Origin of the sequence: Prosthecobacter gellanilyticus (assembly GCF_007992435.1) — a bacterium.
Lineage (GTDB): Bacteria > Verrucomicrobiota > Verrucomicrobiia > Verrucomicrobiales > Verrucomicrobiaceae > Prosthecobacter > Prosthecobacter gellanilyticus.
This window is the reverse complement of sequence record NZ_BKAG01000010.1, coordinates 115,344-173,014: the sequence shown is the minus strand read 5'-3', so window position 1 is coordinate 173,014 and position 57,671 is coordinate 115,344. Positions and strand designations below refer to the sequence as shown.

The 57,671-nt window shown below is 59.6% G+C and carries 44 protein-coding genes (2 of these 44 cut by a window edge); 24 read left to right on the top strand and 20 right to left on the bottom strand.

Annotated features, from left to right (window positions below; genetic code table 11):
- On the top strand, positions 1-526 hold the 3' portion of the coding sequence (locus tag BGE01nite_RS09250; RefSeq protein WP_146850160.1) for a Uma2 family endonuclease. The gene continues 143 nt to the left of window position 1, outside the view; the window shows 526 of its 669 coding nt (coding positions 144-669); its start codon lies off the left edge, out of view; the stop codon is at positions 524-526.
- Positions 527-531: 5 nt separating this feature from the next.
- On the opposite strand, the gene BGE01nite_RS09245 is transcribed toward BGE01nite_RS09250, so the two are convergent.
- Entirely contained in the window at positions 532-1,956 is a 1,425-nt protein-coding gene (locus BGE01nite_RS09245) for a DUF1501 domain-containing protein (protein ID WP_146850159.1), read from the bottom strand.
- Positions 1,957-2,165: 209 nt separating this feature from the next.
- Between BGE01nite_RS09245 and BGE01nite_RS09240 the strand changes: the two genes are divergently transcribed.
- Positions 2,166-7,244, top strand: a complete 5,079-nt coding sequence (locus tag BGE01nite_RS09240) for a DUF1800 family protein (RefSeq protein WP_170266690.1) — start codon at positions 2,166-2,168, stop codon at positions 7,242-7,244.
- 66 nt (positions 7,245-7,310) lie between these two features.
- On the opposite strand, the gene fabD is transcribed toward BGE01nite_RS09240, so the two are convergent.
- Positions 7,311-8,243 carry an ACP S-malonyltransferase gene (fabD, locus tag BGE01nite_RS09235; protein ID WP_146850157.1) on the bottom strand — a complete coding sequence of 311 codons (933 nt, stop codon included), beginning with the start codon at positions 8,241-8,243 and terminating at the stop codon, positions 7,311-7,313.
- A gap of 336 nt (positions 8,244-8,579) precedes the next feature.
- On the opposite strand from fabD, the gene BGE01nite_RS09230 reads away from it, so the two are divergent.
- From BGE01nite_RS09230 to BGE01nite_RS09215, 4 genes are all read left to right on the top strand, one after another.
- The gene (locus tag BGE01nite_RS09230) at positions 8,580-9,686 is read left to right on the top strand and encodes a WD40 repeat domain-containing protein (protein WP_146850156.1); all 1,107 of its coding nucleotides are present in this window, start codon (positions 8,580-8,582) and stop codon (positions 9,684-9,686) included.
- A 451-nt stretch (positions 9,687-10,137) separates the two neighbouring features.
- Positions 10,138-10,791 carry a tRNA (adenosine(37)-N6)-threonylcarbamoyltransferase complex dimerization subunit type 1 TsaB gene (gene tsaB, locus BGE01nite_RS09225; RefSeq protein ID WP_146850155.1) on the top strand — a complete coding sequence of 218 codons (654 nt, stop codon included), beginning with the start codon at positions 10,138-10,140 and terminating at the stop codon, positions 10,789-10,791.
- A gap of 91 nt (positions 10,792-10,882) precedes the next feature.
- Complete coding sequence (locus BGE01nite_RS09220; RefSeq protein WP_146850154.1) at positions 10,883-12,373, top strand: sigma-54-dependent transcriptional regulator; 1,491 nt, start codon at positions 10,883-10,885, stop codon at positions 12,371-12,373.
- Positions 12,374-12,391: 18 nt separating this feature from the next.
- On the top strand, positions 12,392-13,009 hold the full coding sequence (locus BGE01nite_RS09215) for a hypothetical protein (RefSeq protein WP_146850153.1): 618 nt from the start codon (positions 12,392-12,394) through the stop codon (positions 13,007-13,009).
- Here BGE01nite_RS09215 and BGE01nite_RS09210 read toward each other — a convergent pair.
- Genes BGE01nite_RS09210 through BGE01nite_RS09200 form a run of 3 tightly spaced genes read right to left on the bottom strand, consistent with a single transcriptional unit; the run spans position 12,990 to position 16,143 of the window.
- The gene (locus BGE01nite_RS09210; RefSeq protein WP_146850152.1) at positions 12,990-13,439 is read right to left on the bottom strand and encodes a hypothetical protein; all 450 of its coding nucleotides are present in this window, start codon (positions 13,437-13,439) and stop codon (positions 12,990-12,992) included. The two genes, BGE01nite_RS09215 and BGE01nite_RS09210, sit on opposite strands and share 20 nt — an antisense overlap.
- Complete coding sequence (locus BGE01nite_RS09205; RefSeq protein WP_246145690.1) at positions 13,429-15,114, bottom strand: AAA family ATPase; 1,686 nt, start codon at positions 15,112-15,114, stop codon at positions 13,429-13,431. The genes BGE01nite_RS09210 and BGE01nite_RS09205 overlap by 11 nt, the downstream gene beginning before the upstream one ends.
- Before the next feature lie 30 nt (positions 15,115-15,144).
- Entirely contained in the window at positions 15,145-16,143 is a 999-nt protein-coding gene (locus tag BGE01nite_RS09200; protein ID WP_170266689.1) for an enolase C-terminal domain-like protein, read from the bottom strand.
- 48 nt (positions 16,144-16,191) lie between these two features.
- Between BGE01nite_RS09200 and BGE01nite_RS09195 the strand changes: the two genes are divergently transcribed.
- Positions 16,192-17,115 carry a transglutaminase family protein gene (locus BGE01nite_RS09195; RefSeq protein ID WP_146850150.1) on the top strand — a complete coding sequence of 308 codons (924 nt, stop codon included), beginning with the start codon at positions 16,192-16,194 and terminating at the stop codon, positions 17,113-17,115.
- Between the two features lie 58 nt (positions 17,116-17,173).
- Here BGE01nite_RS09195 and BGE01nite_RS09190 read toward each other — a convergent pair whose 3' ends face one another.
- The 8 genes from BGE01nite_RS09190 to BGE01nite_RS09155 all read right to left on the bottom strand — a co-directional run bounded on the left by BGE01nite_RS09190 (position 17,174) and on the right by BGE01nite_RS09155 (position 25,081).
- Positions 17,174-18,367 carry a hypothetical protein gene (locus tag BGE01nite_RS09190; RefSeq protein ID WP_146850149.1) on the bottom strand — a complete coding sequence of 398 codons (1,194 nt, stop codon included), beginning with the start codon at positions 18,365-18,367 and terminating at the stop codon, positions 17,174-17,176.
- Positions 18,368-18,449: 82 nt separating this feature from the next.
- Positions 18,450-19,703: a right-handed parallel beta-helix repeat-containing protein gene (locus BGE01nite_RS09185; protein ID WP_146850148.1), complete on the bottom strand. Its 1,254-nt coding sequence runs from the start codon at positions 19,701-19,703 to the stop codon at positions 18,450-18,452.
- Positions 19,704-19,849: 146 nt separating this feature from the next.
- On the bottom strand, positions 19,850-21,862 hold the full coding sequence (locus BGE01nite_RS09180; protein ID WP_146850147.1) for an ATP-dependent helicase: 2,013 nt from the start codon (positions 21,860-21,862) through the stop codon (positions 19,850-19,852).
- Positions 21,863-22,065: 203 nt separating this feature from the next.
- Positions 22,066-22,458 carry a carboxypeptidase-like regulatory domain-containing protein gene (locus BGE01nite_RS09175; protein ID WP_170266688.1) on the bottom strand — a complete coding sequence of 131 codons (393 nt, stop codon included), beginning with the start codon at positions 22,456-22,458 and terminating at the stop codon, positions 22,066-22,068.
- A 260-nt stretch (positions 22,459-22,718) separates the two neighbouring features.
- Positions 22,719-23,111, bottom strand: a complete 393-nt coding sequence (locus BGE01nite_RS09170) for a VOC family protein (RefSeq protein WP_146850145.1) — start codon at positions 23,109-23,111, stop codon at positions 22,719-22,721.
- Between the two features lie 46 nt (positions 23,112-23,157).
- Positions 23,158-23,706, bottom strand: a complete 549-nt coding sequence (locus BGE01nite_RS09165) for a hypothetical protein (protein WP_146850144.1) — start codon at positions 23,704-23,706, stop codon at positions 23,158-23,160.
- Between the two features lie 153 nt (positions 23,707-23,859).
- Positions 23,860-24,582 carry a class I SAM-dependent methyltransferase gene (locus tag BGE01nite_RS09160; RefSeq protein ID WP_146850143.1) on the bottom strand — a complete coding sequence of 241 codons (723 nt, stop codon included), beginning with the start codon at positions 24,580-24,582 and terminating at the stop codon, positions 23,860-23,862.
- Positions 24,583-24,655: 73 nt separating this feature from the next.
- Positions 24,656-25,081, bottom strand: coding sequence for a hypothetical protein (locus tag BGE01nite_RS09155; RefSeq protein ID WP_146850142.1), 426 nt, complete (start codon positions 25,079-25,081; stop codon positions 24,656-24,658).
- 258 nt (positions 25,082-25,339) lie between these two features.
- Between BGE01nite_RS09155 and BGE01nite_RS09150 the strand changes: the two genes are divergently transcribed.
- The 6 genes from BGE01nite_RS09150 (at position 25,340) to BGE01nite_RS09125 (ending at position 31,104) form a co-directional block, all read left to right on the top strand.
- A complete protein-coding gene (locus BGE01nite_RS09150; protein WP_170266687.1) occupies positions 25,340-27,670 on the top strand; it encodes a c-type cytochrome domain-containing protein in 2,331 nt (776 codons plus the stop codon).
- A 140-nt stretch (positions 27,671-27,810) separates the two neighbouring features.
- Positions 27,811-28,464 carry a phosphoribosylanthranilate isomerase gene (locus BGE01nite_RS09145; protein WP_218032942.1) on the top strand — a complete coding sequence of 218 codons (654 nt, stop codon included), beginning with the start codon at positions 27,811-27,813 and terminating at the stop codon, positions 28,462-28,464.
- Between the two features lie 53 nt (positions 28,465-28,517).
- Positions 28,518-29,216: a 3-keto-disaccharide hydrolase gene (locus tag BGE01nite_RS09140; protein WP_146850140.1), complete on the top strand. Its 699-nt coding sequence runs from the start codon at positions 28,518-28,520 to the stop codon at positions 29,214-29,216.
- Between the two features lie 96 nt (positions 29,217-29,312).
- Entirely contained in the window at positions 29,313-30,125 is an 813-nt protein-coding gene (locus BGE01nite_RS09135; protein ID WP_146850139.1) for an Hsp33 family molecular chaperone HslO, read from the top strand.
- Positions 30,126-30,145: 20 nt separating this feature from the next.
- Positions 30,146-30,526 (top strand): HesB/IscA family protein, encoded by a 381-nt coding sequence (locus BGE01nite_RS09130; protein WP_146850138.1) that lies wholly within the window; start codon positions 30,146-30,148, stop codon positions 30,524-30,526.
- A gap of 11 nt (positions 30,527-30,537) precedes the next feature.
- Positions 30,538-31,104 carry a J domain-containing protein gene (locus BGE01nite_RS09125; protein ID WP_146850137.1) on the top strand — a complete coding sequence of 189 codons (567 nt, stop codon included), beginning with the start codon at positions 30,538-30,540 and terminating at the stop codon, positions 31,102-31,104.
- Positions 31,105-31,262: 158 nt separating this feature from the next.
- On the opposite strand, the gene ftsY is transcribed toward BGE01nite_RS09125, so the two are convergent.
- Positions 31,263-32,111: a signal recognition particle-docking protein FtsY gene (gene ftsY, locus BGE01nite_RS09120; RefSeq protein ID WP_146850136.1), complete on the bottom strand. Its 849-nt coding sequence runs from the start codon at positions 32,109-32,111 to the stop codon at positions 31,263-31,265.
- A gap of 254 nt (positions 32,112-32,365) precedes the next feature.
- Between ftsY and BGE01nite_RS09115 the strand changes: the two genes are divergently transcribed.
- Both BGE01nite_RS09115 and BGE01nite_RS09110 read left to right on the top strand, forming a co-directional pair.
- Positions 32,366-35,425 carry a PSD1 and planctomycete cytochrome C domain-containing protein gene (locus BGE01nite_RS09115; protein ID WP_218032941.1) on the top strand — a complete coding sequence of 1,020 codons (3,060 nt, stop codon included), beginning with the start codon at positions 32,366-32,368 and terminating at the stop codon, positions 35,423-35,425.
- 112 nt (positions 35,426-35,537) lie between these two features.
- Positions 35,538-36,401: a sugar phosphate isomerase/epimerase family protein gene (locus tag BGE01nite_RS09110; RefSeq protein ID WP_146850134.1), complete on the top strand. Its 864-nt coding sequence runs from the start codon at positions 35,538-35,540 to the stop codon at positions 36,399-36,401.
- Positions 36,402-36,522: 121 nt separating this feature from the next.
- Here the strand turns inward: BGE01nite_RS09110 and BGE01nite_RS09105 are convergent, their stop codons facing one another.
- The 5 genes from BGE01nite_RS09105 to BGE01nite_RS09085 form a co-directional block, all read right to left on the bottom strand.
- Positions 36,523-37,521 carry a beta-ketoacyl-ACP synthase III gene (locus BGE01nite_RS09105; protein WP_146850133.1) on the bottom strand — a complete coding sequence of 333 codons (999 nt, stop codon included), beginning with the start codon at positions 37,519-37,521 and terminating at the stop codon, positions 36,523-36,525.
- Between the two features lie 311 nt (positions 37,522-37,832).
- On the bottom strand, positions 37,833-39,131 hold the full coding sequence (locus BGE01nite_RS09100) for a DUF1501 domain-containing protein (RefSeq protein WP_146850132.1): 1,299 nt from the start codon (positions 39,129-39,131) through the stop codon (positions 37,833-37,835).
- A 43-nt stretch (positions 39,132-39,174) separates the two neighbouring features.
- Positions 39,175-41,331, bottom strand: a complete 2,157-nt coding sequence (locus BGE01nite_RS09095; RefSeq protein WP_146850131.1) for a DUF1549 domain-containing protein — start codon at positions 41,329-41,331, stop codon at positions 39,175-39,177.
- A gap of 185 nt (positions 41,332-41,516) precedes the next feature.
- Positions 41,517-41,852 carry a hypothetical protein gene (locus BGE01nite_RS09090; RefSeq protein ID WP_146850130.1) on the bottom strand — a complete coding sequence of 112 codons (336 nt, stop codon included), beginning with the start codon at positions 41,850-41,852 and terminating at the stop codon, positions 41,517-41,519.
- A gap of 118 nt (positions 41,853-41,970) precedes the next feature.
- Positions 41,971-43,419, bottom strand: coding sequence for an NfeD family protein (locus BGE01nite_RS09085; RefSeq protein ID WP_146850129.1), 1,449 nt, complete (start codon positions 43,417-43,419; stop codon positions 41,971-41,973).
- Positions 43,420-43,578: 159 nt separating this feature from the next.
- On the opposite strand from BGE01nite_RS09085, the gene BGE01nite_RS09080 reads away from it, so the two are divergent.
- Positions 43,579-44,109 (top strand): MGMT family protein, encoded by a 531-nt coding sequence (locus BGE01nite_RS09080; protein ID WP_146850128.1) that lies wholly within the window; start codon positions 43,579-43,581, stop codon positions 44,107-44,109.
- Between the two features lie 21 nt (positions 44,110-44,130).
- Here the strand turns inward: BGE01nite_RS09080 and glgX are convergent, their stop codons facing one another.
- Complete coding sequence (glgX, locus tag BGE01nite_RS09075) at positions 44,131-46,239, bottom strand: glycogen debranching protein GlgX (RefSeq protein WP_246145689.1); 2,109 nt, start codon at positions 46,237-46,239, stop codon at positions 44,131-44,133.
- Between the two features lie 181 nt (positions 46,240-46,420).
- Here glgX and BGE01nite_RS09070 point away from each other — a divergent pair, with 181 nt between their 5' ends.
- The 8 genes from BGE01nite_RS09070 to BGE01nite_RS09035 form a co-directional block, all read left to right on the top strand.
- On the top strand, positions 46,421-47,605 hold the full coding sequence (locus BGE01nite_RS09070) for an MFS transporter (protein ID WP_170266686.1): 1,185 nt from the start codon (positions 46,421-46,423) through the stop codon (positions 47,603-47,605).
- Positions 47,606-47,677: 72 nt separating this feature from the next.
- Positions 47,678-48,082 carry a BlaI/MecI/CopY family transcriptional regulator gene (locus BGE01nite_RS09065; RefSeq protein WP_146850125.1) on the top strand — a complete coding sequence of 135 codons (405 nt, stop codon included), beginning with the start codon at positions 47,678-47,680 and terminating at the stop codon, positions 48,080-48,082.
- A 53-nt stretch (positions 48,083-48,135) separates the two neighbouring features.
- Positions 48,136-49,971 (top strand): M56 family metallopeptidase, encoded by a 1,836-nt coding sequence (locus tag BGE01nite_RS09060; protein WP_146850124.1) that lies wholly within the window; start codon positions 48,136-48,138, stop codon positions 49,969-49,971.
- A gap of 1 nt (position 49,972) precedes the next feature.
- Positions 49,973-50,431: a hypothetical protein gene (locus BGE01nite_RS09055; protein WP_146850123.1), complete on the top strand. Its 459-nt coding sequence runs from the start codon at positions 49,973-49,975 to the stop codon at positions 50,429-50,431.
- A gap of 32 nt (positions 50,432-50,463) precedes the next feature.
- Positions 50,464-52,008 carry a hypothetical protein gene (locus tag BGE01nite_RS09050; RefSeq protein ID WP_146850122.1) on the top strand — a complete coding sequence of 515 codons (1,545 nt, stop codon included), beginning with the start codon at positions 50,464-50,466 and terminating at the stop codon, positions 52,006-52,008.
- A gap of 43 nt (positions 52,009-52,051) precedes the next feature.
- Positions 52,052-53,989, top strand: coding sequence for a DUF1549 and DUF1553 domain-containing protein (locus tag BGE01nite_RS09045; RefSeq protein ID WP_146850121.1), 1,938 nt, complete (start codon positions 52,052-52,054; stop codon positions 53,987-53,989).
- A 129-nt stretch (positions 53,990-54,118) separates the two neighbouring features.
- Positions 54,119-55,468, top strand: coding sequence for a DUF1501 domain-containing protein (locus tag BGE01nite_RS09040; RefSeq protein ID WP_146850120.1), 1,350 nt, complete (start codon positions 54,119-54,121; stop codon positions 55,466-55,468).
- Between the two features lie 174 nt (positions 55,469-55,642).
- A protein-coding gene (locus tag BGE01nite_RS09035; protein ID WP_146850119.1) for a M48 family metalloprotease crosses the window boundary here: on the top strand, positions 55,643-57,671 show its 5' portion. The gene runs 221 nt beyond the window's last position; 2,029 of the gene's 2,250 nt are visible here — the first part of the coding sequence; its start codon is at positions 55,643-55,645; its stop codon lies off the right edge, out of view.

The window sequence follows — 57,671 nt, the reverse complement described above, 5'->3', positions numbered from 1 at the left end:
CATCCAGGGAGAGGTCGTCATGCACTCGCCGGCCCTGAACCGTCATCCGATGGCAACGAAGCGGTTGTTCAAGCTTTTGGATTCCCACGTCCAGGTTTTGAATCTGGGGCTCGTCCATATGGAAAAGGCAATGACCTGTTTTCCTCGGAATGACTACGAGCCCGATATCATGTTTTTCGGTCTGGTGAAGTTCGCGTTGATTCATGCGGACACGCTAAAGTTTCCCATTCCCGATCTCATCGTCGAGGTTCCATCGCCATCCACCGAGCATCGTGACCGGGGGATCAAATTCCAGGACTACGCTCTTCACGGAGTCGAGGAATATTGGATCATTGATCCAGTGGCGGAGACTGTGGAGTTGCACCGTCTGCCAAAAGGCGCCGATGTCTATCCAGAGGTCGAGAAGCAGCCAGATGGCATGCTGAGCAGCGAGGTGGTTCCTGGTTTCCAAATACCCGTGCGGGCAATCTTTGATGAAGACGAGAATGCCCGGAGCATGAAGGCCATCTGGTCGGCTAAGAGCTAAGCGCATCACGCCAAAATCGGCGTCACAATCTCCCCGTGCACATCGGTGAGCCTGTAGTCGCGGCCTTGGTAGCGGAAGGTGAGGCGCTCATGGTCGAGGCCTAACAAATGAAGCACCGTGGCATTCAGGTCGTGCGTGTGCACGGCCCCTTCGGCGGGGTTGAAGCCGAGTTCGTCGGTCTTGCCATAGGTGAGTCCACCTTTCACGCCGCCGCCTGCCATCCACATGGTGTAGGCGTCTTTGTGGTGGTCACGGCCGGGGCTGGTCTTGGTGCCATCGCCATCCGCGCCCTGGCGCAGAGGTGTGCGACCGAATTCACTGCCCCAGATGATCAGGGTTTCATCGAGAAGACCGCGAGATTTGAGGTCGCGGATGAGCGCAGCCATGGGCTGGTCCACATCCTTCGTTTTGGCGCGCAGGCGCTTGTCCAGGCCGCCGTGGTGATCCCAGTCGGAGTCAAAGAGCTGCACCATGCGCACGCCGCGCTCGACGAGTCGACGGGCCAGCAGGCAGTTGTTCGCGAAGGAGGCCTTGCCGGGCTGCGCCCCATACATTTGCAGGGTCACGGCGGACTCCTTGGAGATGTCCATGAGTTCCGGCACGCTGGCCTGCATGCGGAAAGCCATCTCATACTGGCTGATGCGGGTGCTGATCTCCGGATCACCCACGATGCCGAGATTCTGCTCGTTCAGTGTTTTCACGGCATCCAGCACCTGCCGGCGGTCGCTGCGATTGTGACCTTCTGGATTGCTCAGGAAGAGCACATGATCTCCACTGCTGCGGAACTGCACGCCCTGATACACGCTGGGCAGGAAGCCGGTGCTCCAAAGCGAGGTGCCCGCACCTCCAGGAGGGCCGGAAAGCAGCACCACATAGCTGGGCAGATCCCGATTATCCGTGCCGAGGCCGTAAGTCACCCATGAGCCCATGCTGGGGCGGCCGCCCTGGCCGAATCCAGTATGCAAAAACATCTGTGCGGGGGCATGATTGATCTCATTCGTGTGCATGCCCTTCAGCAGGCAGATGTCATCCGCCACAGAAGCAAGATTGGGCAGCAGTTCAGACATCACCGCGCCGCTCTGGCCATGCTGGCCGAACTTGTAGTTCGATCCCGCGAGCGTCATCTCGCCGCCGATGAAGGCGAAGCGCTTGCCTTTCAGCAGCTCGTCCGGGCACTTCTGGCCGTCGTGCTTCCGCAGCATGGGCTTGTCATCAAAGAGATCAAGCTGCGAGGGTGCGCCGATCATGTGTAGGAAGATCACATTCTTCGCCTTGGGGGCGAAATGCGGGCGGGCTATAAGAGGGCTCTCCGCAGCGGGCAGGTCCTGCGCCAGCAGGCTGGCCAAAGCCGCTCCTCCCAGAGCACCGCTGGAGCGGGTGAAGAACTCGCGGCGGTTCAGGTGCAGGAAGTCTGGGGATGCAGGATGCATGGTTCGCTGAAACGAAGACAGGGGAGGAGTTCTAGCCTTCATTGGCCAGGATTTGGGGCTGGTCGGCAAATCCCACTAAGGGAGTATTCCGCAGACACATTCGTTACGGCGCACATCTTGCGTCGCCGCTTATTTCCCGGTATCCTGACCGGATGTTTTCTCGGAGACTCTTTTTATGTCTATTGCTGCCTGCTCTGATGCTACCCTGGGTGGCAAAGGCTGACTTTGTCACCCTGTGGTCGATCGGGAACTGGAATGGCAATCCAGAGGAGTTCAACTGGACCAGTGGACCCACGAATGCCCCGGGCAGTGCGTACGTGAAAGATAACGACTACTACCTGGCAGGCACCTACCCGACCCCGATCGGCACGGTGGCAGTGTCAGAGCCCTGGACGAATTTTGAAAGCGGCTTCAGCGACTGGAGCCCGACTCGCCGCATTCATTTCAATCTCACCCCGGCCCAAGCCACGTCCACCGCGCGCATCCGTCTGAACTTCCATCACTGCTGGGGTTCCTGGGAACTGCCCGGCGGCGGCTACAATGAAGGTTACGGCATTCACGCCTTCCGGGTGCGCTGGCGTACCGGGGCCAATCTCGCCACCTCGTTCGTGCTCGGCACACGCACCGTGCGTGACTACGGCAGTTTTGTGCTTGAGGTGAACTCGGGCAGCTTCACTCCGGTGGCCGGCGAAAACGTGCTGGAGATCACCCGTCTCGCCCCGCCAGACTCCTCGACCGATGGCGGGATCAGCCCGGATGCGCTGACTCTGGAGATTGATCCTACGGCGCTGCTGAATGCGGATGGTGATGGCCTGCCACGTTGGTGGGAGCAGGATCATGGCCTGAACGACAATCTGGCATCCGATGCGGCTCTTGATCTGGATGGTGACGGCCTAACTAACGTTCAGGAATTTACAAGAGGCACGCTGCCTCGGGATGCGGACAGTGATGACGACGGACTCAAAGATGGTGCTGAGACTGGCACGGGCACCTTTGTGAGCATCACTAACACTGGCACGGATCCGCTGAAATCGGACACGGACGGTGACACCGTGAATGATGGTGATGAACTGGTCGCTTCACCCATGGCGAATCCAAATCTCGCAGACACCGATGGTGACGGGACAGGGGATGCCTGGGAACTGCGCACTGGCTACAATGCCGCCTCTGGTGCCAGCACTCCGCCTTTCTTCAATTCGGCGATCGGGATCAAGTTTGTCTCGGATGTGCATCCGCTGAACACACTGCCACCCCAGGCCGTGACGGGCTTCTTTCCGCAGCGGAACTGGAACTGCACCTGGGCTCTGACAAGCTGGCGCAATCAAAACGGTGGCAACGGAGACATCGTCAGCCCCGTGGCGGACAGTCTGGTGAACAGCGCCGGCGTGGTCGTGCCTGTGACACTGGCATGGACATCCAGCGGCGGTGCCTGGGCCAGCAGCAATGGCAGCACATCCCTGGGCAAACTGCTGGATGGTTATCTCAATGCCACCTCCTCCACGCAGGCCAGTGTGACGCTGTCTGGCATCCAGTATATCACCTATGACGTGGTGGTGTATGCGGGCTCGGTGTATGACGGGGCTCATGCGCGCATCCGCCTGAACAACAATGCCACGACCGATCGCTATTTCCTGAGCGCCACCACACGGCCGCAGCAGAGCTTCGTCGAGCCCATCGTCTCTGATGCCACCCAAACCTGGCGTGGCAACACGCTGCATTTCCGCAATGTGAGCGGCTCATCATTGAATGTGCGGATGATCTCCGACAGCGGGCATGAAGGGGGCATCCATGCCATCCAGATCGTGAACATGAGCACGGACAGCGATGGTGATGGAATGCCGGATGCGTGGGAATTCGCGCATCAGCTCATGGTGAGCGTCAACGATGCCTCCCTCGATGCGGATGGAGACAACCTGAGCAATGGTGCGGAATACACCCGGCGCACAGACCCTCGTTTGCGAGACACGGATGGTGATGGTCTCGAAGACTTGGTGGAGACAGGAACGGGAATCTTTTTGAGTCTGACTGACACTGGCACCAACCCCATGCTGAAGGACACGGATGGAGATGGCCTGAGTGACAGTGCTGAACTGGCTGTGAAGCCAGTCATGACCTTGCCAAGTGTCAGTGATAGCGATGGCGATGGACGCTCCGATGGTGAGGAAGTAGCTCAAGGGACGAACCCCCGCGGGTCAGATACAATGACGCCTCGCATGCCGGTGATCCAGGCGATTGGCACGAACAGCTTTGATTGGAACGTGGACAATGTGCAGGTGGTGTGGGATCACACTCGCGGTCAGGTGGATGAAGGGAATGACTGGCGTGCTGGTGATCTTTTCTCCATCTCGATCCAGAACAGCGAGGATAACTCAGGCAACGATGCCGTCTACATGGCCCTGACCCGGCGTGGCGGGCGCATGACCTGGTACTTCCATTCCAATCCGAACGGTGCCTTCAGCAGCCCGAGCAATGATGGCGAGGGCATCTGGGACAGTGACTGGAACAGTCCTCCCACGACGGATCTCGGACCGCTGCTGGGCTTCAGCAATCACGGTGCGGTGGACATCTCGGACCGCCTTCAGTTTCGTGTGCAGGGCTCCTGTCCCACGGGTGTGCAGACGAATTGGAATGTGACCTTCACCGTGCGGAACATGGACACGAACCAGACAGTCGTGACGAGCACTTTTAACGGCTGCTTTGCGCATAACCGGGTGCAGGATGGAAATGCCATTTGGGATGACGGCCGTGACCCGCCTAACGAAGATCGCTTCAGGCTGTGGACGCATGATGGTGTGCAGGTTTTCTTCGAGCCCACTGCCCTGGAGCAGATGCCCGCCTTCAGCGCCTGGGCTGACAATGATGAAGACGGCATGCCCAATGCCTGGGAGACGACCTATAGCCTGAACATCAGCTCATCCGCGGACGCTTCCCTGGATGGTGATGCGGATGGCCTAACTAACTTGCGTGAGTATCTCGCGGGCACGAACCCGAATGATGCCGACAGCGATGATGATCTGGCAAAGGACGGCGCCGAGGTGCAGGCCGGCAGCAACCCCATGCTGGCCAGCAGCAAGCCTCCCATGCATCACGGCGCGCCTTCCGGTGTCGTGGGCGAGGATTTGAATGGCAACGGCATGTCCGATGCCTGGGAGCAGTGGGCAGGCAGTTTCAATCTCAACTCTCTGCTCGATGTGGATGGCGATGGCATGAGCAATGGCGATGAAGCCGTCGCAGGCACCAATCCGTTTGATTCCAAGTCGCGCCTCTGGGTGGACACCCAGCGCACGGGCAATGACCTGACGCTGCGCTGGCCGCTGCTGCGCTACAAGCAGCACCGCGTCTGGCAGAGCACGGACATGAGCTCGTGGAGCCAGGTGGCGGGCAGTCCGGTGACCGTGGGTGAGGAGTATCGTCAGACGCTGACAGGCGTGATCACATCTGGCCCGCCGAAATTCTATGAAGCCCGGGTTCTGGACATCGATACCGACAACGATGGCGTGAGTGACTGGACGGAAACCAATGTGCTTGGCTCCAGCACCACGAATGCTTCCAGCACTCGTGCGGATGTGCCGGTGGATGCGAACCAGGACGGCACCACGGAAGGCACCATGCGCGGAGACTACGCCACGCTACTGGAGCAGTTTCAGGGGGCGGCAGGCAGCGGTGGCTTCCCGGGGGCTGGAAGCAGTGCCGCTGGCATCTCGCGGCCACAGGCCTCTCGATTCCTCATGCAGGGCACCTTTGGGCCGACGCTGGAGGACATCCAGCGCGTGCAGCAGCTCGGCTACGAAGCCTGGATCACTGAGCAGGTGGGCAAGCCGGCGACACATCATGCCGGCTATATCAAGGGCATCTATGCGGACATGCTGGGGGAGCGCCAGAAGCTGGACTACAGCTATGGCGGTGACGAGCCTGACCTCTTCCTCTTTGGCAACAACATGAAGACCGCCTTTGCGCGCGCGGTCATCCAGGGGGAGGACCAGCTTCGTCAGCGCGTGGCCTTTGCTTTGAACCAGATCCTGGTGACTTCACGCCGTGATGCAAACATCGAGAACCGCTGCCTCGGCATCGCTGACTACTATGACATCTTCGTGCGTCATGCCTTTGGCAACTACCGGGACATTCTCGCCGAGGTGACAATGCATCCGGTCATGGGCCGCTACCTCAGCCATGTGGGCAATCAGAAGGCTGATCCCTCCATCAACCGTTATCCGGATGAGAACTATGCGCGTGAGGTCATGCAGCTCTTCACTATCGGCCTCTGGCAGTTGAATCCGGATGGTTCAAGGCAGCTTGATGGCTTTGGCCAGCCCATCCCCACCTACACCAATGCGGACATCACCCAGCTCGCGCGTGTGATGACAGGCTTTTGGTTCGGCAATCACAATTGGTTCGGCGGCGGGTGGACGGAGCAGGACTATGCCACGCCGATGAGCCTGCATGCGGAGTATCACGATTTCGGCACGAAGGCGCTGCTCGGCGGCCTTGTTCTGCCAGCACGTCCGATGACGGATGAAAATGCCCTGCGTGATGTCACCGACTCGCTCGATTTCCTCTTCAATCATCCCAACACTGGGGTGTTCATCGGGAAGCAATTGATTCAGTTCTTGGTGACAGACAATCCAAGTCCCGCCTACGTGCAGCGCGTGAGCGCGGTGTTTGCCAACAATGGCAGCGGTGTGCGCGGTGATCTAGGCGCCGTGGTGCGGGCCATCCTGCTGGATGTCGAAGCACGTGATCCGCGCTACACAGAAGGTGCTTCCTTCGGCCGTCTGAAGGAACCTGTGATTCGTGCCATGGCTCTCGCTCGCGCCTTTGGCATGAAGCAGGTGCCTGACCTCCTGTGGTGGGACTGGAATGACTTCTACAATGACAGCCGCCAGGAGCCGACCTATGCCCCGAGCGTCTTCAACTTCTATCGCCCGGACTACAAGGCTCCAGGTCTGCTGACTCAGAGCAATCTGACGGCGCCGGTTTTCCAGATCACGGATAGTTACAGCGCCATCTCGTATCCTAACCGGCTTTGGGACATGCTGGAGAATGGTTTCCGTCTGTGGGACACCTATAACTTCCCGGTGGACCTGTCCCGCGAGAAGGATCTGGCCGCGAATCCCGAGCGCCTGGTGGACCACCTGAACCTGATCTTCTGCGCGGGCAAGATGCGGCCAAGCAGTCGCACCTTCATTTTGAATGCACTGTCGCAGATCCCGGTCGCGCAAACGACTGCACGTGCGCGTGTGGCGGCTTATCTCGCGCTGGTGACGCCGGAGGGCGCGGTGATGCGGTGATGGCCTGACATGAAGACGGGACAACCTTTTGGGTTGTCCCGCTTCGTGCGTTAGCCAAATTGAATGTTAGGCGTTCAGTTCAGCCACCGCCGCCTCGAGGCTGGCGAGGTCCTTGATGGAGATGACCTTGGCCGTTTTGTCGATCTTGCCCATGAGACCGGCAAGGGTGGCATCAGGGCCGAGTTCGATGAACAGCTCATGACCGGCGGCGCGCAGAGCCTGCATGGACTCCACCCAGCGGACACTGCCTGTAACCTGGGCGGTGAGGGTGGCACGGATCTCATCCGGCGTCTTCACGGCGCGAGCTTCGTAGTTACACACCACCGGCACAGTTGGTTCGGCGATCGCGGCGCTGGCAAGCGCTGCGGCAAGCTTGTCCTGCGCGCTCTTCATGAGACGGCTGTGATAAGCGCCGGCCACAGGGAGGGGGATGGCACGCTTGATGCCTTTGTCCTTGGCCTTCGCTGCAGCGGCATTGATTCCGTCCACACTCCCGCTCAGCACGATCTGGCCGGGGGCATTGAGGTTGGCGACATCGACATCACATTCAGCAGCAAGCTCGCGGATGGCGCTCTCTTCACCACCGAGCATGGCCAGCATGGCGCCCTTGGTCTGTTCGCAGGCTTCTTCCATGAAGCTGCCGCGCTGGAAGACGAGGTTCAGCCCTGTGGCGAAATCAAAGGTGCCAGCTGCCGCATGTGCGGTGAACTCGCCGAGCGAGAGCCCGGCCGTGGCGGCGACCTGGAGACCGGGAACCTTTTCCTTCAGTACGTTGAGGCAGGCCAGACCGTGCGCATACAGGGCAGGCTGGCAGCGGCTGGTCTTCGTCAGTTCTTCCATCGGGCCCTCAAACATCATCTGGGTCAGGGAGTAGCCGATGGCGGCATCAGCCTGGTCAAAGAGGGCGCGGACGGAGGGGAAGGACTCAGCGAGATCTTTGCCCATGCCGACTTTTTGAGCACCTTGGCCAGCGAAGAGGAGAACGACGGGTTTGGACATGAATTGGAAAGTGGGAGGAGGTTGGTGAGACGGTTGGAAGAGTCATTGAGCACCGGCCATCCGGCGATGCAAGCCCTTGTGCCTCAGTTTCCTGACCAGGCCTGCCGGGCACTGGCCCAAAGAAAAGAGAAAAAATGTGTCGTGATGCATCCGCGTAGAAGGACAGGCCCGATCCATCACTGACCACGACTTTAAGCTCGACCGATGAAGAAGAGCACGTGAAGAAGTGGCCGTCAGGCGCGAGACCCCTTAAAAGGTCCGCGCCTCTTTGCTGTCCATGATCACGCTGTCAAAAGTGCCTGGGAAACTTCCCGGTGTTCCGGTCGTTTCTGGTTCATGCCGCATTCCGCCCTGCATCTCTGTCGCGCCGCTATCGTCGCTATCATCGTCCCAGCCATGCTGCTCCGTGCCGAGGAGTTTGTGGTGTCACCTCTGGTTCCGCCGTTGGCGCATCCGGCGGACATTCACGGGGTCGCGCTGAGTCCAGACGGGAAGTGGGCGGCGACGGGTTGCGCGGATCATTTCCTGCGCATCTGGGAGGTGGCGACCGGCAAACTGCATGGCGAACCGCTGCCGCACGAGGGCGGGGTGTACCCGGTTGCGTTTAGTCCGGACAGCGCGCAGGTCGTCGGCGGCAGTGACAAGGGCGCTAAACTCTGGGATGTGGCCAGCGGAAAGCTGGTCGCCATCCTGCCGCATCCGGGGTTTGTCTATTCGCTGGCGTTTCGTCCGGATGGCGGTGTCATTCTTACCAGCAGTCACGACAGCAAGACGGACGGGACAGCGCACCTGTGGAATGCACGCACCGGCCAGCCGGTCGGCGATAACATTGGCGACCACCAGCGCTTCTACGCTGTCGCCTTCAGTCCCGATTCGAAGCTCGCGGCGATCAGTGGTAACGGCAGCGTCGCGCAGCTGCTCGATGCGCAAACCGGTAAGCTTCTTGGCACCGAAGTCCGGCAGGAAGGTTCCATACGATCCCTGTCCTTCAGCCCCGACAGCACGAAGCTGCTGACCGGCAGTCTCGATAAATCGGCCCGTGTGTGGAATGCTTTGACCGGCCAGCCTCTGACCCCACCCCTGGGGCATGACGACCAGGTACGCGCTGCTGCCTTCAGCCCCACGGGGGAGAGTGTGATCACCGCCAGCATGGACAAGACGGCGCGACTTTGGGACGCGGCCACCGGCCGGCCGCTCTGCCCGCCCCTCCAGCATCCCACGGGCGTGCGCTGTGTGGCGTTCAGCCCGGATGGGAAATTTGCCGCGACCGGCTGCTACGGCAACACCGCGCATGTCTGGGATGCCGCCACCGGACAGCCGGTGGGCCTGCCGCTCCAGCACGGCAAACTGGTGCGTGCGCTTGCCTTCGGTCCTGACAGCCGCGTGCTGCTGACAGGGAGCTTCGACACGACCGCACGCTTGTGGCGGATCCATGCCAAATAGATGATCCGAAACAGTGGCCGCGCTGTCCAGCGCCGGAAGTTTTTGTGGAATCTGCGGAAAAACTTCACCCAAGTACATCCACCCGGAGAATCAGCAGCGATCCATCAGTGACCACGACTTCAGGCCTCGACCATAAGAAGAGAAATGAGCCAGTGGCCTTCAGGCGCGGAGACTCGAAAGAGCCCCGCGCCTCTTTTTTGTCCGAGCGGAGGGCTGCGGCAGATGTTTGGAAATAATCTGCGCGTGATACATCCGCCGGTGAAGGGGCAGGCGATCCATCAGTGACCACGTCTTTGGAACTCGACTTCAATGAAGAGTCCAAGTGAAATGGCCGCTAGGCGCGGAGATCCGAAAGGACCCCGCGCCTCCTTTTTGTCCGGAGGTCCCCGAGTGGAGAGGGGCATTTTCATGTTTCCAAGGCAGGCTTTCCGTGGTTGGAAAGGGGAGCTTCATGTCCCAGCCGTCTCCGCTTGTCCTCGCCCTTGATCTCTCCACGTCCCGTGGGGCATTGGCTGTGGTGGACGGGGAAGAGGTGCTGTTTGAATCTACGTTTCAGTCTGAGCGGTCCCACAATGCGCAGGTCTTTGCGCCGCTGACGGAAGCCCTCGCCGCCATCCCTCAGGGGAGAAGCGCTGTGCTGGTGATCGGCACCGGACCGGGATCCTATACCGGGGTGCGCATCAGCATCGCTGCTGCCCAGGGAGTGGCTCTGTCTCGCGGCTGGCCAGTTCTTGGATGGCCGTCCATCGCTACCTCGAAGGTGGGGACTTACTCGGTTTTGGGGGATGCAAGGCGTGGGCAATACTACCACGCAGTGGTGGAATTTGGCCGCATGGTGCAGGCACCCCGCCTGATGATTGCGGAAGAAGCCGCATCCCTTGTCGAGGCTGGGGGGACCTGGCTGACTTTTGATGCGAAGGTGCCTCTCGGTCTGGATGTCGTTACCTTGGCGCATCCAGATGTAGTCTCACTGGGCAGGCTGGTTTCACAACTACCTGAAAATGAGGTGATAAGCCGTGCTGAGGAACCCTTGGAGCCTTTTTATTTGCAGGAGGCTTTCATCACTGTGGCGCGAAAAGCAGGCAAACAAGTGCCCTCTGCATGAGATGCAGATTTGAGGATGTGAGGTTTCGGGGTTAGAAGGGGTGTTGACGCCGGGAAATCAACCGGCTACGAAAGAACCTTTTCACAGCCAAATGTCATCTCTTCAGGACTCACGGATTCTCATCGTGGATGCCGACTCAGACTTCTTGAGTTGGGCTTGCAACCATTTGAAGGCTCCCGGAGTCGTCACGGTCACAGCCGAGCGCACAGAGGAGGCAGTGGCCTCCTACCAAAAAGCCCGCGCTGATCTGGTGCTGGCAGAGGTCCGGCTGCCGGGCACTTCTGGCATCGAACTGCTCAAGCGCCTGCGCATGACGGATCCAAACGCCATGGTCATTCTTTTCAGCGGTCTGGCGAGCAACAGCAACGTGATCGAGGCCATGCGCCTGGGTGCCTACGATGTGCTCGGGAAGGAAAAGCTGCCTTACGAACTGCGAACCGTGGTGGAGAGCGCGCTGCGGGCCAATGAAAGCCGCAAGGTGACCCGTGCCCAGGCCAGCGAGGTGCCCACGGAGACAATTCAGGAGACCATCATCGGCCGTTCGGCACCCATGCAGGATGTGTTTAAGATGATCGGCCGCGTGTCCCGAAGTGACGCGCCGGTCATGGTCACGGGAGAGAGCGGTTGCGGCAAGGAACTGGTGGCCCGTGCGGTGCATAAGTTCAGCCCGAGGACGACCAAGGAGTTCGTGGGTATCAACATCACTTCCATCCCGGACAACCTGATGGAAAGCGAGCTTTTCGGTCACGAGAAGGGCAGCTTCACCGGCGCCGTGAACCAGCGTGTGGGCCGTTTTGAGCAGTGTGATGGTGGCACGCTTTTCCTGGATGAAATCGGTGACATGCCCCTGGCTGTGCAGAGCAAGCTGCTGCGCGTGCTTCAGGAAGGTGAGTTCTGCCGAGTGGGCAGCAACCAGACACTGAAGTGCGATGTGCGCATCCTGGCGGCCACCAATAAGGATCTCGAAACCGAAGTGGGGAAGGGAACCTTCCGTGAAGACCTTTTTTACCGCCTGAATGTGGTGCGCATCCACATCCCGCCGCTTCGTGAGCGTCGTGAAGACGTGCGCCTGCTGGCTGAGTTCTTCCTACAGCGCCAGTCGGCCCGCCGTCGCGGACCGGTGATGCGCTTCACGGATGATGCTCTCGCCCTGCTGGAAGCCTATGACTGGCCCGGTAACGTGCGTGAGCTGGAGAACACCATCCAGCGTGCCTGTGCCCTGGCAAACTCGGACGTCCTCCTGCCCTCGGACATCCCTTTGGGCAGCATCGCGAACAGCCGCTTCACCCATCCGGCGAACACAGTGACCCGCATGCGTGATGCGCTTTCCAGCCTGATCAGCGTGGCGCAGACCCAGCCTGACATCGATCTCCTCCCATGGGTGGAAAAAGAGCTCTGCCGTCTGGCACTGCGTCATTATGAGGAAGATACCGCCAAGGCGGCGAAGTTCCTCGGCATACCGGCTGCTGAGGTGGAGGCAAAGGCTGATCACCATGCTCATGCCTCGGCCGCAACTTCCGGAACCAGTGCTGCTGCTACTGCGACGAAGAAGGCAGGTGGCAAGAAGCCTGCTGCGGTTTGATGCAGACGCTGTCCTGCCATGAAACGAATCGTCTTCAGCGTGCTTCTGCTGCTCGTGCTGGCAGCGGGAGCCGTGATCGTGTGGATGAACCTGCGAGCCAGAACACCCGGCTCCATCTCAGCGACCGGTGGCGAGGCGATGACGGTGATGCTGCCTGACACCAGTGGCACTTACATGCAGAATGACCCGCGCTGGGGATCAGACAAACTAGGCAAGACCACAGAGCCACTGGCGCACATTGGCTGCACCGTGTGCAGCGTGGCCATGGCCTGCACGAACCTCGGGGAGCTTCGAACACCGAAGGAACTGAACGAGCAGCTCACCGCGAAAGGCGGGTTCACCAGCGCCGGCTGGCTCGTCTGGGGCGCGCTGCCGCAGATCACCTCCAACCATATTCATGCAAAGGTGACATCCCGCCCGCTGCATTCAGACCTCGACTGGGCACTAAAGAGCGGCGCTTATCCCGTGGTCAAGTATGTGCTGCCGCATGGCGTGCCGCACTGGGTCATCATCGTCGGCAAAGAAGGCACCGAGTATCTGGCCCGTGATCCCCTGAGACGAGGCGAAAAGCCGGTGAAGCTGTCAGCTCTCACCAGCCGCATTTACTCGGCGCGGTTTATTCAGCGGAAGTCTTAGCTTCCACCACGGCAACGACTGCAGGTTCTGGCATGAGGTCGGTCCGCCTGTCTCCCAGCATCACGCCAATCAGCATCGCAAAGCTGGCGGCGAGGATGCCGGAGAATGGCTCAAACAAAAGGCCGTTCAGGGCCAGGATGGGCGTGAGCAGCAGGATGAGGAAGCTCAGGCCTAACAAATAAAGGTATTTCTTCCAGGCGGCTTCCATTTCCATGCCGAGCCAGGCGCTGCTGAAGGCCAGAGCGGTGTAAAAGGCATACTGCAGGGGCAGGGAAAGCTTCAGCGTGGCCACGGGAAGCACCAGCAGGTTTGGCAGGCGGGCGGAGAGCCACTTCGCTGCCTCGGGGAAGATGCCAAAATGATAAAGTGCCAGGAGCGGGGCGCAGACGAGGACGCCAACAAAAAGGACGGTGGCACGATTACGATTCATTCGGGGCAGGGTAGGTGCTGGCAGGTTCAGGCGGACGGTAAGAGTGAACGACGAGATCGCTCAGATACCTGTCTGGCGCATCGACCGCATGGCGGTCAAGATGAAAAACCGTCTGGCCAGTCGTGCGGGAGATCAATTGCAGCCCGAAAGGGAAGTCCTTGAAAAGCCGGGCGCACATGGCGTCGATGGAGCTGCCCTCCCGCTCAGCCCTCTGCACCAGGGCGGCGATGGCGAAGCCATCAAACACCAAAGTGAAGCCATTCTCCTCGGCAAAGCGGGCGGCAAAGGCGCGAACCTCATCCGCGCGGACATTCGTGTGGAGGTTCTCCGCATCGTGGCGGCAGCGGGCCAGCGTGGCGGCGGGATCATTCACCAAGGTAGAGTCGATGATGATCTCCGGCAGCCCGAGGCTGGGCAGCTCAAACTTGAAATCTCTCAGCACCTTTTCCCAGGCCGTGACAAGACCGCGGGCACCGGTCTTCTCCTCGGCGGCGCGGGCAGCCAGCACATGCAGGGCATCATCCTGGAAGATGGCACGCACGCCATAGGCATGGAACTCGCGCTCATACTGGCGGATCAGGCTTCCGGCGCTCATTTTCATGATCTGGAAAAGGTCATCCGCCGTGAGTGAATCACAGAACACGCGAACCGGCAGTCGGCCGATGAACTCGGCCTCGAAACCGTAGTCGATGAAGTCCTTCGTCGTCGCCTGGCGCAGCAGATCATCGCTGTTAGGCTTGTCTGCAATCTTGGCCCCGAAGCCGATCGTGGCCTTGGCCTGACGCTTCTCGATGATCTTCTCGATGCCGTTGAAGGCGCCACTGACGATGAAAAGTATGTTACGCGTGTTCACGACTTCGCGTCCGCCGCCCTTGCCCTGGCGCATGTCGAACATCATCTTCATCTGGCTGCGGAAGTCGTTGGCGGCGTAGAGCGGCACCTCAGTTTCCTCCATGAGCTTCAGCAGCGCCGTCTGCACGCCACGGCCGCTGACATCGCGTCCGATGCGGCCCTCACCGCCCGTGGCCAGCTTGTCGATCTCATCCAGATAAATGATGCCGTGCTCGGCCAGTTCGACATCGCCATTCGCCTTGGCCACAAGATCTCGGACGAGGTCGTCCACATCCGCGCCAACATAACCCGTTTCGCTGAACTTGGTGGCGTCTGCCTTCACAAACGGCACGCCAATGAGATCGGCGATGTGTTTGACGAGGTAGGTCTTGCCCACACCCGTGGGCCCGGTGATGACCACGTTCTGCTTGGAGAACTCCAGCGGCGAGGAACCCTTCCTGGACTCGTTCTCCCGCAGCATGCGGGCGTGGTTGTAGTGATCACATACCGCCGTGGCCAGCACCTTCTTGGCCTCGTCCTGACGGATCACAAAGCGATCCAGGTAGGCTTTGATGTCAGCCGGCTTGTAGCGGAAGTCGAAGATGCTGGAGTTTGCAGGCGGCTCCGGCGCTGGCGGCCCATCTTCAGCCTCCGGGGCCTTGCTGCCCAGATCATGCGGCTCGACGCGTGAGAAGATCACCTGTCCTCCGAGGCTGTTCTTGATGAAGTCCTCCAGCTTCCGCGTGATCTCCTCCGGTGAGGGGAAAGGCTTCTGCGGTGGCTGGGGCGGGTCGATGGGCGAGTCGCTCATGATGATGGTGAGTGTCTGTGAAATACGCCTCATGGGCAAGGCCCAGGCTTTACAATCCGCTCCCTATCTTGGAATCGGCACCGCCCCGATGCCTGGTCCTTCATGCATCTGAAGGAACCCGTCCGCATCAAACGTGACTCCCGCGAAGTCGTCATCCGCGAGGTAGAGGTGGCCATCCAGGTCGGCGAGGTCCGCCCACCGGGCCAGATGCGCGGCTGCCGTGATACCGAGACTGCTTTCGATCATGCAGCCAAGCAGTACTCCCAGGCCCTGCTTGCGGATGGCTTCGATCATACGGACGGCTCCGCCGAAGGTCCCGCACTTCAAGAGCTTCACATTCAAGCCATCCACATACGGCGCGAGTTTGGGGACATCGTCGGCGGTCTGAGCACTCTCGTCGGCATAGATGCGGATGATCGAGACGGCCGGATTGCGTGTGCGGAGACGATGAAGCTCCTTCCAGGGCTCGATCCCATGATCGTGATGGAAGGGCTGCTCCAGCAAGATGAGACGTTGATCCACGAGATGGGGCAGCATTTGCTGCGTTTCCTGCACGGTCCAGCCGCCATTCACATCCGCGATGATGGTGGCACCTGGAGCTGAGTTCCGGGCCGTGGTGACGATCTGGCGATCATGCTCCAGATCACCGCTGCCTAGCTTCAGCTTGAGAATGAGAAACTGGTGGGCGGTTTCAGCCACCAGCTTGGCGAAGTCCGAGAAATCCGTGGGGATGCTGAAACTGCGGCAGGCGGGAATGGGGCCGGATTTTTTGGGGAGGTGGTCTGGCACCAAGGATGAGAGACCGGCACCTCGTGCCCGGCAGTCCTGGTCGCACTTGAGGAGGTCAAGAGCGAGGGCCGCGGCTCGGGTGGGTGGCTTGCCCTGGGGCTGGCGAAGCCACTCCAGCGTGCTTTCGATATCTTCGTGATAGTACGGCACGAACGGTGCTTCGGAGATGGAGTCACCTTCTTTCAACCTGACCACCTGTCTTGTGCTCGATGCCCCGTGCGCGATGCGAAATGGAGTGGTGAGGTGCAGCGTTTTGAGTTCGATTTCCGGCATGCCGGTATTGAACTCACAAGGCGGAAGGAATCCCAGGACTTTTCTTCCATGCTCGTCAAGATTACCGCGCCACCACCCAGCCACCCAACCGTGCGCTATCATATCGTTCATCGCACCACCTATACCTACGAGAGTCCTGTGACCGTGGGCCACTACATGGCCCGCCTCGAACCCCGGCACATGCCCTTTCAGGAGTGTCCCTGGCATGAGGTGACGATCCGCCCGAGCCCCATGCAGCGCGCTGAGCGGGCAGACTCCTTTGGAAACACCTGCGTGTATTTCGAGATCGAGGGCTCTCACCAGAAGCTGGAGGTCATCGCCCGTAGTCTGGTGGAGGTGGCTCGAAGCGAGCCGATCTCCCCCGCCGCCACACCCGCCTGGGAGACAGTGCGGGATGCCTGCCGTGCCGACCGGGCCACCCCCGCCAGCATGGCCGGGGAGCTGGTCTTTGCGTCTCAACTCATCCCGGTGGGCAGTGTCTTCGCGGACTATGCGCGCCCTTCCTTTCCGGCGAACCGGCCCATTCTCGAGGCGGTGTGTGACCTGAATCGCCGCATCAATGAGGACTTCATTTTTGATCCTGCCGCCACGGATGTGGCCACGCCCGTGGAGCAGGTGCTGAAGAAGCGCCGCGGAGTCTGCCAGGACTTCGCGCAGGTGATGATCGCCTGCCTGCGCAGCCTGGGACTGCCGGTGCGCTATGTCAGCGGCTATCTGGAGACTCTGCCTCCTCCTGGTCAGGTCAAGCTTGTGGGGGCTGATGCCTCGCATGCCTGGGTGTCTGTGTACTGTGGTGAAGCCGTGGGCTGGATGGATGCGGATCCCACCAACAACGTGCTGCCCTCCGACCGCCACATCACAGTCGCCTGGGGTCGTGATTTTAGCGATGTCAGCCCCCTCCGCGGCGTGACTATCGGTGCCGGTGAGCAGCGCCTGGAGGTCGCGGTAGATGTGATGCCGCAGAGTGAATGACGAGGCGCTGACTCTCTGCCTAACGAATGTTGATTCGTGGTTCGGAGGCTCCCTCTATTTAGAACTGATAAACGATCCTCTTCTCCTTGCTCACCTCTCGGAAGCCTGAGCCCTGAATCTGCTTGGCGATGTCAGGCATGTGGCCGGCTCCCCAGGGGATGATGATATGCCGGGTCTCTGGAAGGCGTTCGTTCATGACCTGGAGCAGGTGACGGTTGCGCTTGATGATGAGGTCGTCATTGAGGCGCTGCTCGATGCCGGGTGACGAGGATGCCTCGAGCAGGCTTGAGATGGTTTCAGGGGTGATGCCTTTGGTATGGATGAGCAGCGCTTTCTTGAGAAGGGCGAGAATCTCGGGCGAGAACTCACTGACATCGACATCAGCATTGATGACGGTGCCTTGAGGCTTGAAGACCTTTTGCTGCTCTGCAGCTCCGATGAGTGCGGCGAGCTTGCCGTAGTTGGCCGGAGTTTCGAGAAGCTTTTGACGATCGCTCACGCCTTCCATGAGAACGATGGAATCTGCCGGGAACGATGCTCCCAGTTCCTCATAAAACTTGCTGTCGCCCACATGGGCCATGGGCACAAGAGTGACCTTCTTGCCATCATCGCGGACGTAGTCGCGCACTTCCGTGGAGACACCGGAGAATGAGACATCCACGAAGCCATCGGTGAATTGACGCACGGCCAGCTTTCCGGCAAAGAGCGTGCCCATAACCAACGTGGCTGGGACAGCAATGATGCCGATGATCATCACACCCGCGAGGTGCAGGAAACGGAAAGGCTTCTCGTGAAAGCTTGTAGCGGGAACCAGCGGCCACTTCGGCAGCATGGAACCTCTCAAGGTGCGGATGCAAAGCAGGGCCGTGAGCAACTGCACCCATGAGATGAAGAGACTGACCCACGCCACGTGAGGATAAAAGACCGTGTAGAGAGAAAACGAGGCCACCGTGGCGAACGGCACGAACAAGGCGACAGTCATGAAGACACGCTTTGGAATGCCAGGCTGAAATGCGACTATGAGAAACACGACCATGCCCACCGGCAGCAGCGGCAGGAAGGCCAGCACGCGAAAGACTGTGAAGTACTGTTTGCCGACCGTGGCGATCGTGAGGTCATCCAGGACGGCGAGCACTGCGCTGAAGGTGAAGAGACCGAGGACTAGGCTCAGGAGCGTGGAGAGCCAGGTGCTCGGCGGGGCCGTGATTTCCTGGAGGGAGGCCGGGAGCGGCGGAGGGACTGAATTCAGCATGGATGACGTCTATATTAGGACATCATGGATGAAGGTGACTGGAAATCTGCTCGAAGTTTCCAGCGCGGATCTTCGTGCCAGATCAGCGGGCAACCGCTCCACTGGTTAAGGTGGTGCGTGCAGCTCCGTGGATGTCAGCCGGCAGCAAATATTCTTTCGCTGCGTGGAGAAAGGGAGCTTCTGGGGCGGGTGCCGCATCGTGTCTGACGGCATCCCAGGTTAGACCAGGCAGATCCTGCTCAAGGCTGCGCCCGAGATGGCAGCCGTCTTTGGGACCGGAGCCCAAAACGATGTTGCCGGTGATGGTGACTCCCTCTCGGCCATTGGCGAAGTGCAGCGCGTTGCTGTCTTTGGAATAGATGATGTTGTTCGCGAGGACCATGCCTTCGCGGGCATTCCAGGAGCCGCCGCTGAAGGCGTGGCCGGTGTTGACGATGGTATTGTGGACGACCTGGAGATTCGTGGTCTTGCCCTGATGATCGGTGCTGCCGAAGCCGGAGCTTTTGCCGGAGACGAGCACGTTGTTTCTCACGATGGCCTCTCCCTGCACCTGCATCACGTGGTCGCCACTGCGGTAACAAAGATTGCGTTCGATGATGTTTACGGGTTTTCCGGCGGTGCCATACACCGTGATGCAGGGATACTGAGTGTCGTGCACATGGTTCTCGGCAATGAGGTTTCCCCAGGAGCCTTGCTTGACTTCGATGCCATCTCCCTGGCTGCCGCCACAGTCGTGGATGTGATTCAGCGCGATGACGCTCTCGCTCATGATGTAACTGGCGTTGTTGCCGCCGAGATACATGCCTTCCCCATGGCCGCTGCCGTGATGAAGGTGATTGCGGGTGAGAAAGAGGTGGCTCGAGTCGGCGCTGTTGGCACTGAGGCAGACCGCGCCGGTGTGGTGGATGTGGCATTGGTCGATCCACAGTTCGTTGCAATGGCCGATCCGCATGCCATGGCTGCCGCCGGTGAACTCGATCCCACGCACGCAGAGATAGTCGACTGGGCCCGACTGACCGATGTTGATGACGTTCTGTTTGTCATCAGGGCGCGTGATGATGACCTGGGCATCTTTGGCGGCAACGATCCAGATGGGTGCCTCCGCAGAGCCCCGAAGGCGCAGGTCCCACATGCGCTCGATGCTGTAAGTGCCTGCGGCGATCTCCAGTCGGTCGCCCGGTTGCAGGGCCTCCACAGCTTTGACCAGAGATGCTCCGCTGATGTCCGTGTGCTGGATGACACGCCTGGGTTGGGCCGAGGCCCAGGCCGGCTCATAAGGAGGAGCAGCGTGGATGGCTTGGAGAAGGAGTATGCTGGCGAGGACGGCGCGGATCATGAGGCAGGGGAGGGAAACGACAGTCGGGCCCCCGGCCTGTCATCGTGACTCGCCGGTCATGGGGGCGCAGCCGGGTTGTGATGTGCGGCGTGAGATCACAGGTGCCGAACTCTGGAGAGTTCGCCTGCGGCCAGGATGAGCCTAACTTATGGTTGGTCAGAAGAGAGCATGGCCTTCAAGCCAGCAAAGAAATTCGTGGTCTCCTCCTGGCCCACGGCTTCCTTCATGTGCTGGGTGTAGTCGATGTCCTCGACGTAGGTGCGATCCAGTTCTTTGAGGAAGGGACTTGGCAGCTCCGTCTGAGGCTTGCCCCACTTCATGCGGGTGCGCACGAAGCTGATGGTGAGCTTCAAGCGTGCACGGGTAATGCCGACGTAGAAGAGGCGGCGCTCTTCATCCACGCGGCCTTCATCATAGCTGCGCTTGTGCGGAAGAATGCCCTGCTCAAGACCCGGCAGATACACGATGGGGAACTCAAGACCCTTGCTGGCGTGCATGGTGATGAGGCAGACGCCCTTCTTCTTTTCAATGTCGTCCTTCTCCTCGCGATCATCCCCCAGGGTGACTTCATCCAGGAAGCCGGCCAGACCTTCCTTGTTGTTGCGCTCTTGATAGCGGGAGATCTGGTTCATGAACTCGGAGAGTCCATTGTCCCAGCTGTTGTATTCCTCGGGCTTCTTAGCGAGCTTTTGCAGATACTCGCGATAGCCGAGTTCCAGGATGAGGTGCTCGGTCAGGTCAGCTAGGATCACGCCCTGGGTTTGGGCAGAGGCCGCGTATTTACTGATGAGAGCTGTGAAGGTGCGGATGGCTGTGCGCGCCTTCTCCGGGATCTGCCGCAGGAAGTCCTCATCACAAAGCGCCACCCAGACGCTATGGAACTTCTCCATGGACCGTTCGCGGGCCAGCTCCGCCGTGGTGGTGCCGATGCCGCGCGTGGGTGTGTTCAGCACACGCAGGAGCGAGATGTCATCATGCGGGTTATGAAGAATCGTTAGGTAGGCCAGAATGTCTTTCACCTCGCGCCGGTCGAAGAAGCTGCGCGCGCCGATGACTCGATACGCGATCTTCTTGGCCCGGAATGCCTGCTCGAGAACGCGGCTCTGGTCGTTTGTGCGGAAGAGCACAGCGAAGTTCTCAAAGGGTTCCTTGTCGGCAAAGTGGGCGCGCTCGATCTCTTTGGAGACCATGTCCGCCTCTTCCTTGTCATCCTGCACGGCGATGATGCGCACCGGGGCGCTGCCCGCGTTGCGGCTCCAAAGGCTTTTGGGACGACGTCCGGCGTTGTTGACGATGAGGCTGTTCGCCGTGTGGAGAATCGGGGTGGTGGAGCGGTAGTTCTCCTCCAACTTCACCACGGTCGGGTTCTCAAAGAAGTTCTCGAACTCGGTGATGTTCGTGATCTCGGCACCACGCCAGCCATAGATGGACTGGTCGTCATCACCCACCACGCAAACGTTGTAAGGCGCTGGCACCAGGGCGCGCAGCAGACGCATCTGCAGGCTGTTCGTGTCCTGGAACTCATCCACCATCAGGAACTTGTGACGGCGATGCAGGACGGAGCGCACGTCCGCATGGTTCTCCAAAAGCTGCACGCCGAGGCAGAGCAAATCATCGAAGTCCATGGCGTTCAGCGCACGCATTTCGTTCTGATACTTCTCACCCACAGCAGCGGTGAGGTCCATCTGCGGATCGCCCAGGCTTTCGCCATAGTTTTTGGCCTTGCTGATCTTCGTCAGCACGGCCTGCGGGTCCAGGGTCTCTTCCTTGATGAGGAGATCCTTCATGGCGCGCTTCATGAGGCTGATCTGCTCGCCCTGGGAGTAGATGACGAAGTTCTGCTTGTAGCCCACGTAGGGGGCAAACTCGCGCAGCAGTCGGGCGCAGAAGGCATGGAAGGTGCCCACGCCCACTTTCTTGCCGGCATCACCACGGCACATGTCTTTCACACGTTCACGCATTTCCGTGGCCGCTTTGTTCGTGAAGGTCACTGCCAGGATGTTTTCCGGCTTGATGCCTTCATTGATCATGTAAGCGATGCGCGCTGTGACCACACGCGTCTTTCCCGTGCCCGCGCCCGCGAGGATCAAAAGCGGCCCGTGAATATGGGTCGCTGCCTGTCGTTGCTGGGGGTTGAGAGTGCCGGTGAATCCGCTCATGGAGTGCGCTCCCGTTTGGGGAGGGAGAGGCCGGATGCAAGGCCGAAAATGAGACTCTCCAAGACAACTTTTTTCGCGGCCTTTAAAGCTTCGCTGGACAACCTTGGGAAGTCTGTTTGCAGCACCTCCAAAGGGCAGGTGCTGCCAGACACTCTATCTGCGGCGCCCATGCCTGCGCAGATGCGTGAATCTTTGGGGACTCTTTACTCCGGGATCGCCACAGCGCGCTGGTTGGTCATGAAAAGCTGGAACTCAATGTTGCTGGGCATCACCAGAACAAAGGGAACCTTTGGCTCACAGGGAATGGTCTGCGTGGCCGGTTCATAGCCGGGAGCCGAGGCGGTCAGAGTCAGCGGCGTGTGTTCGCGCTCGTGCTGCCAGAACCATGGCGGCGGCTTCACTCCCGGAGGGCCTGAGATGACAGCATAATGTGACTGTGTCACCGCCCGGAGCTTGAACTCACCCCTCTTCGAGGTCACGCCCTGCCGGACGTAGCCTGCGCGTTCGGCGATGACATGAGCCCCAGGGAGCGGAAAGCCTTCCGCATCGACGACCCTGCCTGTGAGGTTAGGGAAAACCGGGGTGGTCGACGGCATGGGTACACAGCCGCTCAACAAACTGATCACTGCCATCAAGGCGACCGGGAGGATGCTCTTGCACATAGGAGAAGGGATGGACTGCTGGGGGAGGAGGTTTTGACTGCGGACGACGCATGAGAGCAGGTCACCGGCTGGATGCCAGTCAAAGCTTTGTGAGCGTGGCATCTGGCTTTGACCACTCCACAGTGGCAGCGCTGCTATCGGGAGGGATGCCGGCTGCGGAGGTGGGAGAGGCTATGGCCATGCCGCTTATTTGATTAGGCGCTTTTGTCACGCCCAGGGAGATCGTAAGTGGTGATCTCCAGCAGGAAGCCGTTAGGATCGATGAAATAGATCGAGTGAGAGATTTGGTGATCCTGGAACTGGAAAGAGATGTCTTTGCCTCGTAACTCGGTCTGGGCTTCCTGGAAGTCGGCATAGGTGGCAGCGCGGAGAGCAAGGTGCCAGGCACGGCCGCTGGCGGAAGGCGGTGCATTTTCCTTCTCGGGAAAGAGAGTGATCAAGGTGGATCCAAGACGCAGAACGATGGGGCTGCCAGACCACAAACCTGGATACACATGCTCAAAGCCCAGTGTGCTGATGTACCATTCCTTGGTCGCCTCAGGCGAGGCACAGCGCAGGGCGATGTGGTCGATTTGTTCGAGGTTCATGGTGGGTGCTGGCGAGCCCTGGACGGTTTGGCTCCAGTCTCCGGCATCAAGGAGCCTTCGACGAGATCACAAGCTTGTGGATCTCAAAGTCTTCAAGGTTGCGAAAATCAGAACCGGGGATGATCTCGATGACGTTCGGGCCGCCTTTGAATTTGTCGCCACGCACCGGGATGACGAGGTGCTCGATGTTTCGAGCTCCTTCCTTGCCCCGCACGTACTTGTTCAGATCATCCACCACCACGCCATTGATGAGGAGCTTGGTGACGAACAGACCCTTGCGCAGAAGCTTGACGGAATCCTTGTCCGCACGCGAGGTCAGATCCGAAGCATCCATCACCACGTAGATCGTATCTGTGATGCCGTGCCTGACGTTTGCCGGGAGCGTGAATTCGCCCTTGAACTTGTCGCCTGATGGATTGGGCGTCGCGAAGGCGGGGATGCTCTCATCGCCAATATGAAAAGCTTTCTCCAGCAGGGTCGCACTCCACGGGCCCGACGCCTGAGCCATCAGCCAATGAGGCAGGATGACGGCGATCCAGAACCATGAGAGATGAGACAACCGGCAGACGGTGGCATGAGGAGCGGCGGCTTTCATAGGAAGAAGTTCCGGAGGAATCTGAGTGAACGACATCTGCTAAACGGGAGGCTTTGGCGGAGCAAGAATGAATATGGGCGGACAGTTGCTGGCCGTCTTGACGCTTGCTGCAGAGCCCAGAGCTGTGTGGAGGCGGGCAGTGTTATCACACGCTTACGCAGATTTTTCCGTCTCTGCTGGGATTCGTCGCGCATACCAGGCATGGATAAGGCACGTCTGGAGGAACAGCACGGGTGTGTCAAAGCCTGCGGAGGTGATGATGGAGCTTACCTGATCCAGAGGCAGGATGGAGACATCCTTTTGGTAGGTCTCGGGCATGCGCGCGAGTTGCTCGGGCGGGGAACCTGTCTCTCTCATGAGGCGGAGCCAGACTTCAAGCAGGCTGCGGTAGGTCGCGGAAGACGTGTCGGAGGCGAGGTCGGCGCTCGCCAGAAAGCCGCCAGGCCTCAAGCGCCCGGCGATGGTCCTGAAAAAGCCGACCCGCGCGCTTGGTTCGAGAACGAACTGGGAGACGAGCAGGGAAGTGGCGGCATCGAACGGCTCCGAGGGCGGGAGGCTGTCGAGGTAACCTTCATGAAACACGCATCGATGCGCGATGCCGCTGGCCTCAGCCTTCTGTCGGCAGAGGGCGAGCATCGGAGAGGAAGGCTCCACCGCCGTGAACTGCCACTGCGGAAACTTCTGCGCGAGGTAGAGCAGTTCATGCCCTGTCCCTGCACCCACGCAAAGGATGCGTGCATTGGCGGGCAGATCAGCCAGGAGAGCGCCGATCAGGAGATGCAACGCATCACGCATGGGGGCCAGCTTGGCGAAACGTTGATCATAGGCTGCGGCGTGCTCGGGGCCGAAGGCGGCGGGAGGGGATGGAGGTGGCATGGACTGGTGATCTAACGTCTAGTGTCCCGCCAGCGATGCCCTCACCAAGGCCATGCATTCAAGCTTGAGTCCGCTAAGCGGCATCTCTTTCGCTCCTTGCTTGTTCGTGAGTGGGTTGATTCCCTGAGTCAGGATGGTCCTCAGGTGCGTCTGCTGGCAAGGTGTAGAATGAGATAAGATCATGAAGCTTGCTTGCAATGAAATAGGCCGCGGCACCAAAAAGAACGCCTAAAAATGTGCCTGGCAGCTTGGCGTAGAGTCCAGAAACAATGGCTGCATTTACGAGCGCCATCTTGGGGTTCCAACGCTTCCATCCTCCTATCGCCGAGAATAGAACACACGCTAGAATTCCACCTATTCGCATAGCTGGGATAGTCGAATCCGGCGCTTCTATGCCTCGTTGCGCGTCGATGATCTTGCTAACGATGATTGACGCCCCAAGGGCAGCTCCAAAAAGCACGACCAGTTGGATGCAAAATATCTTCCAGGACCATTTCATAAACGGGTAATCAGATTGTGGCGAACGCTTTAAATCAGGCGACGGCGAGCAGCGTCTATGAAACGACAAATGCACACTAGGTCATTGCCTGCATCCGCTTTTATTTGCTGTTGAGTGGCGGTCCTCTAACAACCCTGATTCAGGCAAATGCGCCGACGGTGTGAGCGAAGTCGGTTTTTGAGACCGTATGATGTGTCCATCATGGCTCGTGCAGGTTTTTATTCTATCTTCCTCCATTCAATGATCGCAGCTTCCGCGATGGCAGCCCCGATCAATTATGAAAAGGAGGTGCTGCCGTTTTTGAAGGACAACTGCATCGCCTGTCACAATAAGACGACGACGAAGGCGGGGCTGAACATGGAGACGCCGGAGCTCATGGTGAAGGGCGGTGAGAGCGGGAAGGGGATTGAGGCGGGAGCCGGGGCGAAGAGCCTGATCTATCAAGCGGCTGCGGGGGACTGGGATTCGGAAATGCCGCCGAAGACGAACAAAGTGGGCGCGATGGCGCTGGATGAGAAGGAACTGGCGCTGTTGAGGACGTGGATCGATGAGGGCGCGCATCATGCGGGGCGGCAGGAGAAGGTCATCGCGTGGGAACCACTGTCGGCAGCGTTTGCGCCGATCTTTGCGTCAGGGGTGACGGCGGATGGAAGCTATGCGGCAGCGGCGCGGGGTAACCAAGTTTCTGTCTATCATGTGCCCACGGGGACCCTGGTAACGCGGCTGACGGATGAGGGTCTGATGAAGTCCGGGCTGTACAAGAAGCCCGGAGTGGCGCATCGAGACATCGTACCGTCGCTGACTTTTACTGCTGATGGGCAGAGGCTGCTGACGGGGAGTTATCGTGAGGTGAAGCTTTGGAAGCGTGCCGATGCAACGCCGCGTGTGGTGCCTGCTCCGAAGACAGCGGCGGGAGGCAAGTTCAAGCTGGCGGCAGGAGTGGCGGATGCCGTGTCTTTGGTCGAGCAAGCGACGGGCAAAGTGCTGCGTGAGTTGAAGCACGGCGGTGCTGTGTCGGCCATGGTGCTAAGCCCAGATGAGCAGCGGATCGCCACAGCGGGTGCCGATCACAAGATCAAGATCTGGGAGACGGCGACCGGGAAGATGATGCTGGAGATCACCAGCGATGAAGATGCAGATCGTTTGTTCGCGGAGAAGTCGGATGCCCATGCCCGCGCCTCGGTGGAAGTGGTGTGGCAGAATGAGATGATCAAGAAGGCGGAGAAGGATGTGACGGATCTCGCGGCACGTCTGAAGAAGGCGAATGAGCTGGCCGATCTAGCCAAGAAGGCGCTGGAGGACAAGCGCAAGGACAGCAAGGCCAAGGAGGATGCTAAAGCTGCCGCAGAGAAGGCAGCCCAAGAGGTGGATGCGGAGATCGCCAAGCTTCCGGTGGACAAGAAGCCTGATGAAGGCCTAACGAAAAAGCAGACTGAAGCCCTGGCGAAGGCCGAGAAAGCGGTGAGTGATGCGAAGACGGCGCAGGAGGGCCTGAAGCGTGCGGAGGAAGCCATCACAGACACGGCAGATGAGATCAAGGTGGTCACGGAAGCTTCGGCCAAAGCTGCTCAAGCCGTGAAGGCAACGCAGAATGCCTCCGGTCTTGCCAAGAAAGCGCAGGATGCGGCAGCGGCTGCGAAGACTGAGGCAGACAAGGCTCGCGCCTCGGCAATTCCGGCTCTCAAAGCTCTGGCCTTCTCGTCCGACGGCACTCAGCTGGCGGCGAGCGATGGTGGGAATGTGGTGCGGTTCTGGTCGATGGTGACCGGTCGTGCTGTGAGGTCGGTCACGGTGAGTGATGCGGGCGTGATAGCATCTTTAGTTTGGCCGAGTGATGAAGGGTGCCTTGTCACAGGTGACAAGGGGAGCGTGCTGATTCCGGATGTCTCGCGCTCTGGCTGGACTCTCGAGCGCATGTTTGGCACTGGCGATGGCAAGTCACCGATCACGGACCGGGTGAATGCGCTGGCGCTTTCACCGGATGGTCGGACGGTGGCAGTAGGGAGCGGCGAGCCTTCACGCAGCGGTGACATCACCCTGTGGGACATGGCTTCAGGCAAGATGACGGCGCACTATGATGAGCGGCATCTGGATGCAGTGTTAAGCCTGGATTTTTCACCCGATGGAAAGCATCTGGCTTCCGGTGGCGCGGACAAGGCAGTGCGCATCACGGAGGTCAGCAGTGGCAAGATGGTGAAGCTTTTTGAGGGGCACATTCATCATGTGCTCGGCGTTTCCTGGCGTGCGGATGGGCGTGTGCTCTCCAGTTCGGGTGCTGACAATGTGGTGAAGGTCTGGGACTGGACCACCGGCGAGCGGCGCAAAAACGTGGACGGCTGGGACAAAGAGGTGACGGCGCTGCGCTATCTCGGCGGTGGTGATGCCGCGGCCACCACCTCCGGCGATGGGAAGGTGCGCCTGATCGACAGCAATGGTGCTCAAGTAAAGCTGCTGGAAGGGGCAAAGGACTTCATGAACACTCTCTCAGCGACGAAGGCCGGAGATGTCCTGGTCGCGGGTGGTGAGGATGGCGTGCTGCATGTGTGGGAGGTGGGAACGGGGAGGGTGATCGGGAAGTTTGGGAAGTGAGCGGAGAAGGATGAAGACACGGAGACGCGAGAGCCGGGACCGGATCAAGTGGGCAGCGCTGGCTTGACCGGGCCGGGGGATGGTGGAACGGGAAGTGGTGCCCTTTGATTGTGCGGCACGTATTCTCTCTTTGTTCCCCCGTGTTTCCTGATCCTTCCAAATCCATCCCGGCTGTCAAAATCTGCGGTATCACGCAGGAGCAGCAGGCTCGTGATATCATCGCTCTCGGAGCGGATGCGCTGGGGATTAATTTCTGGCCGAAGTCGAAGCGCTATCTGCCTTTGGAAAAGGCTGGCTGGCTGCCGCGAATCTATGATTCGACCACGCTGGTGGCGGTGCTGGTGAATGCGGATGCGCAGACACTGGACACACTGGTCGAGGAGAGGCTCGTGCACATTTTGCAGCTCCATGGGGATGAGTCGCCGGACCAAGTCGCGGCGTTGATGGATCGTGGTGCCCATGTCATCAAAGCGCTGGCGGTGCGGGATCGTGATTCGCTAGCGCGGATTGGAGACTACCCTTGCCAGAGCATCTTGCTGGATGCCTACAATCCTGGCCTGTATGGCGGGACGGGGGAGACTTTCCCCTGGGATCTGGCCGTGGTGGCGCGGGAGCAGTTTCCGGACAAGCGGATCATCCTCTCCGGCGGTCTGACGCCCGGAAATGTCCGTGAGGCCGTGCTGGCGACCCGCCCGGCGGCGGTGGATGTGGCCAGCGGGGTGGAGAGCTCCCCCGGGATCAAGGATCTGGCCATGGTCCGGCAGTTCATCCAGCAGGCAAAGGCGGGTGCCTGAGCGCTTCCCACCGCTGGACAAGCCGCGCGCGCCATTGTATCTGCGCCTCCTCCATGAAACTCAACCGCTTCACCCTGGCCCTCGTGGCCGCCCTGATCGCCTCGGTCTCCCCGGCCGCGGATAACGATGGTTATACCTCCCTTTTCAACGGCAAGGACCTGTCCGGCTGGAAGTCCAATGACGAAGTTCCCGGCGTGTTCACCGTGGAAAACGGCGAGCTGAAGGTGGCCGGTGGCCGCGCGCATCTTTTCTACGTCGGTGCCGATGGCAATGCGAGCTTCAAGAGCTTCGAGCTGAAGCTGAAGGTCAAGACCACCGCAGGTGGCAATGGCGGCGTGTACTTCGCCACCAAGTTCCAGGAAAAAGGCTGGCCAGACGCTGGCTATGAGTGCCAGGTGAACAGCACCCACACCGACCCCAAGAAGACCGGCAGCCTTTATGGCGTGGTGAACATTCTCGCCCTGCTCCCTGATCAGAAGGAGCCTGAAGGTGGCAAGCACATCAAGGTGCCTCTGGCTCCGAGCAAGGATGGCGAATGGTTCGACTACGTGATCCGCGTGGAAGGCAAGCACATCACCCTGAAGGTGAATGGCGAGACCACCGTGGACTTCACCGAGCCTGAAGGCTGGGATCCTGCGAAGGAACTGAAGAATATGCCCGGCCGCAAGCTGGCTGACGGCACCATCGCCATCCAGGGCCACGACCCGAAGAGCGTGACCTATTACAAAGATATCTTCATCAAGCCTCTCTGATCGATTCGTAGTATATTGAGGGCAGGGAGCCAGGAGCTTTGAAGCCCGCTCTCTGCCCTCTTCTTTTCCGCCGACCTTTCTCTTTTTCAAAACGTCATGCCAGAGTCTGATCTCGCCAACATTGAACTGCGCTCCTACTTCGTGCGCGGGCGGAACTGCCTGCTCGTGCGCGGCCAGTTCTCAGACCTGTACATGGACTACTACCTGCATCTCATGCAGCACGGGATCAAGCATGAGCAGCACCTGGACACGATGCTGAAGGAAGGACTGGCTGCGATGGCGCTGCATCAGGCCTCGCGTCCGCATGATGAACGCTGCGCCTGGACCATCCACATGCAGGATCCGCTGCTGAACATCTTTGTCACTGGCGGTGGCTATCCGCAAAGCCGGGTGACGGGTCGCCTTTTCATGGATGACATCAAGGACATGGGCAAATCCATCATCATCGCCCAGACCACGAGATCAAACGTGCCTCCACGCCAGAGCATGGTCGAGTTTCAAGGCATGGATGTGCTGGCCGCCGTGGAGCATTTTTACACTCAGAGCGAGCAGCGTCCGACACGTATCTTCCGTCTCGATGATGAGGAGTTCGTGCAGATCTCGGCCGAGCCGGATGCGGATACCGCGTGGCTCAAAAATCTGCGCCAGGAGGACATTTTGAAGCTGGACCAGTTGGAGGTGCTCTCGCTGCTGGAAACGCGCGGCTTTGTGTTTGACTGCGGCTGCACGGTCGAGCGTATGTTCCCCATGCTGAGCCGTCTGGCGGACGAAGACCTCGACTACATTTTTGAAGAGGGTCCTGCTGGCATCACCTGCCCGCGCTGCGGCGCGAAATATCAGGTGCCGCGTGAGATTTTTGATGCCTGGCTGGCCGCCCAGAACCAGAGCCAGGATCAGGACAAGGCGTGAGCCACTACTTTTTATAAGACATGTCTGCTATCGCACCATCCCCAGCGCCTAACTACAAGATCGGCAGTGAAAAGCTGATCAAGGTGCTGCCCAATGCCTCCAACAAGCTCCTCAGCCTGCTGACGAAGCAGGGCCGCGCTGAACACGGCGCGCTGCGCGTGGCGGTGGTCGGCGGAGGCTGCTCGGGTCTGCAATACAAGATGGACCTCGTGGATGGCCCGGCGAACCGGGACATCATGGTGACCTCCAATGAAGTGCGTGTGGTGATCGATCCCAAGAGCGCGCTCTTCGTGACGGGATCTGAGCTGGATTACAGCGATGACCTCCAGCAAGGCGGCTTCAAGGTGACGAACCCGAACGCCGTGGTGACTTGCTCCTGTGGCGAAAGCTTCGCCGCGTGATGTAATGTATTATGGCAGACTACTTTAAGCTGCTGGGTCTGCCGCCGCGTGCTGCACTGGATGAAGCCGCGCTTCAGCAAGCGTATCTGGAGGCCACGAAGACGGCTCATCCAGATCAGGCCGGTGGCGATGCGGCACTGAGCGCTGAGCTAAATGCTGCCTTGGAGGCGCTAAGGTCTCCGGTGACGCGGCTGAAGCATCTGGTCGATACCCGTTCAGGTCTCGGCTGGCGTGCCATTCCGCTGGAGGCAGGCTTGATGAGCTTGTTTGAGAAGCTGGGGCCGCTGCTACAGCAGACGAACGCTTTTCTCACCCGCAAACAAGCTGCCACGAGTGCGCTGGCAAAAGCGCTGCTGGCTTCTGAAGAGATGCGTTTGCGCGAGGCTTTGGAAGGTTTGAATGAGTTGATCGAACAGGAATGGCAGCGACTGGAAGTGCTGCTGCCGGAGTGTGATGAAAGGCTGGCTACTGGAGATGATGCCGCGTGGAAGGATGTGCAGGCGATGCAGGCGAAGTTTGCTTATCTGACCAAGTGGCGCGCACAGATCCGGGAGAGGTTGTTGGGGTTGATGCTGTGAGCTTTAGACATCACGTGTCATAAGCGGTGTCGACGATGCAAGGGTGCCCTTGCATCTCTGCCACACGCACTCCGGGACGCTTCGCGACTTCGACGCTGGTGGTTGCATACGGGCGTTGCTAGCCCTCCCAGACTCCAAATCCCCTTTTCTAATTCTGGTTAGAGCAACTCGTCTACGAACCGCTTGGAATCAAAGGCCTGGAAGTCTTCGACCTTCTCGCCCAGTCCGATGAAGCGGGTGGGGACTTTGAGTTCTTGCTGGATGGGGACGAGGACACCGCCTTTGCCGCTGCCATCGAGCTTGGTGACGATGAGGCCGGTCAGTGGGATGGCTTTGTGGAACTCGCGGGCTTGCTGCAGGGCGTTGGAGCCGGTGGTGGCATCGACGACGAGGATGATCTCATGCGGCGAGGTGGGGTCTTTGCGGCCCAGCACGCGGTGGATCTTCTTCATCTCCTCCATGAGGTTGTGCTTGGTGTGGAGACGGCCGGCGGTGTCGCAGAGCAGGAATGAGGCGCCGGTTTTGACAGCCATCTCATAACCTTCGAAACAGACGGCGGCGGGGTCGCTGTTCGGCGGACCTTTGACGAGGGGTGCGTCCAGGCGCTGGGACCAGACCTGGAGCTGCTCCACAGCGGCAGCGCGGAAGGTGTCGGCTGCGGCGAGGACGACCTTGTGCCCGGCATGCTGAAGCAGGTGGGCGAGCTTGGCGGTGGAAGTGGTCTTGCCGACGCCATTGACACCGACGATGAGCAGCACCTTGGGACGGCCATCGGCAAAGGGTGTCAGATGCGGGACAGATTCCGGGAGGATCTTGCGCACATGATCGCGCGCCACCTGGACGATGTCGGCGCCGTGGAGCTTGCGCTGCTGGGCCTGGAGGTCGCTGACGATCTGGAGGGCGAGCTTGGGACCGAGGTCACCGGCGATGAGGGAGGCCTCGAGGTCATCCCAATCGATGTCGGGTTTGGTGAAGCGCTGGATGAGAGATTTGAAAAAGCCGGCCATGCGGGGGATGGAAAAGAGTCTGAGTGTCCATGAAGAGGGGGCTTGTGGACGTCAAGGGGGCAAATGGGTTGGGGAATGACGAATGACGAAATCCGAATAAAGAAGGGGGCGGCAAGGGGCTATGTGGCCGGTTGATCGGTGGAGTGGTGAAGCCTTGATCAGAAAGGGCCTACGGAATACGCGGAAAACACGGAAAGGGATCAAGGCCAGAGAGGGGGATGGAAGAACGGGCGGTTTGGGGCGTATCAGGGGCCGTGCTTCGCTTCCTGTCTGTCCTCCTTTTGATCTCCTCCGCTGCGCAGGCGGAGACGGTGGTGTTCAATCGTGACATCCGGCCGATCCTTTCGGACAAGTGCTTTCACTGCCATGGCTTTGATGAGAAGAACCGGAAGGCCGGGCTGCGGCTGGATTTGCATGCGGAGGCCCTAAAGCCTGCGGAGTCGGGTGCGATGGCGATCGTTCCCGGCAAGCCGGAACAAAGCGAACTGCTGTCCCGCGTGCTGACGACGAACGAGGATGATCTGATGCCGCCGGTGAAGATGCACAAGCCGGTGACCAAGGCGGAGGCAGAGCTGATCAAGCAATGGATCGCCGAAGGAGCGGAGTATCAGGGGCACTGGGCCTTTGAGCCGGTGGCTGCATCCAAAGCGAAGAGCATCGATGAACTGCTGGAGGCGCGTCTGAAGAAAGAGGGACTGGGTTTCTCAGCAAAGGCCGATGCCGAGACGCTGATCCGTCGGGTGACGCTGGACCTCACGGGGCTGCCACCGACGCCTGAACAAGTCACTCGTCATGCGAAGGACTTCACGGAAGCTTCGCTTGTTAGGTTGGTGGACGAGCTTTTGCAGTCACCGAGCTACGGCGAGCACATGGCCCGGGAGTGGCTGGACTTTGCGCGCTTTGCGGACAGCAATGGATTTCAGACGGACAGCTCACGCAGCATGTGGCCATGGCGTGACTGGGTGATTTCGGCCTTCAATGCGAACGAGCCGTTTGACCAGTTCACCATCGAGCAGATCGCCGGGGATCTTTTGCCGCAGCCGACGCAGGCGCAGATGATCGCCACGGGGTTCAATCGCAATCACCGCATCAATGGCGAGGGCGGGATCATCGATGAAGAGTGGCGGATCGAGAACATCATCGATCGTGTAGAGACGACGAGCTTCACCTGGCTGGGACTGACGATGAACTGTGCTCGCTGCCATGATCACAAGTATGACCCAATCACGCAGAAGGACTTTTATTCGTTCTTCGCCTTCTTCAACAACATCGAAGAACGCGGAAGCATCCAGGGTGCCTCGAATCGCAGCGGTGGCAATTCGCTGCCGATCATGAGCGTGACCACGCCGGAGCAGGAGAAGCGCATCGCGGCTCTCAAAGTGGAGATCACGGCGGCTGAGAAGGTAGCGAGGGAATCCCGCAAAGATCTCCCGACACTGATGGCTGCCTGGGAAAAGGAAGGTGCGATGAAGATGCAGGAGCAGAAGTCCGCGTGGACGATGATGGAACCTGTGCAGGTGGTGTCCAAGCTCGATGATAAGGGCGCAAAGTTAGTTCGGCAGCCTGATGGCAGCTATCTGGCCAGCGGGCCGAATCCGGCGAAGGACACCTATATTTTTGATGCTGCGATGCCGAAGGACGGGGTATCTGGATTCTTGCTCGAGTGCTTCCCCGATGCGTCACTGCCGGAGCAGAGCCTGGGGCGCAACTCGAACGGGAACTTTGTGCTGACGGATTTCGATGTGTATGTCCAGAAGGCCGGTGGCAAGCCGGAGAAGCTGACCGTGACGAAGGTGGAAGCGGACTACAATCAAAAGGGTTATGAGATCACGAATGTGATCAAGAAGGGCAAGGGCAGGGGATGGGCCATCGACGGGCCTACCAAGAAGGAAAACAGGAGAGCGATGTTCCTGCTTGATCGTCTGGTAAGTCCGAGTGCTGGTGCCCAAGTTCTGCTGCGTCTGCGCCACGAGGCCATCGGCTATCACAACATCGGCCGCTTCCGTATCTCGAGCACGTCGCTTCCAGCGAATGCGGTGAAACTTCAAGGCAATGCGGATTTGAGCCGTATCAAAGCGATCCTGGCGGAAGCTGTGGAGAAGCGCAGCGCTGCGCAGAAGAAGGAACTGGAAGCCTACTATCTGGCCACTGTCAGCAGTCCGGTGAAGCTGGCAGAAGATGCGCTGGCAGCGAAGACGAAGGCATTGATGGATTTCGAGACAGCGCTGCCCACGTCCATGGTGATGAAGGAATCCTCCAAGACGCGGGACGCCTTTGTTTTGAACCGTGGCGAGTATGACAAGCCGGGGGAGAAGGTGGGCATGGCCGTGCCTTCCTGGCTGCATGCGATGCCGAAGGGTGCGCCGATGAACCGTCTTGGCCTAGCCAAATGGTTGGTCAGCACTGACAATCCGCTCACGGCCCGTGTGTGGGTGAACCGGCAGTGGGAGCGGCTGTTCGGCGTAGGGTTGTGCAAGACCACGGAGAACTTTGGTTTTCAGGCGGAGTATCCCGTGCATCCGGAACTGCTGGACTGGCTGGCCGCGGAGTTCATGAAGAGCGGCTGGGACATGAAGCATCTTATCAAGCTCATGGTCACAAGCCGCGCCTATCAGCAGAGCACCAGGGTAACTGCTGCCTTGCTGGAGCGTGATCCGGATAACCGCCTCCTGGCCCGTGGACCGCGCTTCCGTTTGAGCGGCGAGGTGGTGCGTGATCAGGCGTTGGCGATCGGCGGGCTGTTGGTGCCGAAAGTGGGTGGGCCGAGTGTGCGCCCTTACATGCCGGAAGGTGTGTGGGATGAGACAAGCAAGTATGGCGACCTCCGCGGCTACAAAGCTGATGCGGGCGAGGGGCTGTATCGTAAGACCATGTACACCATCTGGAAGCGCACGGCAGCACCGCCGACGATGATGCTCTTTGACGCGCCGACACGTGAGATCTGCACCGTAAAGCGTAGCCGCACGAACACACCGCTGCAGGCACTGGCGATGCTGAACGAGGTTGCCTTTGTGGAGGCCCAGCGTGGCCTGGCCGAGCTCATGATGAAGCAGGCCGACACGGCAGAGAAACGATTGGCCTATGGCTATCTGCGAGCGACGGGACGGACGATCGATTCCCAAACGCAGGGTATCCTTTTGAGCGGTCTGCATGAGCGCCTGGAATGGTTTGCGTCGCACCCAGACGAGGCGCAGAAGGCGATCGCCCAAGGGGCTTCAAAGGCTGATCCAAAGCTGGATCCGGTGGAACTGGCTGCTTACACGACCACGGCTGGGGTGCTGATGAACCTGGACCGCGTGGTCACTCGCGATTGATCTGCGGGCTCTTTGCTTTCGAGGCTGGACAGTAGGCGGGATGTCGTCTCAAATGCGCGCGCTCCTGGAAACGGGGCACTTTTTCTCACCAAACCACAACAACTCCGACAACATGGGTAAAATCCAATTCGGCTCCGAAGTGTACACCTGGTTCATGCAGGGCACGGGCAAGGGCTACGACAACAAGCTCGATCACATGATCAAGGTGGCCTCCGAGGCCGGTTTCACGGGCATCGAGCCCATGGTGCTCGAGATCTCTGAGAGCGCTCTTGGCTGCTCCAAGTACTGGCTTGGACCGCAGATCGATCCGATCAAGATGAAGGACACCCTGCAGCAGTACAATATGAAGCTGGCAGGTCTGGCGCTGGTTTGCGCTTGGGATGGTGAGGGCGAGGCTCCGAATGAGAAAGCAGCCACCGACTTTGCGATCGACTATCTCAAGCATTTCCCTGGATCGATGCTGGGCACGGTCACTCTGCCTTCCGGCCGTAACAAGGACCTGCAGAAGCGCCGCCTGAATGTGGCGAAGAACCTCAATGCAGTGGCCCAGCGCGCGCATGACGCAGGTCTGAAGGTCTCCTACCATCCGAACAGCCCGCCAGCCTCCATCGTCCGCACGCAGGAAGACTATGATGTCGTCCTCAGCAGCCTGGATCCGAAGGTCACAGGCTGGACTCCAGACGTGGGTCACATCATCCGCGGTGGCATGGACGTCATCGCCACGCTGAACAAATGGCAGCACCTGGTGAACCACATCCATTACAAGGATTTCTCCGGCAATGGAGCCGAGCCTTGGGCGCAGATGGGCACCGGTAAACTGGACTTCCACAAGATCACTGAATGGCTGGTACTGCGTAACTATGAAGGCTGGATCATCTGCGAAGATGAGGCGCACATCGCGGTGGAAGACCCAGATGGCGTGACCATGCAGAACGGTGAGTGGTGCAAGACCAACCTGCATCCGATCACGGCTTGATGGTTTGCCTAACCATTAAATCTGTTTGAAACACAAAACCCTGCGGTGATGAGCCGCAGGGTTTTTGATTTTGGAATGATTGCGAAGGCCTGCTGATGAGTCATCCGCAGGCCATGCAGGCTTACCAGCGCACGACCGAGGCGGCCCAGGTGAAGCCGCCGCCGAAGGCGACGAGGAGGACCACATTACCACGCTGGAGGCGGCCCTGCTGGTTGGCTTCATCAAGCGCGATGGGGATGGTGGCAGCGCTGGTGTTGCCGTATTTGTCCACATTCACAAAAGTCTTCTCAGGAGGAAGGCCCAGGCGATCCGCGATGGCGGTGATGATGCGGGCATTGGCCTGGTGCGGGATGACGAGGTCAATGTCTTCCTTGGTCAGGCCGGCCATGGCCAGGGCTTCCTCGGCGGCATTGCTCATGCGGGTCACGGCATGCTTGAAGGTCTCGCGCCCTTCCATGTGAACTGTGTTCAGGCGCTGGTCCACATTGTCTGGTGTGGTAGGGCAGGCGCTGCCACCGCCGGGGACCTTGAGGAGGTCCACGAGGTTGCCATCACTGCCCATGACAGTGCTGAGCACGCGGCCGGGGGCCTCGGAGTCTTCAGCCGCACGGATGACCACGGCGCCGGCACCATCACCGAAGAGCACGCAGGTGTTACGGTCCTTCCAGTTGACCAGACTGCTAAGCTTTTCCGCACCGATGACGAGAGCGGTCTGGCGAGTGCCTGCATTGAGGAAGTGGCGGGCGACCTGGAGGGCATACACGAATCCAGAGCAGGCGGCGCTGATGTCAAAGCAGACGGCGTTGTGGGCTTTGATCTTCCGCTGCACGATGCAAGCGGTGCTGGGGAAGAACATGTCCGGCGTGACTGTGGCGCAGACGATGAGATCGATCTCATCCGGGCTGACTCCCGCGTTCTTCATGGCGCGGCGGGCGGCCTCGCTGGCAAGGTCACTGGTGGCCTGGTCGTCAGCGGCGATGCGGCGTTCTTTGATGCCGGTGCGGCTGGTGATCCACTCATCGTTGGTATCAACGATTTTGGAAAGGTCGTCGTTCGTCAGCACTTTCTCAGGCACATAGCTGCCGGTGCCGAGGATGGAGGAGACGCAGGGATGGGTCATGGTCGGAGAGCAAAGGGAGGGACGGGCGACCCGACAGGGGCGGGAAGCGTCCGGACCTTTTCAATGCCAGAGGGCGGCCCCGGAGGCAAGCGCGAAGCTGATGGTCATCCGGGGGAATGGACACTTCCTGTCACGGCCCCTTGAGGCCGCCTCCTACGTGGTGCAGCCTTCACTAGATGCGGCGAGTTTCAGGCATCAAAACGGCAAAGGCCAAGCCTCTCGTTCTGACGAACGAGCCTACAGATGCGGACGCAGGCATTTTTGCCTGCGTGATGGCACCCAAGCCCTCGTTTTGGCGAAACGAGCCTACATCAGGCGAAGAGGTCCAGCACGGGCTGGCCTTTGTCAGCGATGGTGAAGGGGCGCTTGCTGGGGGAGAACAAGACTTGGTCCAAAGGCAGGCCGAGGGCGTAGCCAATGCTGGCGTTGAGATCAGGCGGAGTCATCTTGGCATCTGTGACCTCGATGCCCTTGTCGGTCTTGCCGTGGACGTAGCCGCCTTTCACGCCACCACCCCACATCACGCTGGAGAAAGCTTTCGGGTAGTGGTCGCGGCCAGCGTTCTGGTTGATCTTCGGCGTGCGGCCGAATTCGGTGGTGAGCACGACCAGGGTCTCGGAAAGCATGCCACGGGACTCGAGGTCGCCGAGGAGGGCACCGAGGCCTTTGTCGAGGTCAGCGATCTTCTCAGGCAGGCGGGAGTAGATCTCCTGGTGCATATCCCAGCCGCCGTTTCCGACTTCGACATAGCGCACTCCGTGCTCGATGAGGCGACGGGCGAGGAGGCAACCCTGGCCAAACTTGCTGTCGCCATAGAGCGCATGCTGGTCTTCAGGCTCTTGATTGAGATCGAAGGCCGCCAGATCGGCGCTCTTCATGACCTGCACAGCATCGCGATAGACGTCAGAGTAAGCACGCACCGCACTCTGATTGTAGGCCTGCTGAAATCCTGCATTCAGTTTCGCGGACAGACCCAGACGGTAGTCAAAATCAGCCTCGGAAAGATTGGCGAGACGGTGGCTGTTTTGCAGGCCGGAGGTCGGATCGTTGATGACGAGAGGCTGGAAGGCAGCCTCAAAGAAGCCACCGCCCGGATGTTTGCTGCCCTCGCTGATCACCACGCTGCCAGGAAGATCAGGATTGCCCTTGCCTTGGAATTTCTGCAGCCAGGCACCCATCGTGGGATGGCGGGTGCCGCCGCGCAGGGTATAGCTGGTGTGCTGGAAGTAGTTGCCCTGCTCATGCGCACCTTGGGTGCTGGTCATGCTGTTGATGATGGTGCCATGGCGCATGTACTTCGCCACGGTGGGCAGGCCCGAACCAATTTGAATACCATCTCCGGTGGTCTTGATGACTTCGGTCTCGCCCATGGTCTCAGCTCCTGGCACGCAGCCAAAGGTGTCGAGATGCGTCATGCCCCCGCTCATGTAGAGATAGATCACATTGCGTGCTGTGGGCACCTGTTTGAGCTTCGAACTGCCGTCAAAGATGGCGCTGGCTGTGCCGCGCATCAGCGGTGCCATGACAGAAACACCGAGGCAGGTCTTGGCCATGCCAAGCACAAAATCACGACGGGTAGGTTCGTCGGCGGAGCGGAGGTGTGAGTTCATATTCGTGGGCTTCTGGGAAGGTTTGTGGGCGAGTGACCTGAGCTTACTGGATGAAGAGGAACTGTGAGCCGGTGAGAAGGGCATGCGTGACGTCTTCGATGGCTTTGGGGCCGCGCTCGTGGATCACGCCGGAGAGGATGCCGCGCTCATTGTTGGTGGGCTTGCGGCTCAGCAATGCGGTGTAGAGGAGGTCGAGCTTCTGATCAGGGCCTCCAGCCTTGTCGAGATGAGTGGTAAGGTTGGACATAGGGCTGGTGACAGCCTGGACGATCGGGCCGTTCAGCAACGTCAGAGCCTGAGGCACGGAGGCGTCAGCGCTGGCGTTCTCGATGACCTCGCGGTCGCTCTGGCCAAAGGTGCGGAGCATGTGGCCTGCCTTGGCGGGGCTGGGAAGCTCGGAAGCACGAGTGGAAATGCCGACCACATTTTGCGCACCTTTCTGCAGGTTCTTGATGAACTCCTTGCGTTCTTCCTTCGTCATGTTGGCGAGCTTGGAGCGGTCAATCTGCGCAGCTGGGCGCTTCTTCGCATCAGTCTGCTTGGCGTTGTAACCGCGGCGGAGTTCCGTGGCACGCTCTTCACCGAGCAGGGCCACAAGGATGTCGTTGCCGGCCTCTCGGCGAAGTTTGTTAGCCTCTTGTGCGAGCTCCTTGCTTTCGGCAATGCCTGCCTGACCTGCCTTCTGCTTGGCCAGCATCACCTCGCGCATCTCGGCCAGCTTCTTCTGATTGTCCTCCTGCTTCGCGGTGGCTTCCTTGGCGATGCCGACCAGACCCTCGACACCGGTTTTCTCGATGGTGTTGAGGAAGAAGGCCAGATCATCCAGATACTGGTGCAGGCGCTCGTTGTCGGCATCCACGCTGCTGTCGATATTACCAGCGGTGAGGGTCACCAGGGAATCCCAGATCTGCTCAGCACTCATGCGGCGGAGCGTGGGGCCGGTGAAGCGGGAGGTCTCGCCCAGGGCCACTTCCTGGGTGGTGGCCATGCGCTGATAGGTGTCCGTGTTATAAAGGACGCGGAGGAAGGACTTCAGGCTGTACTTCTTCTCGATCATGAGCTGCGTCAGGTAGTCCATGAGCGCAGGATTGGAGGCCACGGTGGAGTCGGTGATTTCATCGACCGGCTCGATGAGGCCGAGGCCGAAAGCCTTCTTCCACATGCGGTTGGCAATGACGGTGGTGAAGCGCGGATTGTCCGGGCTGGTCATCCAGCGGGCAAAGGCGGTCAGTGTCGTCTCGCCACCCATAGGAGACGCCTCATGGCCAAACATGGCTTTCGGCTGCACCTGCTGGCCGGCCTTGGCGTCGGTGTATTTGTAGTCGTGGGGCAGGGTGGGCTTCTTGCCTTCCTGCCAGTTGATGTCGGTGTAGCGCAGAGGCTTCATGACGTCGCCCATGGCCTGGCGCACCTGGGCCAGTTGCTCGCGGTCGATCTGCGGTTTCTTCTCCTGCTCGGAGCGCAGCTTCTTCATGTATTCGCGGCGTTCCTTGTCGCTCATGGCCTGCAGTGTGGCCTTGTCGATGTCCGGCTTGCGTTTGGACTTCAGGATGTCCTGGCCGCCACCGCGTGTGTTCATGCCATAGGTGAAAGCAGCCATGCCGTAGTAATCCATCTGCGTCCATTTATCGAACGGATGGTTATGGCACTGCGCGCAGACGATGCTGGTGCCGAGGAAGACCTGCACGGTGTAGGCCAGATGGTCGAGCTTGTTCTCATCACGCATCCAGAAGCCGATGGCGCCGCTGTCCCAGGCGCCGCCTTCGGTGGTCAGGAGATTGCGCACGATCTGGTCATAGGGCGTGTTGGCCTTGAGCTGCTTCTTCATCCACTCCTCATAGGCCTCGGCCGTGAGGCGGCCTTTCACGTTGTCCGTCAGGCGCAGCACATCCGCCCAGTAGTTGAACATGTGACTGGTGAAGCCATCACCCGCGAGAAGCTGGTCGATGAGCTTGGCGCGCTTCTGGGGATCGTTGGAGCGCAGGAACTGCTCTGTCTCCTCCACGGTCGGGATACGTCCCGCGATGTCCAGGTACAGACGGCGCACGATGACCTCATCCGGCGCGGCGGGATTGGCCTGCAGGTTATGTTTCTGCCAGTCGGCCGCCAGTAGTTGGTCGATCTTGGCAGATTCCGGCAGAGCCGCCGCGTGGAGGGTGGCCGTGGCGGCGGCGAAAAGCAGAAGGGTGAGCGTTTTCATGGCGACGAGGGGTCGTGGACTGCGCCTGAAACGAAGGGATGTTCACAATCTTCAGCAAAATTTATTAAATCGTAGTTAGGGGGCGATTCTCCGTTCTCTGTTCACGGTTGTTCCCTGAGACAGGACTCTTGACCGCAGATGACGCGGAGGGCGCAGATGTGCGAACCAGGGGCTTGGCGGCGAATCTAGGCCCTGGGGCCGCGACGGTCGTCCTCAGCCGGGAGGATCTCGACCTCGACATCTCGCACGATGCCGCGGTCTTCCTGGAGCTCATGAGAGGGCTCTGGCTGCTGACGATGCCAGGAAAGGTCAGATTCCTGAGCTGGAGGTGCGGCTGAGGCCGGCAGGAAGGTGCGGATGATTTTGGTCGCGAGGAGCGCGATGCCTCCGACGACGGCGGCGATGAGCCCAAAGGAGAGCAGGAGGGCGATGCCAAGAATGATGACGAGACCAAGCACGAGCTTGGCGGGCCAGCCGAGGTTTCCCTGGCCGAACTGAAATTGATACATGCGGGCTTTCATGAGTTGTCCGTGGCTCCGGCGGAGGGTGAATACAACCTGCGCTAGGGATGGGTTTTAACGGGGACGAAAATGAGGGGAGTTGGGATTTTAAGAAGACAGGTTGAGAAATAGTCCCGCTTTAAGTTAGTCCTTCCACGATGATACGCGTGCCGGAGATCTCGCGGACGCGGACGGCGGTGCCGCTCTGGAGGTAGCCGCCTTCCACCATGGCCTCGACACGGGTCTCGCCGAACTCGACGGTGCCATAAGGACGCAACGCGCTGACGGTGCGGCCTTCATCGCCGGATTTCACGGCGCGTGTGGCGGTCATCGCAGGGGTGGCTTCCAGGGTGCCGCCGGCAGCGGTGTGAAGCACCAAACGGCGGAACGGCCGTGTTTCGGGCAGATAACGTGCGGCCACCAGGATGATCAAGGACGCACCCAGCATGCCGAGAGCAAAATTGCGCAGGCCCAGGGCATAGGTAGCGAGGCTGAAATCAAAGGGCGGGGGAGGATTCGTGCCATCTGCGGGCACTGGGACAGGCGCGACGGGCATCTCCCAGCCTGACATCGTGAACACGAGAGCCGCCATGACGCAGACGAAACCCACGATGCCCAAGGCCAGGGTGCCGGGAAAGAGCGTGAGCTCCAGTGCGATCAGGACAACCCCGAGCATAAAAACGGCCACAGCCACGGCGGTCTCCTGGCCCACCAAACTACCGGCAACATAATGCCCGAAGAAGAAGAGCGAGAAGGCCGCCAACGAAACGAAACCAGGGATCCCAAAGCCAGGTGCCTGCATCTCCAGGTAACCTCCGGCAACACCGATCAGGATGAGGATGGCGGCGTATTTGGTGACCCAGATGGCGATAAGCTCAAACAAAGTTGGTTCGGCTGTGACGAGCTCGCCTTTCAAAGACTCGGCCTTCTTGATCTCATCGAGGCTGCTGACGATGGCCTTGGCGAAGAGCGGCTTGCCATCGGAAATCATGATGGCCTGCTCGGCATCGAGCGTGAGGATCTCCTTCTTGTTATCGATGACCACGCCATTGACCTTGAGCTCTTTGCCCATGTCGATCATCGCTTCGATGACGGCGGGGTTGTGGCCCTTCCTCTTCGCCACGGCGCGTGCCATGCTCATGGTGGCGGAATTCATCTTGGCGCGTTCGGCATCCGCCATCTGCTCACCATTGCCATAGACGGGCGAGGCTGCGCCCGCGCTGCTGGTGGGAGCCATGTAGATGCCATCCGTGGCCACGGCAATCATGGCGCCCGCGGAGAGAGCACGCGGATTCACAAACGCGAAACTCTTCGGCTTCAGCTTTTGCAGATCATTCATCATCAGGTCCACGGTGTCCCAAAGCAGACCACCTGGAGTGTCGAGGTCAAAGATCACGGCTTCGGCACCTTCAGCCGTGCAGCGTTCGAGAGTGCGGGACATGAACTCAAAGCGCGCCCGGGCAATGAGGTCGTCCTCGCCCACTGGGATGACGACGACCTTGCCCGTGTATTTCGTGTCGGCCCCCATGACCGTCACCTGCCCGAGCAGCATGAGGCCTAGCATCAGAGAAAGCAGTCGGTGGATCATGCGGAGAGATTACGAAGAACGGCGGGAGTTAGCAAGAGGTGCTGTGATAGGTGGTCAGCATGGCCAGCCGGGCCGGGACAGGGACTACAAAAGTGTCGCTAGATTCCATGCAGAGAAGCGGGCATTCTGCCTGGTCGGCCCGACAACCCCCACCGAGTCATGAAAAGTAAGAGCCCTCCGATTGCGAAAGCGGAGATCGCCAAGCCTCTGCGCGGGAAGAAGACCTGGCAGCAGAAGCTGGCGGATGACAAGGACCTACCGAAGGTGGTGAAGCTGGAAGGAGACATGGTCCGACGGTTTGGTGGCGCGACTCTGGTGATCCCGGCGCCGCGCGAGGTGGATGCGCTGATGCGCCAGGTGCCGCGCGGAGCTTTGACGACGATTGATGAGCTGAGGAGCGCTGTGGCCAAGAAGCACAAGGCGGAGTCGGGTTGTCCGATCACCACCGGGATCTTTTCATGGATCGCAGCCCATGCGGCAGACGAGGCCTCACGCGAAGGGAAGTCGGACATCACGCCCTACTGGCGCGTTCTGAAAGCCAGGGGCGAGGTGAATCCGAAGTATCCTGGTGGGATCGAAGCTCTGACTGCATTGCTGCAAGCGGAGGGGCATCAGGTTTTTCAGAAGGGGAAGAAGTGGTTCGTGAGAGACTACGAAAAGTTTGTTCGGCCTTTCAAGGCTCTGAAATGACAGGCTAGGAGCATTCCTCCCCTAACAAGCCATCGTGAGACCGAGGATGCCGGCGCTGAGCTTCAGGCAGACGACGCTGTGGCTGTTCACGGTGAGGTTGGCTCCACCAGCGGTCGGTGGGATCTTCTGGGTATCGAAGGACTGGCTGTTCGCGGTGTCAAAGACGGCGCTCCAGGTGCAGCCTGCAGTTCCGGGAAGAATGAAGGGAGCGGGGAGATCTCCTCGATTGAAGAGCAGTACCATGGGTGGCTTTCCAGCGATGAGCGCGCCGAAGGTGGTGCGCGCAGGATCATGCCATTCATCATGGCAGAGCAGGCTGCCATTGCCCTCCAGCCAGGCGACATCAGGAAGCCCGGTGGCGGGTGTCCACTGACCATCAAAGAATTCCGTGCGGCGGAACTCAGGATGCGCACGGCGGAAGGCGAGCATCTGGCGCGTGAACTCGAGCATCTCGGCATCCACCGTATTCCAGTCGAGCCAGCTGATCTCGTTGTCCTGGCAGTAGGCGTTGTTGTTGCCCTTCTGCGTGCGGCCGCGCTCGTCACCCGCCGTGATGAACGGCACGCCGACGGAGGTCAGAAGTGTGGCAAACATGCTGCGGCGCAGACGTCCGCGCAGACGGTTCACGCGGAGGTCGTTCGTGGGGCCTTCGACACCGCAGCTGATACTGTGATTGGCGTTGTCGCCATCGCGGTTTTCCTCGCCATTGGCTTCGTTGTGCTTGCTGGCATAGCTCACGAGATCCAGCAGGGTGAAGCCATCGTGACTGGTGAGAAAGTTGATGCTACTCAGGGCCGGGCGCTGGTTGCCACCGTAGACATCCTGGCTGCCGCAGAAGCGCTTGGCGAATTCGGCGGTGCTGCCTTCATCGCCTGCCCAGAAGCGGCGGACGGTATCGCGATACTTGCCGTTCAGCTCACGCCAGGGTTCGGGGAAGGCGCCGACTTGGTAGCTGTCGAAACGCATGATGTCCCAAGGCTCCGCGATGAGCTTCACCTGCGAAAGAATGGGATCCTGGGCGACGGCGGTGAGGAACTGGCCGTTAACGTTAAACTCGTCCTTCTCATCACGCGCCACGGTGACGGCGAGGTCAAAGCGGAAGCCATCCACGCGCATCTCTGTGACCCAGTAGCGCAGGCTGTCGAGCACGAGCTTGAGACCTGGGCCGTTGGCGGAGTCCACAGCATTGCCGCAACCGGTGATGTTGATGTAATTGGAACCGTGCTCGTCGAAGTCGTGGCGATAGTAGAGGCGGTCGTCAAAGCCGCGAAACATGAGCATGGGGCCGCGCTCATCACCCTCGGCGGAGTGATTGTAGACGACATCCAGAATGACCTCGAGTCCTGCGGCGTGGCAGGCCTTCACCATGTCCTTGAACTCGCGCACCTGGGCCTGGGGATCAGCCGCCGAGGCAAACTCATTGTGCGGGGCGAAGAAGCCGATGGTGTTGTATCCCCAATAATTTGTTAGGCCTTTCTCGATCAGGAACTGGTCGTCCAGATGCTGGTGCACGGGCAGCAGCTGCACGGCGGTGACGCCGAGGTCCTTCAGATACTTGAGCGCGCTGGGATGGGCGAGGCCGGCGTAGGTGCCGCGCAGTTTAGCTGGCACATCTGGATGCGTCCGGGTGAAGCCCTTGACGTGCATCTCATAGACCACCGTGTCACGCCAGGGGATGTTCGGTGCCTTGTCATCTCCCCAATCATAGTCGCGGTCAATGACGGCAGATTTCAGCGCCTCGGGGCCGTTGTCATGAGCACCAGGGAAGAAGCCGGGACCCGTGGGAGTGTGCATGGAGGCCCGGGCATCCGGCTTGCCGGAGATGGCGAGGGCGTAGGGGTCCAGCAGCAGCTTGTTGGCATTGTAGCGCAGAGCATTCTGCGGCATCCAGGGGCCGTGGGCGCGGTAGCCGTAGAGCTGGCCTGACTTCAGTCCGGGCACAAAGGCATACCAGAGATCCCGCTCGCCTCGGGTCAGCCGGATCCGGCCGGTCTCACGACCGGGTGAAGCGGCATTGTAAAGGCAAAGGTCGACTGCGGTGGCGTGACGAGAAAAAACCGTGAAATGAACGCCGTCCGGTGTGAGGTGCGCACCGGGGGTGGAGGCGAAACGAGCGAGGTTGGCAGACATGCGGCATTTCTCCATGAAGCAGGAGACCTGCCGATGCACGCAAGAAATCGAAACGATGTCCTGACCCGCCTATCATGCGGGCCTTTTGCGAGCGAGTATCATGAGCGGGAGCTCGGTCTCCTATGGAAACATGGAAGGTGCAACTTGCAAGGTGGGGCGGCCTATCGAAGTTCCACCTGCCTTGCCCCCCAACCGCGCCAGACTAGCCATCCTGTTCTTTGTCACTGCCATGCCCATGGGGCTGTGGAGCGTGCCGCTGGCGAATGTGTTCACGGCGTATGGGAAAGGACATCTGGTGCCCTGGGTGCTGGCTACCACAGCTGTGGCGGCTTTCATCTCGCCGCTGTTTGTCGGTGCTTTGGCGGACCAGCGCATGGCACCCACACGGCTGATGCGCTGGCTGGCACTGCTGACCTCTGTGAGCATGAGCTTCACCTGCCTCTCTCTTTATTGGCAGCTTAGTGATGCGCTGGTGCTGTGCTGCGCGCAGGTGCAGGCTCTGGTGCAGACACCGGTGTGGAGCATCGCCAGCAGCATTGTCTTTTCGCAGCTGCAGGATCCGAAGCGGCAGTTCGGACCGCTGCGTGCCTTCGCCACCTTTGGCTGGATGTGCGGTTGCTGGATCATCAGCTTCATCCTGAGTGGTGATGCTTCGCTGAAGTCAGGCTTCACGTCCGCAGCTTTGTGGGCAGTGGTGGGAGGCCTGACGAAACTGCTGCCGGATGTGACGCCGGCGGATGATGGCGCGCATCGCACCTGGTGGCAGATCCTCGGGCTGGATGCGCTCTCACTTCTCAAGCATCGGGATCACCGCATCGTCTTCATCACGGCGGCTCTCTACTGCATTCCGCTGGCGGCTTTCTATCCCTACACAGCACTGCAACTGAAAGATCATGGCGTGAAGAATGTGGCGGCGGTGATGTCTCTGGCGCAAAGCACGGAGATCCTCACGATGGTGTTTCTTGCCGGCTTGCTCGCGCGCTTCCGGCTGAAGTGGGTGTTCATGTCAGGCATCGCCATCTGTGTGGTGCGCTATTCATTGAACGCGACGGATTCGTTCCCATGGATCGTTGTCGGCACCACGCTGCATGGTTTTGCCTTCACGCTCTACTTCATCACCACCCAGATCTATCTGGAGGAGCGCATTGATCCCCGCTGGCGTGTGCGTGCGCAGGCCCTGCTGGCCCTGCTGATGAGCGGTGTGGGAAATCTGCTGGGGTATCTCGGCGGTGGGTGGTGGTATCTCGCCTCCCAGGCGGAAGGTCATGCGGATTGGAAGCACTTTTGGTGGGGTGAAACAGCACTCACGGCGGTGGTCTGCCTGTTCTTCGCGCTCGCTTATCGGGGGCGGAAGGCAGCGGTTTAACAAAAAGAGAAAAATATTCTTGCTACCTCGGATTACGCGTGTAATCCATGGATCACGTTTGTAATCCAAGCCATGTCCGACGAACAAGACATCCACGCAACGCCACGCATTTCCGATGCCGAATGGACGGTCATGAAGGTGCTGTGGGAGCGTGGCACCAGCACGCTCGGCGAGGTGGTGAAGGTCCTGGAAGGACACCTGCACTGGAAACCGCGCACCGTGCAGTCCCTGATCCGCCGCCTGACTGAAAAGGGCGCCCTGGCCGTGGAGTCGGTGGGCCGGGAGTTTCGCTACACGCCAGCGGTTTCGCAGGACCAGTGCCAACACGAGGAAAGCGTCAGTTTCCTCGATCGCGTGTTCAACGGCCGCCTCACACCTTTCGTGGCCGGACTGATGGAACGTGAGGAAGTCTCGAAAGACGACCTCGCTGCGCTTCGTGAAGTGCTGGCCCAGGCAGAGAAGAAACTGAAAAAGTAGCTTCCACTCCTCAAACCCTTCTCCTGGCCGTCTAACCAACCTTTCAACTCACCATGAATGCCGACGCCCTTTTCCACTGGCTCATGCGCACTTCCCTGGAGGCCAGTGTCCTCATCCTGGCGGTGCTTGGTCTGCGCCTGATGCTCGGCATCCGGCTCAGTCCTGCCTGGCGCATTGGACTCTGGATGCTGGTGGGCATGAAGCTCATGCTGCCCGCCTTCATTCCGGCCGGGTTTGGTATTGGGGCCTGGATGGCGACTTCAGATGCACAGCCTGCGGTCATTGAGACGGTCGCGGAAGACCAGCCCTTGATGGATGCTGGGCTGATGGACTCTATGGTCACGGCTGCAGACAGGCTTGATGCTTCTACCGTCTCTTCAGTGGTCGCTCAGCCTGTCATTACGGTTCGTGGAGCATTGCTGTCACTATGGTCGCTTGGGGCTCTGGCGGTGCTTGGTGCTGCTTTGTGGAGGCAGCATCAGTTTCATCGCCAGCTTGGGAGTCGTCCACGTGCCAAATCACCTCTACTGAAGGCGCTTGTGGCCAGTCTTTCCCGCAAGATTGCCATCGAGAAGCCAGTGAGCATCGCGCTGATGCCTGAGGGCACCACGCCGGCCATGGTCGGCATCCGCCAACCAACATTGCTTCTGCCGGAGGATTGGGAGACTCGCTTTGATGAAAGCAGCCTCCGTCATGTGGTGCTGCATGAGCTGCTGCATGTGAAGCAGCATGACCTGGCCTGGAACTGGGCCGCCACGGCGGTGCAGGCGCTGCATTGGTTCAATCCGCTCGTGTGGTTCGTGGTCTCGCGCTTTCAGGCGGATCGTGAACTGCGCTGTGATGCTGGAGCACTTGAGATTCTCGCGCCCTCGGAGCGTCTCGATTACGGGCACACGCTGCTGCGCATTCAGGAAACCTTTTTCGCACCTCCGGCCATTGCAGGGTTGGCCCCATGTGTGCGCAACCACCCCACTCTGCGTCAACGCATTCTTATGATCGCCCAACCAACCACCCGCCAGCCCTGGGTTCACGCACTGCTCGTCCTCACGCTCGGCGTCCTCGTCAGCTATTCCTTCACCACAGCTCGTGCTGCGGAAAAAGAAGTCCCCGCCAAGGTCCGTGAAGGCGCAGCCAACCGCTCCACTGAAACAGAGCAGCCGCGCAAAGGCGAGGCCGAGCAAGATGGCAAGCCCATGCGCGAAGGTGAACGCGAGCGCGACGGCGTGAAGAAATCCGGTGACCGTGACGGTGAAGGTGCCAAGAAGACCGGCGATCGCGATGGCGAAGGTGTGAAGAAGCCTGGAGCCCGCGATGGTGAGGGCGGCGTGAAGAAGCCTGCCCGTGATGGTGAAGGCGAGGGCGGCAAGAAGCCCGGCGTCCGCGATGGCGAAGGTGCCAAGAAGCCTGGCATGCGTGATGGCGACAAGCCCCGCACGGGCGAGCGTGACGGAGACAAACCACGCACCGGCGAGCGCGATGGCGAGAAACCTCGCACAGGAGCCCGCGACGGTGAAGGAGTGAAAAAGCCTGGTGCCCGTGATGGTGAAGGCGGTGTCAAAACTGGCGCTCGCGATGGTGAAGGTGGCAAGAAGCCCGGTGCCCGTGAAGGTGAGGGTGCCATCAAGGTCCGCAAAGGGGAGTCCGCCTCCGCTAGCAGTGGAGAGGTCATCAACCTTCATGTGACCGCTGGCGGTGACACCGTGCTGGTCAACGGCGACAAAGTCGCCACCACCGGCCTGCGTGGTTATCTCAGCAAGTTCCTCCCTGAACACCCAAGCTCCAAAGTCGTCGTCTCTGGTGATGCCAATGTGCCGCTGGGCTCCCTGCACAACACCGTGGACGCCGTGCGTGACAACGGGAACAAGAATGTCGGGATCAAGGCGGAGTAAGATGTTTTTCATTCAACCATCCGCTCAGGATATCCAACGAGCCTTGGATTCGTGGCTGTGGTTGCCGCTGGCTGATAAAGCGGTCATTCGCGTGACTGCGTTTGGAGACTTCTTTCTTCAGAATGATGAAGGAATCTGGTTTCTCGATACTCTCGAAGGCAAAATTTCACTAGTTTGTCAGTCGATCGCTCAATTGAATGAGTTGCTTGGCACCGAAGACGGCCAAGACCATTATTTGTTCGGCGGCTTCGTCGAGAGAGCTGTTCGGGAAGGCAGGCTGTTGGGCCAAGGTCAATGCTACGATTTCAAGGTGAATCCTGTCGTTGGTGGAAGCATAAGCTACGACAACATAGGGATTCGGTCTTTCGTGGTGGCAGTGAATCTTGCCGGTCAACTGCACGATAAAGTCAGACACCTTCCCGAGGGTACCATAATCACAGGATTTAACATTTCAGACTAAGTTCATCGTCCGGAACAGAAACCAGAATCGCCATGCACAGCTCGCTATATTCTCTTCGTCATTCCTTCGTCATTCTGGCTTCGGCCTTCGTCATTGCTCCGCTCGCGAATGCCGCCACTCCCGCCGAGGTTTCCTCCGCCCTAACCAAAGCTGTGACCTTCTATCACAGCAATGCAGCGGCTCATGGCGGCTACGTTTATCGCTACAGCGCGGACTTCAAGCTGCGTGAGGCGGAGGGCATTCCCGGGCCTGACACCATCTGGATCCAGCCTCCAGGCACACCGGCGGTAGGCATGGCGATGCTGGATGCTTATGAGGCGACGAAGGACGAGGCCTGCCTGAAGGGAGCCGTGGACGCGGCGCGCGCGGTGGCACGCACACAACTGGCTTCCGGTGGTTGGGATTATTCGGGGCACTTTGATGCGAAGGGGCGCGATGAAATGCTTTATCGCCGCGATCTGGAAGGAAAGCTCATCTCACGCTCCAAGACACCTCAGGCCGAGGCGGGCTGGCACAATTGGCGTCAGCACAAAAACAAGAACAACTACTCCACCTTTGACGATGATGTCTCCCAGGCTGCGACACGCCTGCTGGTGCGTGTGGATCATGCGCTCGGCGGTAAGGATGCGGAGATCAAGGAAGCGGCTGATTATGCTCTCGAGACGATCATGGCCACGCAGTATCCGGCGGGCGGATGGAGCGCGAACTTTGATTCGCATCCCACAGCGCCGCCGCCGGAGTCGATGTATCCCGTCAAGCCCGGCAATTATCCTGCCGACTGGCCGCGCAAATGGCCCAAGGATTTCACCGGCTGCTATGTGCTGAATGACAACACGCACGCCACCCTCATGAGCACCCTGCTGCTCGCCGGGCAGCTGCGTGGAGATCAAAAATACATCGATGCCGCCAAGCATGGAGGCGATTTCCTCGTCACCTCGCAGATGCCTGATCCGCAGCCGGCCTGGGGCCAGCAATACAATGCCGAGATGCAGCCCGTGTGGAGCCGCCAGTTCGAACCCACCGCCATCTGTGGTCGCGAATCCCAGGCCGCCATGTGGGCACTGCTGAAGCTCTCCGCCGCCACGGGTGACAAGAAATACCTGCCGCCGATCGCCAAAGCTGTTATCTACCTCCGCACCGTGCTGCTCCCGGGCAATCAGGTCGCCCGCTTCTACGAACTGCAAACCAACAAGCCCATCTATTTTGAGCGCGGACCAGGTGGCAAAGGCTTTGAGCTCACCTATTCCGACAAGAAAGCTTCCTCCAACTACGGCTGGAAATGGGACAGCGAACTCGACGCCATCCAGGCCACTGGCAGCAAGATCGCCCGCGGTGAAAAGGTGGACTTCCCACGCGTGGAAAAAGAGCGCTGGTCCTCGCCTCCCACGGAGGAAGACATCAAAACGATCCTCGCCGAGATGAAGCCTGATGGCTCCTGGACTGCCACGGATGACGAGCGCGGCGTGATGCGCAATTCCGAAGGCAAGAAGGTCAAACCCGAGGGCGGTGTGCTTTACAGCCTCGACTTTAACCAGAACGTGAAAGCGCTCAGCGTGTGGCTCAAGACGCATCGCTGAGAGCAAACTTTGTTAGTGATTTGTGTGACTTACCCATCCGGTCATGAAAGCAACTCACCTCCGTGTTCTCTTTCTCTCTGCGGTGTCCTGCTCGGGACTGCTCGCTGCGGAGAAGTATGAGAACCCCACGCCCTGGTCCTACCAGCGCATCGTCCGGCATCCCGCGCCAGCGACGAAGGACACGGCCTGGGCCAAGGATGACATTGATCGCTTCATCCTGGCGCGATTGGAGAAAGACAACCTGCACCCGATTGGCGATGCCTCCCGTCTCACGCTGATCCGTCGTGCTTCCTTTGATCTGCTCGGGTTGCCACCGACCCAGGGGGACGTGGAGAAGTTTGTGCGAGATCCAGCTACGGATGACGTGGCCTTTGCCAAGGTGGTGGATGCTTACCTCGAGTCCGAGCGTTTCGGTGAGCGCTGGGCGCGTCATTGGTTAGACGTGGTCCGTTATGCGGACAGTGTCGGCCGTGTGTGGAATGCCCCTTTCCTTTATGCAGCGCGCTATCGTGACTGGGTCATTGATTCATTGAACGAGGACAAACCCTACAACCGCTTCGTGGCGGAGCAGATCGCTGGGGATCTGCTGCCTGCAAAAACAGTGCTGCAACGTCGCGATCAGATTGTGGGCACAGGCATGCTGGCTCTTGGCAGCATGAATCTGCAGGAAGGCAGCTATGAGCAATACGTGCTGGATCAGGTGGATGACCAGATCGATGTCGTCTCGCGTGCTTTCATGGGGCTCACGCTCAGTTGTGCTCGCTGCCATGATCACAAGACTGAGCCGATCACTCAAAAGGACTATTATGCGCTGGCTGGCATCTTTTACAGCAGCCGCACGCTCAGCGGCACACCAAACCGGTCCGAGCCCGCGCGCGGGGGTTACGTGAGTCCTGAGGCACTGGTGGATCTTCCCACGGAGCTGAATGAGGAGGTCGGTCCGCCGTTGCAGCTGCCTGCCGGCATTCATTCCATGGATGACATCCGCGAGCTGGGAAATCCCAAGGGCACGATCCGCTTTGATCACGATCCACATTTCTGCATGGGCGTGATCGAGGGCGATGTTCGCGACTGCGAGCTGGCTGTCGGTGGCGATCCGTATGAGCGCGAGGCCGCGCCGGATCGTGGCAAACTCGGCCTGCCGAATCTTCCTGCCTTGTCCGCCATCCCAGCGAAGTCCTCCGGACGTCTCGAGCTCGCTCAATGGATGGCCTCGCCCTCACATCCGCTGACCTCCAGGGTGATGGTGAACCGCTTGTGGCAACATTTGTTCGGCGAGGGGCTGGTGCGCACCGTGGATGACTTTGGCATCACCGGCGCGGATCCCACCCATCCAGAACTGCTGGATCATCTGGCCGTGCGTTTCATCGAAGGCGGTTGGTCGGTGAAGAAGATGATCCGCACGATGATGCTGAGCCGCACCTACCGTCTCTCCAGCAAGGGGGACAACACACATCCGGATGCCGGCAACAAGCTGCGCTGGCGCATGAACCCCAAGCGGCTTGAGCTCGAGCCGCTGCGCGATACCTTGCTACAGCTCTCCGGGCGCCTTACTCTGGATCGCCCCGAGGGCGTGCAGGTTGCAGGCACAGGTGGCAAGGGCAACCATGGCCGCACACGCAGTCTGCTCACCGTCGAGGATAACTTCCGCACCATCTATCTCCCGGTGATTCGCGATGCCGTGCCCGAACTCTTCAGCACCTTTGATTTCCCTGGACCCACGCAGATCAAAGGCCAGCGCGATGTCACCACCGTGGCTCCGCAGGCGCTGTTCTTCATGAACAATCCGCTGGTGGAGGAGATTGCTACGGAGATCGCCACCAAGGCCAACAACGATGTGAAAGCCGCCTACCGCCTGGTCCTCAACCGTGATCCCAAGGCTGACGAACTGGGTGATGCCGAGGAACTGAAACGTGAACTCGGATTGGAAACGCTGGTGCAATCTTTGTTGGGCACGGCCGAGTTCCGGTATGTGTTTTAAGTCTTGGATACAACTTCTAGTCTCAAACCTTGTTAACCACTGATAGACACTGATGAGCACTTATTTTCTGAATCTGAATGCTTGGTCGTCAGTGCTTATCAGTGCCCATTATTGGTATAAACGTCTGCCATGAACACTCGTCGCAACCTTCTTCAATCCACCAGCGCAGGCTTTGGCTGGCTTGCTTTCAATGCGCTGCATCAGCAGTGGGCAAGTGCTGCGGCGCCGCCGAAGACGATCAATCCGCTGGCTCCGAAGCCCTCGCACTTCGCGCCGAAGGCGAAGCGAGTGATCTTCATGTTCATGCAGGGCGGCCCCAGCCATCTGGACACCTTTGACTGGAAGCCTGAGCTGGCCAAGGCCGAGGCAAACAAGGTGGCCAAATACATGGGTGCAAAGTTTGAGTTCAAGCCGCGAGGCAAGAGCGGGCTCATGATTTCGGACGCCTTTCCAGAACTGGCCAAGCAGGCGGATGACCTGTGCATGCTGAATGGCATGCAGACCCGCACGAATGCTCACCAGATGGCCACGGTAGCCCTGCACATTGGAAACGAAACATTCGTTAGGCCGTCCATGGGGGCCTGGGTGGTGTATGGCCTCGGCACGGAGGCAGAGGACCTGCCAGGATTCGTCACCATCAATCCAGCAGCGGACAATGGCGGTGCCATGAACTATGGCTCGGCCTTCCTGCCCGCCACCTTCCAGGGTACGCGTCTCAGCACAGGCGGTGGAGGTGTTCCTGACCTCAGCAACGGCCGTCTTAGTGATGCTCAGCAGCGCAAGCAGATCGAGTTCATCCAGAAGGCGAATCGCAAGATGCTGGAAGGCGATCCCGGCAATCCCGAGTTGGAAGGGATCATCCAGAGCTATGAACTGGCCTACAAGATGCAGAGCAGTGTGCCCGCGGTTCTTGAACTCGAAAAGGAGCCGCAGCACATCCGTGATCTCTACGGCCTCGACAACGCGGACACAGAGCGCTTCGGCACCCAGTGCCTCATGGCGCGGCGCATGGCCGAGAAAGGCGTGCGCTTCATCCAGCTCACGTCACCCGGCTGGGATCACCACAATGGCCTCAAGGACAATCTGGGCCGGCAGTGCACCTCCATCGACCGCCCGATCGCCGGTTTGATTGCCGATCTCAAGCAGCGGGACATGCTGAAGGACACGCTCATCATCTGGGGGGGTGAGTTTGGTCGTGGTAGCAGCTATGACAATGAGCCCTACAACGGTCGTGGTCACAATGGACGTGGCTACACCATGTGGATGGCGGGCGGGGGAGTGAAAGGCGGCTTCACCTACGGCAGCACCAACGAAATGGGAGATACCGCTGAAACTGGCATCATCGGCACGCATGACCTGCATGCGACGGTGCTTTATCTGCTGGGCATCAATCATGAGCGCCTGACCTACCGTTACGCGGGTCGTAACTTCCGTCTGACGGATGTTGAGGGCGTCGTCGCGAAGGATATCATCGCCTGATCCGCGCAGGCTGTGGTTCATGCTTAGGATTTGAAGTGTATGCAGGGCAGCCAATGGAGCTAGTTGGGAAAAGATACGACAGAAGATTGGAAGGTAAAAGAAGGTGAGATTTCCTGTCTATAAATTATTGTATTTATATAAAATGCATTTAATTTTGGTCGTCCATTGCTCCCAATGCCCGCTGATAGTCCGCCAAAGCCGCCTTCGACGAAGCGTGTGCGCCTCCTTCCGTGGCGCGGGCCGGTGCATTTTGCACTGCTCATGGCGACGAGCGCGGTATCGCTGACTTTGCCATTGCTCTACATCGTCGCACTGATGGCCTTCATGGGTTATCTGGCGTGGGTGGCGTGGGACTGGACCCATCACCTGGCCTTTGCCCAACAACTGACCTGGCAGGATGCCTTGCCTCTCGGGTATCTGGCAGGAGGGGTGGTGACATGGATTTTTATGCTGCGCCCGCTGCTGCCGAATCCGCGTCGAAAAGGAGTGGCTTTGCAGATCACTCCGGCGAGCCAGCCAGACATCTATGAGCTGGTCGACGAGCTGTGCTGGCACCTGCGCCTGGATCCTGTGGAAGAGATCTGGCTGGATACCACGGCGAGCATCCGCACGTCCGTGAAGGATGGGGTCGTCGGCGTGAGCAGCGGCCAGATGATTTTGAATATCGGCCTGCCGGTTGTCTCCGTGACCAGTGCCAGGGAATTTGCCTCTCTTTTGGTTCAGGAACTCGCGATGAATGCAGGCGGCATCGGCACCACATTCAGCCATCTGGTGCGGGAGCTGAACTCCTGGTTCTACAGAGCTCTCATGGAGCGTGACCCGTGGGAGATGGACATGAGTCAGGCCAGGAAGAAGGAGACGAAGTTTCAGGCTTTCATCCGGAAGGTCACCTGGCTGTGGATGACGGTGGCGAAGGTGCTGTTCGCCTTCTTCTTTGTGATCGCTCGTTTGGTGAATGCTGCTGCCCTTTTGCGCCTGCAATCTGGGGCGAACGCTGCGGCGCGAAACCTCATCGGACCTGAGGCTTGGGCCGCGTTGGAGGCCAAGATCGGCCTGCTCGACAAAGCCTGGAGCGCCAGCAAGGTGGAGATCCGCCGCGGCATGGTCCAAAACCGTCTGCCTGAGAATCTCTCCCTGCTGCTCGCCCGCCATGTGGCCCGGGCAGCTCGTGAGAGCAAAGTCGTCCCTCCCTCTGGAGCATCTCGCAAGGCCGCCAAGGGTGAGGAAATCATCTCCGGGCTTCCTGTCGATGCACCGGCGGCCTCGCAGTTTCGTAGCTTTGTGGATCTGTCCCGGCAGGTGACCTTCTTCTATTACCAGCATGAGCTGGGTGTCAGCCTGCTTGAGCACCGCATGGTGGCCGAGGAGGAGGTGATTCATCAAAACCGCCGGGAAGACGAGTCACTCATCGTCATTCGTCGCTACTTTGGAGGCCTGGCTCATCCAGAGCGCGCGATGTGCGGGCTGGGTGGCACTCATGTGACTTCACCGGGGCAGGCACCGCTCAAAGCGGAGATCCTGCTGGTCCGTGAGGAAATGAAGGAATGGGCCAGCCGGCTTAAAATGTCTCTTCAGGAGTGGAACCTGGCCTGGCAGCGCCGGCGTGATCTCGAGGCCGCGGCCACTCTCAGCCTGGCGGGGTTCACGGTTTCCCGCATTCAGTTCGGCACGGAGGACACCAGTCCTGAGTCCCTTCGTGCGGAAGGTTCCCGCCAGCGCATGGTCATGGAGCATGTGGAGACAGCGGTCCAGGCTTATGAGAAGCGTATGGAGAGCCGCTTTGCGGCGGCTCTTGGGCTGCTTTGGTGGACGTCTGACAGTGAGCTCGATGATGCTTTGTGCGTGAGAAAGCAGGAGCTTCCGCAGTGGTGTCTGGTCTATGAAAGCCTGGCCTCCGCCCTTCCAAGCTTCAGGGAACTGCTGACGACCTTCTTCGCCTTCCAAACTCTGGGGGCCAAGTTTGCGAACCTCAATGATAACGGCAGCTTCTTTGCGGCGCTCCAATCCGTGGTGCCAAAGATGACCAATCTGGTGCGCCAGATCCTGGGAACGCTGGACGGGGCCATGTATCCCTTCACGTCAAACAGGGTCCCCATCCCGATGAATGACTACTTGCTGCAGGGTAAGCTCCCGGAGCCTGCAAATGTGTCGATGAATCCTGGTTCGACCATCGATACCCGGGCACTCTCCGCGCAAATGGCCG

Coding starts and splice junctions, on each gene's coding strand:
- BGE01nite_RS09220 (WP_146850154.1), top strand. CDS start 10,883: ATGTCATCTCTTCAGGACTCACGGATTCTCATCGTGGATGCCGACTCA.
- BGE01nite_RS09245 (WP_146850159.1), bottom strand. CDS start 1,956: ATGCATCCTGCATCCCCAGACTTCCTGCACCTGAACCGCCGCGAGTTC.
- BGE01nite_RS09090 (WP_146850130.1), bottom strand. CDS start 41,852: ATGAAAGCCCGCATGTATCAATTTCAGTTCGGCCAGGGAAACCTCGGC.
- BGE01nite_RS09130 (WP_146850138.1), top strand. CDS start 30,146: ATGTCTGCTATCGCACCATCCCCAGCGCCTAACTACAAGATCGGCAGT.
- BGE01nite_RS09100 (WP_146850132.1), bottom strand. CDS start 39,131: ATGAACTCACACCTCCGCTCCGCCGACGAACCTACCCGTCGTGATTTT.
- BGE01nite_RS09215 (WP_146850153.1), top strand. CDS start 12,392: ATGAAACGAATCGTCTTCAGCGTGCTTCTGCTGCTCGTGCTGGCAGCG.
- BGE01nite_RS09155 (WP_146850142.1), bottom strand. CDS start 25,081: ATGAAATGGTCCTGGAAGATATTTTGCATCCAACTGGTCGTGCTTTTT.
- BGE01nite_RS09105 (WP_146850133.1), bottom strand. CDS start 37,521: ATGACCCATCCCTGCGTCTCCTCCATCCTCGGCACCGGCAGCTATGTG.
- BGE01nite_RS09080 (WP_146850128.1), top strand. CDS start 43,579: ATGAAAAGTAAGAGCCCTCCGATTGCGAAAGCGGAGATCGCCAAGCCT.
- BGE01nite_RS09150 (WP_170266687.1), top strand. CDS start 25,340: ATGGCAGCCCCGATCAATTATGAAAAGGAGGTGCTGCCGTTTTTGAAG.
- BGE01nite_RS09060 (WP_146850124.1), top strand. CDS start 48,136: ATGAATGCCGACGCCCTTTTCCACTGGCTCATGCGCACTTCCCTGGAG.
- BGE01nite_RS09125 (WP_146850137.1), top strand. CDS start 30,538: ATGGCAGACTACTTTAAGCTGCTGGGTCTGCCGCCGCGTGCTGCACTG.
- BGE01nite_RS09210 (WP_146850152.1), bottom strand. CDS start 13,439: ATGAATCGTAATCGTGCCACCGTCCTTTTTGTTGGCGTCCTCGTCTGC.
- BGE01nite_RS09195 (WP_146850150.1), top strand. CDS start 16,192: ATGCTCGTCAAGATTACCGCGCCACCACCCAGCCACCCAACCGTGCGC.
- BGE01nite_RS09135 (WP_146850139.1), top strand. CDS start 29,313: ATGCCAGAGTCTGATCTCGCCAACATTGAACTGCGCTCCTACTTCGTG.
- BGE01nite_RS09050 (WP_146850122.1), top strand. CDS start 50,464: ATGCACAGCTCGCTATATTCTCTTCGTCATTCCTTCGTCATTCTGGCT.
- fabD (WP_146850157.1), bottom strand. CDS start 8,243: ATGTCCAAACCCGTCGTTCTCCTCTTCGCTGGCCAAGGTGCTCAAAAA.
- BGE01nite_RS09230 (WP_146850156.1), top strand. CDS start 8,580: ATGCCGCATTCCGCCCTGCATCTCTGTCGCGCCGCTATCGTCGCTATC.
- BGE01nite_RS09045 (WP_146850121.1), top strand. CDS start 52,052: ATGAAAGCAACTCACCTCCGTGTTCTCTTTCTCTCTGCGGTGTCCTGC.
- BGE01nite_RS09185 (WP_146850148.1), bottom strand. CDS start 19,703: ATGATCCGCGCCGTCCTCGCCAGCATACTCCTTCTCCAAGCCATCCAC.
- BGE01nite_RS09180 (WP_146850147.1), bottom strand. CDS start 21,862: ATGAGCGGATTCACCGGCACTCTCAACCCCCAGCAACGACAGGCAGCG.
- BGE01nite_RS09165 (WP_146850144.1), bottom strand. CDS start 23,706: ATGAAAGCCGCCGCTCCTCATGCCACCGTCTGCCGGTTGTCTCATCTC.
- tsaB (WP_146850155.1), top strand. CDS start 10,138: ATGTCCCAGCCGTCTCCGCTTGTCCTCGCCCTTGATCTCTCCACGTCC.
- BGE01nite_RS09170 (WP_146850145.1), bottom strand. CDS start 23,111: ATGAACCTCGAACAAATCGACCACATCGCCCTGCGCTGTGCCTCGCCT.
- BGE01nite_RS09095 (WP_146850131.1), bottom strand. CDS start 41,331: ATGAAAACGCTCACCCTTCTGCTTTTCGCCGCCGCCACGGCCACCCTC.
- BGE01nite_RS09110 (WP_146850134.1), top strand. CDS start 35,538: ATGGGTAAAATCCAATTCGGCTCCGAAGTGTACACCTGGTTCATGCAG.
- BGE01nite_RS09200 (WP_170266689.1), bottom strand. CDS start 16,143: ATGCCGGAAATCGAACTCAAAACGCTGCACCTCACCACTCCATTTCGC.
- BGE01nite_RS09055 (WP_146850123.1), top strand. CDS start 49,973: ATGTTTTTCATTCAACCATCCGCTCAGGATATCCAACGAGCCTTGGAT.
- BGE01nite_RS09160 (WP_146850143.1), bottom strand. CDS start 24,582: ATGCCACCTCCATCCCCTCCCGCCGCCTTCGGCCCCGAGCACGCCGCA.
- ftsY (WP_146850136.1), bottom strand. CDS start 32,111: ATGGCCGGCTTTTTCAAATCTCTCATCCAGCGCTTCACCAAACCCGAC.
- BGE01nite_RS09085 (WP_146850129.1), bottom strand. CDS start 43,419: ATGATCCACCGACTGCTTTCTCTGATGCTAGGCCTCATGCTGCTCGGG.
- BGE01nite_RS09140 (WP_146850140.1), top strand. CDS start 28,518: ATGAAACTCAACCGCTTCACCCTGGCCCTCGTGGCCGCCCTGATCGCC.
- BGE01nite_RS09190 (WP_146850149.1), bottom strand. CDS start 18,367: ATGCTGAATTCAGTCCCTCCGCCGCTCCCGGCCTCCCTCCAGGAAATC.
- BGE01nite_RS09040 (WP_146850120.1), top strand. CDS start 54,119: ATGAACACTCGTCGCAACCTTCTTCAATCCACCAGCGCAGGCTTTGGC.
- BGE01nite_RS09065 (WP_146850125.1), top strand. CDS start 47,678: ATGTCCGACGAACAAGACATCCACGCAACGCCACGCATTTCCGATGCC.
- glgX (WP_246145689.1), bottom strand. CDS start 46,239: ATGTCTGCCAACCTCGCTCGTTTCGCCTCCACCCCCGGTGCGCACCTC.
- BGE01nite_RS09175 (WP_170266688.1), bottom strand. CDS start 22,458: ATGCCGTCGACCACCCCGGTTTTCCCTAACCTCACAGGCAGGGTCGTC.
- BGE01nite_RS09205 (WP_246145690.1), bottom strand. CDS start 15,114: ATGAGGCGTATTTCACAGACACTCACCATCATCATGAGCGACTCGCCC.